47 protein-coding genes (2 of these 47 cut by a window edge) are annotated in these 57,671 nt (G+C 67.3%); 24 read left to right on the forward strand and 23 right to left on the reverse strand.

Annotated elements, in window-relative coordinates; all coding sequences use genetic code 11:
• Positions 1–537, reverse strand: the 5' portion of a protein-coding gene (locus DXK93_RS31895; RefSeq protein ID WP_158598574.1) for a LysR family transcriptional regulator. The gene continues 492 nt to the left of window position 1, outside the view; the window shows 537 of its 1,029 coding nt (coding positions 1–537); it begins with the start codon at positions 535–537; its stop codon lies beyond the left edge, outside the window.
• Positions 538–567: 30 nt separating this feature from the next.
• On the opposite strand from DXK93_RS31895, the gene DXK93_RS24070 reads away from it, so the two are divergent.
• Entirely contained in the window at positions 568–1,539 is a 972-nt protein-coding gene (locus tag DXK93_RS24070; RefSeq protein WP_119451369.1) for a tripartite tricarboxylate transporter substrate binding protein, read from the forward strand.
• A gap of 7 nt (positions 1,540–1,546) precedes the next feature.
• Complete coding sequence (locus tag DXK93_RS24075) at positions 1,547–2,704, forward strand: alpha-hydroxy acid oxidase (RefSeq protein WP_119451370.1); 1,158 nt, start codon at positions 1,547–1,549, stop codon at positions 2,702–2,704.
• Here the strand turns inward: DXK93_RS24075 and DXK93_RS24080 are convergent.
• The 7 genes from DXK93_RS24080 to DXK93_RS24110 are packed head-to-tail and all read right to left on the reverse strand — an operon-like array spanning position 2,689 to position 11,114.
• Positions 2,689–3,813, reverse strand: a complete 1,125-nt coding sequence (locus DXK93_RS24080) for a C45 family peptidase (RefSeq protein WP_119451371.1) — start codon at positions 3,811–3,813, stop codon at positions 2,689–2,691. The genes DXK93_RS24075 and DXK93_RS24080 overlap by 16 nt on opposite strands.
• 28 nt (positions 3,814–3,841) lie before the next feature.
• A complete protein-coding gene (locus DXK93_RS24085; RefSeq protein ID WP_119451372.1) occupies positions 3,842–4,882 on the reverse strand; it encodes a CapA family protein in 1,041 nt (346 codons plus the stop codon).
• 10 nt (positions 4,883–4,892) lie between these two features.
• A complete protein-coding gene (locus DXK93_RS24090; protein ID WP_119451373.1) occupies positions 4,893–6,446 on the reverse strand; it encodes an ABC transporter substrate-binding protein in 1,554 nt (517 codons plus the stop codon).
• A gap of 40 nt (positions 6,447–6,486) precedes the next feature.
• On the reverse strand, positions 6,487–7,617 hold the full coding sequence (locus tag DXK93_RS24095) for a C45 family peptidase (protein ID WP_119451374.1): 1,131 nt from the start codon (positions 7,615–7,617) through the stop codon (positions 6,487–6,489).
• Positions 7,618–7,648: 31 nt separating this feature from the next.
• Positions 7,649–9,304: an ABC transporter ATP-binding protein gene (locus DXK93_RS24100; protein ID WP_119451375.1), complete on the reverse strand. Its 1,656-nt coding sequence runs from the start codon at positions 9,302–9,304 to the stop codon at positions 7,649–7,651.
• Position 9,305: 1 nt separating this feature from the next.
• Positions 9,306–10,163 (reverse strand): ABC transporter permease, encoded by an 858-nt coding sequence (locus tag DXK93_RS24105; RefSeq protein ID WP_054456358.1) that lies wholly within the window; start codon positions 10,161–10,163, stop codon positions 9,306–9,308.
• A 6-nt stretch (positions 10,164–10,169) separates the two neighbouring features.
• Complete coding sequence (locus DXK93_RS24110; RefSeq protein ID WP_119451376.1) at positions 10,170–11,114, reverse strand: ABC transporter permease; 945 nt, start codon at positions 11,112–11,114, stop codon at positions 10,170–10,172.
• A gap of 184 nt (positions 11,115–11,298) precedes the next feature.
• Here DXK93_RS24110 and DXK93_RS24115 point away from each other — a divergent pair, with 184 nt between their 5' ends.
• On the forward strand, positions 11,299–12,189 hold the full coding sequence (locus DXK93_RS24115) for a LysR family transcriptional regulator (protein ID WP_054456360.1): 891 nt from the start codon (positions 11,299–11,301) through the stop codon (positions 12,187–12,189).
• A gap of 137 nt (positions 12,190–12,326) precedes the next feature.
• A complete protein-coding gene (locus DXK93_RS24120) occupies positions 12,327–13,940 on the forward strand; it encodes an ATP-binding cassette domain-containing protein (RefSeq protein WP_119451377.1) in 1,614 nt (537 codons plus the stop codon).
• Here DXK93_RS24120 and DXK93_RS24125 read toward each other — a convergent pair.
• Positions 13,933–14,388 carry a GNAT family N-acetyltransferase gene (locus DXK93_RS24125; RefSeq protein WP_119451378.1) on the reverse strand — a complete coding sequence of 152 codons (456 nt, stop codon included), beginning with the start codon at positions 14,386–14,388 and terminating at the stop codon, positions 13,933–13,935. The two genes, DXK93_RS24120 and DXK93_RS24125, sit on opposite strands and share 8 nt — an antisense overlap.
• Before the next feature lie 107 nt (positions 14,389–14,495).
• On the opposite strand from DXK93_RS24125, the gene DXK93_RS24130 reads away from it, so the two are divergent.
• On the forward strand, positions 14,496–15,770 hold the full coding sequence (locus tag DXK93_RS24130; RefSeq protein WP_119451379.1) for a hypothetical protein: 1,275 nt from the start codon (positions 14,496–14,498) through the stop codon (positions 15,768–15,770).
• A gap of 1 nt (position 15,771) precedes the next feature.
• Here DXK93_RS24130 and DXK93_RS24135 read toward each other — a convergent pair whose 3' ends face one another.
• The 4 genes from DXK93_RS24135 to DXK93_RS24150 form a co-directional block, all read right to left on the reverse strand.
• Complete coding sequence (locus tag DXK93_RS24135) at positions 15,772–16,338, reverse strand: hypothetical protein (RefSeq protein WP_119451380.1); 567 nt, start codon at positions 16,336–16,338, stop codon at positions 15,772–15,774.
• Entirely contained in the window at positions 16,335–16,916 is a 582-nt protein-coding gene (locus DXK93_RS24140) for a hypothetical protein (RefSeq protein WP_119451381.1), read from the reverse strand. Before DXK93_RS24140 ends, DXK93_RS24135 begins: the two co-directional genes overlap by 4 nt.
• The gene (locus DXK93_RS24145) at positions 16,913–17,509 is read right to left on the reverse strand and encodes a hypothetical protein (protein ID WP_054456366.1); all 597 of its coding nucleotides are present in this window, start codon (positions 17,507–17,509) and stop codon (positions 16,913–16,915) included. The genes DXK93_RS24140 and DXK93_RS24145 overlap by 4 nt, the downstream gene beginning before the upstream one ends.
• A gap of 169 nt (positions 17,510–17,678) precedes the next feature.
• Positions 17,679–18,245, reverse strand: coding sequence for a hypothetical protein (locus DXK93_RS24150; protein ID WP_119451382.1), 567 nt, complete (start codon positions 18,243–18,245; stop codon positions 17,679–17,681).
• A gap of 279 nt (positions 18,246–18,524) precedes the next feature.
• Between DXK93_RS24150 and DXK93_RS24155 the strand changes: the two genes are divergently transcribed.
• The 6 genes from DXK93_RS24155 (at position 18,525) to DXK93_RS24180 (ending at position 27,104) form a co-directional block, all read left to right on the forward strand.
• Positions 18,525–19,238 (forward strand): gluconate 2-dehydrogenase subunit 3 family protein, encoded by a 714-nt coding sequence (locus DXK93_RS24155; protein WP_054456371.1) that lies wholly within the window; start codon positions 18,525–18,527, stop codon positions 19,236–19,238.
• Positions 19,239–19,241: 3 nt separating this feature from the next.
• Positions 19,242–21,017, forward strand: a complete 1,776-nt coding sequence (locus tag DXK93_RS24160) for a GMC family oxidoreductase (RefSeq protein WP_054456372.1) — start codon at positions 19,242–19,244, stop codon at positions 21,015–21,017.
• Between the two features lie 12 nt (positions 21,018–21,029).
• Positions 21,030–22,343, forward strand: coding sequence for a cytochrome c (locus DXK93_RS24165; protein ID WP_119451383.1), 1,314 nt, complete (start codon positions 21,030–21,032; stop codon positions 22,341–22,343).
• 271 nt (positions 22,344–22,614) lie between these two features.
• Positions 22,615–23,124 (forward strand): ATP-binding protein, encoded by a 510-nt coding sequence (locus DXK93_RS24170; RefSeq protein ID WP_054456374.1) that lies wholly within the window; start codon positions 22,615–22,617, stop codon positions 23,122–23,124.
• Positions 23,125–23,193: 69 nt separating this feature from the next.
• On the forward strand, positions 23,194–24,837 hold the full coding sequence (locus DXK93_RS24175) for a VRR-NUC domain-containing protein (RefSeq protein ID WP_119451384.1): 1,644 nt from the start codon (positions 23,194–23,196) through the stop codon (positions 24,835–24,837).
• The gene (locus tag DXK93_RS24180) at positions 24,834–27,104 is read left to right on the forward strand and encodes an ATP-dependent DNA helicase (protein ID WP_119451385.1); all 2,271 of its coding nucleotides are present in this window, start codon (positions 24,834–24,836) and stop codon (positions 27,102–27,104) included. The genes DXK93_RS24175 and DXK93_RS24180 overlap by 4 nt, the downstream gene beginning before the upstream one ends.
• Here the strand turns inward: DXK93_RS24180 and DXK93_RS24185 are convergent, their stop codons facing one another.
• On the reverse strand, positions 27,105–27,512 hold the full coding sequence (locus DXK93_RS24185) for a group III truncated hemoglobin (RefSeq protein WP_119451386.1): 408 nt from the start codon (positions 27,510–27,512) through the stop codon (positions 27,105–27,107).
• Positions 27,513–27,729: 217 nt separating this feature from the next.
• On the opposite strand from DXK93_RS24185, the gene DXK93_RS24190 reads away from it, so the two are divergent.
• The 9 genes from DXK93_RS24190 to DXK93_RS24230 all read left to right on the forward strand — a co-directional run bounded on the left by DXK93_RS24190 (position 27,730) and on the right by DXK93_RS24230 (position 39,423).
• The gene (locus DXK93_RS24190; protein ID WP_119451411.1) at positions 27,730–29,211 is read left to right on the forward strand and encodes an amidase; all 1,482 of its coding nucleotides are present in this window, start codon (positions 27,730–27,732) and stop codon (positions 29,209–29,211) included.
• A gap of 248 nt (positions 29,212–29,459) precedes the next feature.
• Complete coding sequence (locus tag DXK93_RS24195; protein ID WP_054456378.1) at positions 29,460–31,079, forward strand: methyl-accepting chemotaxis protein; 1,620 nt, start codon at positions 29,460–29,462, stop codon at positions 31,077–31,079.
• A complete protein-coding gene (locus tag DXK93_RS24200; protein ID WP_082401156.1) occupies positions 31,079–31,609 on the forward strand; it encodes a chemotaxis protein CheW in 531 nt (176 codons plus the stop codon). Before DXK93_RS24195 ends, DXK93_RS24200 begins: the two co-directional genes overlap by 1 nt.
• Positions 31,606–32,889, forward strand: coding sequence for a protein-glutamate O-methyltransferase CheR (locus DXK93_RS24205; protein ID WP_119451387.1), 1,284 nt, complete (start codon positions 31,606–31,608; stop codon positions 32,887–32,889). Before DXK93_RS24200 ends, DXK93_RS24205 begins: the two co-directional genes overlap by 4 nt.
• Before the next feature lie 4 nt (positions 32,890–32,893).
• Entirely contained in the window at positions 32,894–33,544 is a 651-nt protein-coding gene (locus tag DXK93_RS24210) for a chemotaxis protein CheW (protein ID WP_119451388.1), read from the forward strand.
• Positions 33,541–35,796 carry a hybrid sensor histidine kinase/response regulator gene (locus tag DXK93_RS24215; protein WP_119451389.1) on the forward strand — a complete coding sequence of 752 codons (2,256 nt, stop codon included), beginning with the start codon at positions 33,541–33,543 and terminating at the stop codon, positions 35,794–35,796. Before DXK93_RS24210 ends, DXK93_RS24215 begins: the two co-directional genes overlap by 4 nt.
• On the forward strand, positions 35,793–36,803 hold the full coding sequence (locus DXK93_RS24220; RefSeq protein ID WP_054456381.1) for a chemotaxis response regulator protein-glutamate methylesterase: 1,011 nt from the start codon (positions 35,793–35,795) through the stop codon (positions 36,801–36,803). The genes DXK93_RS24215 and DXK93_RS24220 overlap by 4 nt, the downstream gene beginning before the upstream one ends.
• Before the next feature lie 34 nt (positions 36,804–36,837).
• On the forward strand, positions 36,838–37,851 hold the full coding sequence (locus DXK93_RS24225; protein ID WP_054456382.1) for a PleD family two-component system response regulator: 1,014 nt from the start codon (positions 36,838–36,840) through the stop codon (positions 37,849–37,851).
• Positions 37,852–38,139: 288 nt separating this feature from the next.
• Positions 38,140–39,423 carry a cystathionine gamma-synthase family protein gene (locus tag DXK93_RS24230; protein WP_054456383.1) on the forward strand — a complete coding sequence of 428 codons (1,284 nt, stop codon included), beginning with the start codon at positions 38,140–38,142 and terminating at the stop codon, positions 39,421–39,423.
• Between the two features lie 26 nt (positions 39,424–39,449).
• Here the strand turns inward: DXK93_RS24230 and DXK93_RS24235 are convergent, their stop codons facing one another.
• On the reverse strand, positions 39,450–40,961 hold the full coding sequence (locus DXK93_RS24235) for an MFS transporter (protein WP_119451390.1): 1,512 nt from the start codon (positions 40,959–40,961) through the stop codon (positions 39,450–39,452).
• A 154-nt stretch (positions 40,962–41,115) separates the two neighbouring features.
• On the opposite strand from DXK93_RS24235, the gene DXK93_RS24240 reads away from it, so the two are divergent.
• Positions 41,116–42,000, forward strand: a complete 885-nt coding sequence (locus DXK93_RS24240; RefSeq protein WP_119451391.1) for a LysR family transcriptional regulator — start codon at positions 41,116–41,118, stop codon at positions 41,998–42,000.
• Positions 42,001–42,015: 15 nt separating this feature from the next.
• On the opposite strand, the gene DXK93_RS24245 is transcribed toward DXK93_RS24240, so the two are convergent.
• Together DXK93_RS24245 and DXK93_RS24250 are read right to left on the reverse strand one after the other, a co-directional pair.
• Positions 42,016–42,702: a GntR family transcriptional regulator gene (locus tag DXK93_RS24245; protein WP_119451392.1), complete on the reverse strand. Its 687-nt coding sequence runs from the start codon at positions 42,700–42,702 to the stop codon at positions 42,016–42,018.
• Between the two features lie 90 nt (positions 42,703–42,792).
• Complete coding sequence (locus DXK93_RS24250) at positions 42,793–43,821, reverse strand: MerR family transcriptional regulator (protein WP_119451393.1); 1,029 nt, start codon at positions 43,819–43,821, stop codon at positions 42,793–42,795.
• A 176-nt stretch (positions 43,822–43,997) separates the two neighbouring features.
• Here DXK93_RS24250 and DXK93_RS24255 point away from each other — a divergent pair, with 176 nt between their 5' ends.
• A complete protein-coding gene (locus DXK93_RS24255; RefSeq protein ID WP_119451394.1) occupies positions 43,998–44,459 on the forward strand; it encodes a GNAT family N-acetyltransferase in 462 nt (153 codons plus the stop codon).
• Between the two features lie 15 nt (positions 44,460–44,474).
• Here the strand turns inward: DXK93_RS24255 and DXK93_RS24260 are convergent, their stop codons facing one another.
• From DXK93_RS24260 to DXK93_RS24275, 4 genes are read right to left on the reverse strand one after another with little or no spacing between them, the layout of a single operon-like run.
• Positions 44,475–45,698 carry an MFS transporter gene (locus DXK93_RS24260; protein ID WP_054456389.1) on the reverse strand — a complete coding sequence of 408 codons (1,224 nt, stop codon included), beginning with the start codon at positions 45,696–45,698 and terminating at the stop codon, positions 44,475–44,477.
• Between the two features lie 25 nt (positions 45,699–45,723).
• Positions 45,724–46,794, reverse strand: coding sequence for an alcohol dehydrogenase catalytic domain-containing protein (locus DXK93_RS24265; RefSeq protein ID WP_119451395.1), 1,071 nt, complete (start codon positions 46,792–46,794; stop codon positions 45,724–45,726).
• Entirely contained in the window at positions 46,791–47,903 is a 1,113-nt protein-coding gene (locus DXK93_RS24270) for an FAD-dependent oxidoreductase (RefSeq protein WP_119451396.1), read from the reverse strand. The genes DXK93_RS24265 and DXK93_RS24270 overlap by 4 nt, the downstream gene beginning before the upstream one ends.
• The gene (locus tag DXK93_RS24275) at positions 47,900–48,574 is read right to left on the reverse strand and encodes a cupin domain-containing protein (protein WP_119451397.1); all 675 of its coding nucleotides are present in this window, start codon (positions 48,572–48,574) and stop codon (positions 47,900–47,902) included. The genes DXK93_RS24270 and DXK93_RS24275 overlap by 4 nt, the downstream gene beginning before the upstream one ends.
• Positions 48,575–48,724: 150 nt before the next feature.
• Here DXK93_RS24275 and gcvA point away from each other — a divergent pair, with 150 nt between their 5' ends.
• Positions 48,725–49,642, forward strand: a complete 918-nt coding sequence (gcvA, locus tag DXK93_RS24280; protein WP_119451398.1) for a transcriptional regulator GcvA — start codon at positions 48,725–48,727, stop codon at positions 49,640–49,642.
• A 43-nt stretch (positions 49,643–49,685) separates the two neighbouring features.
• Here the strand turns inward: gcvA and DXK93_RS24285 are convergent, their stop codons facing one another.
• Entirely contained in the window at positions 49,686–50,576 is an 891-nt protein-coding gene (locus DXK93_RS24285; protein ID WP_119451399.1) for a LysR family transcriptional regulator, read from the reverse strand.
• A 130-nt stretch (positions 50,577–50,706) separates the two neighbouring features.
• Between DXK93_RS24285 and DXK93_RS24290 the strand changes: the two genes are divergently transcribed.
• Complete coding sequence (locus DXK93_RS24290; protein ID WP_119451400.1) at positions 50,707–51,303, forward strand: short chain dehydrogenase; 597 nt, start codon at positions 50,707–50,709, stop codon at positions 51,301–51,303.
• 132 nt (positions 51,304–51,435) lie between these two features.
• On the opposite strand, the gene DXK93_RS24295 is transcribed toward DXK93_RS24290, so the two are convergent.
• Positions 51,436–57,671 carry the 3' portion of an autotransporter-associated beta strand repeat-containing protein gene (locus tag DXK93_RS24295; protein ID WP_119451401.1) on the reverse strand. The gene runs 1,318 nt beyond the window's last position, so only the last 6,236 of its 7,554 coding nucleotides appear in the window; its start codon lies beyond the right edge, outside the window; it ends in the stop codon at positions 51,436–51,438.

Genomic DNA, 57,671 nt, shown 5'->3' on the forward strand with positions numbered 1-57,671 from the left:
ATAGCTGTCCAGGGCTGTGGCCAATTCGTCCCAGATTCCCTCGACCACATCGATGGCGATGCCCGGCCACTTTGCCAGGAATGCCTCCAGCGCCTTGGGGATGAAGAGGGCGGACGCGCCTGCCGTGACACCCAGGCGCAGCGCGCCAGTCGCCAGGCCGCGCATGCGGTTCATTTCATCGCGGGCGATCTTCTCTTCGCGGCATAGCAGTTGCGCGTGCGGCGCCAGAGCCTTGCCGTATGCCGTCAGGCGCATGCCGCCGGAATGACGTTCGAACAGCGGTTCGCCGACAGCCGCTTCAAGACGCTTAATGATGCGGCTGAGGGCGGGCTGCGTCAGGCTCATCTTATCCGCCGCCTTGCCGAGTGAGCCTTCGTCCAGCACGGCAAGGAACGCGCGCAATTCATTGAGGTTGTATGCCATACCAAAATGTAATGACTTTGGCGTTAAATAACAATTTTCAGGAATGAGGAGCGGCCTCACACTCTCGCCATTCGATACGGCCTGTCCCCCGGTCTGCCACTGAGCAGGGGACATGCACGGCATACACACATGGAGAGTAGCGACATGCAGAAACGTCTGTTCCTGAAAGCGCTGTTTGCATTGGCGGCCGGCTCGGGCGCGGCGGCCTGTTGGGCCCAGGCCAGCGACAAGCCCATTGAATGGGTCCATCCCTATCCTGTGGGCGGGGGTTCCGACGCCATTGCGCGCAAGTTGGCGGAAAGCATGGGCGCGCAGATGGGTCGCAGCTTCTTCGTCAGCAACAAGCCGGGCGGCGCGACCAACATCGCGGCGGCCTATGTGGCCAACGCCCGCGCCATCGGCAACATCGTCTTCACGGGCGACTTCGCCACCCTGGCGGCCAATCCGTATCTGTTCGCCAACCTGCCTTACGACAGCGCCCGGGACTTCGTTTCGGCCGGCCTGTATGCCCGCTATCCGATACTGCTGGTGGTTTCCAGCAAGGTGCCGGCAAGCAACCTGGACGAGTTCCTGCAATGGGCGCGCGCCAATCCGGACAGCGCCAATTTCGCCAGTTCCGGCGTGGGCTCTCCCCAGCACCTGGCCGCCGAACTATTCCGCGAGCGCACCGGCCTGAAAATGACGCACGTCGCCTACCGGGGCGGTGCGCCGGCTGTGACGGACCTGATGGCAGGCGCGGTGTCCTTCGCCTTGATGGACGCTTCCACCGTGGTGCCGCAGATGAAGACCGGCAGGCTCAAGGTGCTGGGCGTGGCCAGCCCGCAGCGCTTGAAAAACTTCCCGGACATCCCTACGCTGCATGAACAAGGTTTGAAGGATTTCGAGGCCTTTGCCTGGCAGGGCATGCTGGTTCCCGCCGGCACTCCCCGCGCAACCGTGGACGCGCTGAACCAGGGGCTGGCGGCGGCGCTGAAGACGCAGGCGGTCATCGATTTCTACGCCAACATCGCGGTCGAACCTTGGTTCAGTTCGCCGGACGAGATGGCCAGTTTCGTGGCGGGCGAGAACAGCCGCTGGGGCAAGATCATCCGCGAACGCGGCATCGCATTGCAGTAGGTGCCGCGTGCTGTTGACGATGGAAGACTACCGGATCCGGGCCAGGAAGGTCCTGCCCCGTTTCGTGTTCGAGTTCGTGGACGGGGGCGCGGAGCACGAAACCTGCCTGCGGGCCAACCAGGACGACTTCGAGCGGATCCGGCTGACGCCGCGGGTGCTCAGAAATACCTGTGCGGTGGACAGCACGGTAGAGATATACGGGTCGGCATGGCGCCTGCCGTTCGCGCTGGCGCCTACCGGGTTGAATGGCGTGGTCCGCCCTGGCGGGGACGGCATGCTGGCGCGGGCGGCTGCCGAAATGGGCGTGCCCTTTGTCCTGTCGACGGCCTCGAACCAGCGGGCCGAGGATGTGCGCGCCATTGCCGGCGGCGGCGAACAATGGTTGCAGCTCTATGTGATGCAGGATCGCCGGTTGGCCGAGCAGCTGGTGCGCCGGGCGCGGGCGGCAGGCTACCGTGCGCTGGTTTTGACGGCTGACGTCCCGGTGGGCGGCAGGCGTTGGCGCGATGTGCGCAACGGCTTTTCGATGCCGTTCCGGATCACGCCCCGGATCGCCTGGGACGTGGCGCGGCGGCCTGGGTGGGCGCTGCGCATGCTGCGTGGCGGACCGCCGCGCTTCGTGAACTTGGCCGAGCGCGCCGACGAATCCTTGTCCATGGAAGTTCAGGCGTCCCTGCTTGCACGCAGCATGGACCGATCATTGACCTGGGACAGCCTGCGCTGGCTGCGCAGCCTCTGGGATGGCCCCTTGCTGCTGAAAGGCGTGTTACATCGCGAGGATGCCGTACTGGCGGCGCGGCATGGCGTGGACGGCCTCATCGTGTCCAATCATGGCGGCCGCCAACTGGATGCCGCACCCTCGTCGATCAGCGTCCTGCCCGGGATCGTCGACGCGGTCGCCGACCGCATCCCGGTGTTCCTGGATAGCGGCGTGCGCAGCGGTGCGGATATCGTGCGCGCCCAGACGCTTGGGGCGCGCGCCGTATTCATCGGCCGGCCTGCGCTGTATGGCCTGGCCTGCGGCGGTGCGCGCGGCGTCGTCGACGTCATGCGCCTGCTGGCAGAGGATTACGAGCGGACCATGATCCTGTCGGGATCGGCAGGAGTCTGCCAAGCCCGCGCGTTCTGCGAGCCGGCGGCCCAACCCGTTCAGTCGATCGGATAGGCCTCGCCCTCCAGGCCATAGCGGGTGAAGAACTGTCCGAACGACGGCATGGCGGCGATATCCATTGTGAGTCCTGCGGTGTCCAGCACCAGGGTGGCGACGGTGGCCGAGCGTCCGCCCGTCAGGGTGCCGCGCGGCGGGCGGCAGACGGAATAGGGCGTGGCCCAGTCGTCCGCCAGGGCGCGCCGCACGTCTGTCACCGTGATCCGGGGGCCGCAGGCGTCCAGCAACTGGCGCACGCGCCAGGCCCGGTAATAGGTGTCCACGGCATTCTTCAGGCCCGCTTCGCGCAGCTTGCCCAGCGCGACTTCGCTCATGAAATGGTTGGAATGGGTCAAGAGGCCGTCCTGCGGCAGCAAGGTGAAGCTCTCGTCGGGTGCGCATTCGAAGTCGATCACCCAGCCGTTCTGGCTGACGATCATGTTGCTGGAGCAGGCCTTGGGCGTGGCGGCGATCAGCTGCATGGCGATGGCGACGTGCTGCTGGCAGAGCACCGCGCGCCGCACGCTGCTCAGCGGCACGCCGGACTGCGTGTAGTCGCGGTCGCTGCTGAGATAGTTGCCGGTCAGGCCGATGCCGGCCGAGTTGAAGCCGTGCCGCGCCAGGCCGCCGGCCTCCACCAGCGTCAGGAAGGTGATGCCGCTTTCCAGGGTGGCGCGCAGCACGATGGTGCTGTCGCAGGCGTCGGGTTCCCAGTCCCAGTTGTGCGCATGGATCAGCGTGCCTGTCGCGCTGCGCCCGGGCATGACCAGGGCGGCGGTGCATTCGCCCTCGGCGGGGTCCAGGTTGCCCATCTTGGCCAGTAGCCGCGCTTTGGCGATGACTTCGGTGCGGGCGTTGATCAGGGCTACGTCGTCGAAGGCGCAGCCCGCGCCTTGCGCGATGCCGCGCATTTCTTCGGTATGCGCGGGGTCGAACTTCTGGATCTGGTCTGCGAACTCCTTGATCAGGGCAGCCTGGGCGGCCATGGAAGTGCCGATCTTGTCGAGTTCGCCGCGATAGTGCCGCGCGCTGCGGGCAATGCGTTCGGGCACGGCGCGGCCGTACTGCACGCCGCGTTCAAAGGGGGCGCCGGAGATCGAGACTAGGGGAAACGGGGCGTATTTCATGGGAGCATCAAATGGGGGAGACGGATGTTCAGGAGGCGGTGTGGCCGGTCAGGTCCAGCAGCAGGGCATCGCCGTCGGCGTGCAGGTCCGCGCCCAGCGCGGCGGATGCGCGGATCAGCAGGTCGCGTTCTTGGGCCACGTCGGACGCGGGCAGGAATACGGTCTGGTTGGCGTCGTTGCGCTGCACGAAACGGAACTGCATGGCGGCGGGGCGCTTGTCGCGGATGTCGACGCGAACCGTCATGCCGGTCCACTCCGTATGCGCGTCCGCCTGGTGGGCGACCTGGAAGGAGAAATTGCCGCTGCCATAAAGAATGGGCCTGCCGCGATGCAGTTCGATCGGCAGGATCATGTGGGGGCCATGTCCCAGCACGATGTCGGCGCCGGCCTCGACGGCCGCATGCGCGTACTCGCGCTGGTACTGCAGCACCTCGCGCCGGTAGCCCCAGTGCAGCGAGGCGATCACGACGTCCGCCTGTTCCCGCAGCGCCGCCACGTCGGCCCGGAATTGCGCGAGCGACTCCGGATCGGCCCAGGTCAGCACTTCGGGCGGCACGCCGGGGCGCGTGCGCGCCGCCTGCATTTCCAGCCGCGGCCGGTAGGCGGTATGGCCGCGGATGATGGCGACGCCGGCATGGTGCGCGGTGGCTTCATGGTTGTCCGGCCAGTACACGGCGGTGCGCTGCAGGAAGCCGTAGCGCACGCCGTCGCGTACCTCGATCAGCGGAGCGCGGGCGGCACTGGCGTTCGCACCGGCGCCCACGCTGGACAGGGAAGCGTTCCGCAAGGCCGCCAGCGAGGACAGCACCGCTTCATGGCCGATGTTGACATTGTTGGCGTTGCCCACCGCCTGCAGGCCGGCGTCGCGCAGGACCTGCGCGTGCCGGGGGGAGGTATAGAAGCCGCGCCGCTCCTGGGCGTGCTCGGGCAGGTCGTACAGGCAGCATTCCAGGTTGGCGAACACCAGGTCCGCTTGCCGCAGCGGCTGGCTGACGCGGTCGAACAGGCCGCTGGCGTCATCCACACCCTTGAGGTTGATGTCGCCCAGCAGATACAGGGTTTGATTCATGGTGGCGTTCCTAGTCGGCCTTCGAGACTTCCCAGAGCAGCGGCGCGCCGAAGATCGACGATTCGAAGCCCTGGACGTTCTTGCGGTATGCGCCCGTGCTCAAGGTATTGAACAAGGGGATGATGGGGACCTGCTCCAGCATCAGCCGGTGCAGTTGATCCAGCAAGGCCTGCCGTTCGGCGGGCGCCGTGGCGTTGGTGGCCTTTTCCAGCAGCGCGCGGGCAGCGGGGTCGTCCCACAGCTTGCGCGGCTGGGAACTCTTGTCGCCGGTGACGGCCTCGAAGTTCAGGGCGGGGTCCATGCGGCTGGAGTACGAGAACGACATCATCTGGTAATTGCCTTTCTGCCACTTGTCCTGCTGGGCGCCCCATTCCAGCACCTCGATGTCGGCGTTGATTCCGGCCTGCTGCAGCATTGCCTGCGTGATCACGGCCGCGTCGTAGTTCGGCAGATTGCGCTTGTTGGTCGAAATGACGATTTTCTCGCCCTTGTAGCCGGCCTTGGCGAGCAGCGCCTTGGCGCGCGCCAGGTCGTAGACGTAGCCCTGCTTTTCGGCTTCGCCATAGTAGGGCGAAGCTACGGGGACGAGCGAGTTGTTGGGCTCGGTCAGGCCGTAGGTCACGCCGGCCACCAGTTCCTTGTAGTTCAGCGCCGCGGCGATGGCCTGGCGCAGATAGGGATTGGACAGCAGCTTGTCGCGCGTCTGGATCGTCAGCGTGGAAGGCGCCAACTGGGGCGAGACATTGGTGCTGATGGCCTTGTTCTGCGCCAATTCAGCGACCTCGGAATACGGCACCTTGGACATCACGTCGATAGCCCCGCTGGCCAGGGCGGTCTTGGCCGTGGCCGGGTCGGAGATCACGACAAAGCGCACTTCGTCGACCAGCGGGCGCTTGGAACCCACATAGCCGTCGGGCTTGCCCGGCCGGTTGGCGTAGTTCTCGAAGCGCGTCAGGCTCACGTATTCGCGGCGGCGCCACTCCGCGAAGCGGAACGGGCCGGTGCCGATGGGCTTGTCCCAGGTGCCGTCGGGCTTGACCGAGTCGCGATGGGTGATGGCCGTCATGCCGCAATCGCTGCGCGCCAGCGAATCGAGAAACAGCGGCGCGGCCCGGTCCAGCTTGAACACGACGGTGGCGGGATCGGTGGCGGCGGCGCTTTCCACTTTCAGGCCGATGCGACCATCGAAGTCGGTCAGGCAGCGCCAGCCCGTCTTGGGATCCATGTAGCGGTTCCAGCTCCAGACCACGTCGTCCGCGGTCAGGGGCGCGCCGTTGTGGAAGGTCACGCCCTGGCGCAGGTGGAAGGTGTAGGTCTTGCCGTCTTCGGATACGTCGATCTTCTCGGCCAGCAAGGGGGCGGGTTGGCCCTTCGCGTTGTAGCCGACCAGTCCTTCAACCACGTGCAGGATCACCCCATCGGTATTGGCGTCGCGGTTGACGCCCGGATCGCTGCTGCGGATGTCCGCGTCCTGGTGGGCGCGCAGCACGGTGGCGCTCAGGGCCGGCGCGGTGGCCGTCAGGAGGGCGGCCAGGGCGGTGTACGCATACAGAGGTCGTTTCATGATGGGTCCTTGTTGTGAGCGGTTTGCAGCCGGAAGACGTTCAGAAGGAAGGGGAGGATCCGCGCTCCACCGTATAGCGGGCGTAGGTGGCGCCCTGCCAGGGCATGCGCGCGACCTCCAGCACGCCAGCCGCGGGTTCCATGATCAGCGTCGCGGTGGTGCAGGATGCATAGCCCTGGGCGCTGACGCGCCCCGGCCGGCAGACGGAAAAAGGAGTGGCGTGGGTATCGGCGAAGGCGGCCTTCAGGTCCTGCACGCCGAGCTTGTTGCCCGCGGCGGACAGGCGCTGGCGCACGCGCTGGTCGCGGTAGAGGCTTTCCGGCGAGCTGGCGATGCCCGTCTCTTTCAGCTTGCCCAGCGCCACAGGGCTGGTCCAATGGTTGGCGTGGACCAGCAGGCCGTCCTCGGGATAGACCAGGAAGGTCTCGTCGGGCGCGCATTCCAGGCTCAGCGCCAGGCCCAGTTGCGTGCCCAGGATCAGGTTGCACGAACACGCTTTAGGCGTGCCGGTGACGATCTGCAGGGCCAGCGCGTAGTGCTCTTGTTCCAGGGCCTTGCGGCGCACCAGCGGCAGGGGTACGCCGTCCTGCTGGTAGTCGCGGCTGGAGGACATGCCGTTGCCGTTCAGGGTCAACCCGGCCGAGTTCATGCCATAGCGCGCCAGGCCGCCGGCTTCAACGAAGGTAAGCACGTCGGGGCCGTCGTCGCGCAGCACGCGCAGGATGATGATGGTGTCGGCGCAGTCCTGGCGGTTGTCCCAGTTCTGGCCTTGCAGGAAGCTGCCGTTGGCGCTGCGGGCAGGCAGGATGGCAGCGCCGGTGCATTCGTCGCTTGCCACCGCGGCAGAACCGGCAAGCTGCGCGCGCCGGGCCTGGGCCACGATCTCGGTGCGGGCGTTGATCATCAGCACGTCTTCGAAGGAAACGCCGGCGCCCTCGGCGATGCCGCGCATCTCGTCCAGGTAGGCAGGCTCGAAATCCTCGACGGCGCGCGAGAAGTTCGCGATGAGCCGGCGCAGGTCCGCGGGCGAGTACCGCAGCTCTTGCAGCGCACGGGCGTAGATCCCGGCGCTGCGCCGCACGCGCGCGGCGGCCAGGCGTCCGTGCTGCAGTCCGCGCTGGTAAGGCGTGCCGGCCACCTCGACCAGCGGAAAGTAGGCTTGCGCTTCCATGTCTGTTCCTATGCCTGCGGGGCTGCGGGCGTCATTGGTCGAACCGCCATTTCAGGCGTACGCCGCCGCTGTCGTTGGCCTCCAGGGCCGGAATGGCCGACAGCAGCTTGCGCGTGTAGGGATGCTGGGGCGCGTCGAAGATCTGGTCGCGCAGGCCCTGTTCGACGATCTGGCCGTCCTGCATCACGACCACGCGGTCTGCCACCTGCTCGACCACGCCCAGGTCGTGGCTGATGAACAGACAGGAAAAGCCGTGGCGTTGCTGCAATTCGGCAAACAGCTTGAGCACCTGCGCACGCACGGTGACGTCCAGCGCCGAAACCGGCTCGTCGGCGATCACGAAGGCGGGGCGCCGTACGATGGCGCGGGCTATCGCCACGCGCTGGCGCTGGCCGCCGGACAATTCATGCGGGTAGCGCCTGGCGTACTCCGGGCCCAGCCCGACCTCGGTCAGCACGGTCTGGACGCGTTCGGCCTTCTGCGCCGCCGTCATGCCGTCGACCTGGCGCAAGCCTTCGGCCGTGAGCTCGCCGACCGTCATGCGCGGATTCAAGGAGGAATAGGGATCCTGGAACACCATCTGGCAGTTGAGGCGGTAGTCGTTCCAGGCGGCGCCCGTCTGCGCAATGGGCTTGCCGCGGAAGTAGATGCCGCCGTCCGTGGGGGCCAGCAGCCCCGCGATGGCCCGGCCCAGCGTGGTCTTGCCGGAACCCGATCCGCCCACCACCGCCACCACCTCGCGCGGCCGGATCTGCAGGTCGATGCCGTGCAGGGCGCGCTTGGCCTGGGTGCGGCCGAACAGCCGCTGGCGGCCGGCGTAGTCCACCAGCAGCTGGCGCACGTCGACGATGGGCGCCTCGGTCGGAACGGGACGGGCGGGGCCGCGCATGGGCATGGCCGCCAGCAATTGCCGCGTGTACGGATGCGCGGGACGGTCCAGGATCTGCTGGGTGGTGCCTGTTTCCACGATCTCGCCGTGGCGCATCACGATCATGCGCTCGGTGTACTTGGCGACCATGGGCAGGTCGTGGCTGATCATCAGCACGGCCGTATTGCGGGCGCGGGTCAGCTCCAGCATCAGTTCCAGCACGTCGCGCTGCACCACGGCGTCCAATGCCGTGGTGGGTTCGTCGGCCACCAGCAGGGCGGGTTCCAGCAGCATGACGGCGGCCAGCATCATGCGCTGGCGCATGCCGCCGGAGAATTCATGGGGCCAGGCGTCCAGCGCAGCCGCGGGGTCGCGCAGGCCGACGCGCGCCAGCATCTCCAGTATCCGCTGCTTGCGGGCGGCGGCGGACAGGTCCTTGCGGTGCAGCGCCAGCCCTTCGTCGAGCTGGCGGCCGATCTTCATGGAAGGATTGAGCGAGGTCATCGGCTCCTGGAAGACCATGCCGATGCGCGCTCCGCGCAGCTTGCGCAGGGTGGCGGGGCGGGCGTCGGTCAGCGACTTGCCTTCGAACGTGATCGAGCCCGCCGCGCGCACCAGCGGCGGCGGCGTCAGGCCCAGCAAGGCGCGCGCTGCCTGGGTCTTGCCGCTGCCCGATTCGCCGACGATGCCGACCAGTTCCCCGGGCTTGATGGAGAAGCTGACCCGCTTGACGATTTCCCGGCCGCCCGCGCCCACGGTCAGCGTCAGGCCGTTCACCTCTGCCAGCGTCGCGCCGGCGTCCATATGCTTGGTCGTCATGTCATTCACCCGTACGCATGCGCGGATCCAGGCGGTCGCGCACGGCGTCGCCCAGCAGGTTGATGCCCAGCAGCGTGAGCGAAATGCAGATGCCGGGGAAGATGCTGAGATACGTCGCCTGCGCCATGAACGGACGGGCCGAGGCCAGCATGTTGCCCCAGGTCGGCGCGGGAGGCGGCACGCCCAGCCCCAGGAAGGACAGGGCGCTTTCGGCCAGGATGACCCAGCCGAACATGGAAGTCGCCAGAACCGTCAGCGGCGCGACGCAGTTGGGCAGCACGTGGCGGAACATTGTGTAGAGCTCGGAATTGCCCAGCACGCGCGAGGATTCGATGAACTCCTTCTCGCGCAGCGACAGCACCGTGCCGCGCACGATCCGCGTCACCGAAGGCGTATAGGCCAGCCCCAGCGCCAGGATGATGCCGTACTTGTTGGCGCCTACCACCGCCAGCAGGCCCAGCGCCAGCAGCAGGCCGGGAAAGGCCAGCAGGGCGTTGTTGAAGGCCATGATGATGCGGTCGGTCCAGCCGCGCACGAAGCCGGTCAGCACGCCGATGGCGGTGCCCAGCACGATGGAGAACGAAACGGTCAAGAGGCTGATCCAGACGCTGGTCGAGGCGCCCACCATCAGGCGGCTGAGCACGTCGCGGCCGAATTCATCGGTGCCCAGCCAGAACTGGGCGCCTGGCGGCTTGAGCCGGGACGCGAAGCTGATGCCCAGCGGGTCGCGCGGGGTCCAGACGGCGCCGATGAGGGCGGCGCCCACGACGATGGCGATGATGACCCCGCCGATGGCCGCATTGGCGGGCAGGCGGCGGCGCCGCGGTTTCACGGGATTGATGGCTGTAGTCAGTTGCATGGCGGTTTACTCCGCTCCAACGCGGGGATCGAAGGCGGGATAGAGCAGGTCGACGAACAGGTTGACCAGCACGTAGATGACCGCGACGAACAGCAGGCAACCCTGGATCATCGGGTAGTCGCGGGCGAAGATGGAATCGACCAGCAGGCGGCCCAGGCCGGGTATGGTGAACACGGTCTCGACCACCGCGATGCCGCCCAGCAGATTGCCGAGCACCAGGCCGATCAGGGTCCAGGTGGGGCCGAAGGAATTCTTGAATACGTGATGGGTCAGCACCGCGCGCTCGCTCAGGCCCTTGGCGCGGGCATGGGTTACGTAATCCAGGCGCAGGACCTCCAGGGCGCTGGCGCGCGCCATGCGCATCAGCACGCCGATCTCGTGCAGGAACAGCGTCAGGATGGGCATGGCCAGGTACAGCAGGCCGGCGACCGCGTCCTCCGACACCGACACGTAGCCCACGACCGGCAGCCATTCCAGCTTCAGTCCCAGCAGCAGCAACAGCAGCAGGCCCAGCCAGAAGGTGGGGATGGAAACCAGCAGCGTGGCCATGCCGACCAGCGCGATATCGGTGGCACGATTCTGGCGCCAGGCGGCGATGATGCCGGCCGGCACCGCGACCAGGGCGGCGGCCGCCACGGCGGCCAGCACGATGGGGGCGCTGACCAGGAAGCGGTCCCAGACCAGGGACAGCACGGCCTGGCCGGTGGTAATGGATTTCCCCAGGTCGCCCTGCAGCAGGTCGCCGAACCACAAGGCGAATTGCGCGGGCCAGGACAGGTCCAGGCCCATGCGCTGGCGCAGTTCTTCCAGGCTGGCGGGGTCGGCAAGGTCGCCCAGCAGCAATTGGGCCGGATCGCCAGGGATCATGCGGATCAGCACGAAAACGGCGACGGACACGATCAGCAGTGTCGGTATGGCCATTCCGATGCGCGAGAGTGCGAAGCGAAGCATAGGGGGCTCGTAGCTCACGTCCCGGCGCCTGCCGCGGCAGCGCGATGGTGACGATACGGTTGACGGGGCCGCTATGCCGGCTCGGCTGCGGGACGACGTAACTTTGACGTCCTGTCATAAAGAAGTAAAACTAAAATTACTTTGTGATATATAAAGTTCTTCTTACCGATATGGCGCCCACCCGATGAGCTCGATCCGCTTCTTCCGCACCTTCGTCGCCGTGGCGCGCAGCGGGTCTTTCGCCGCGGCGTCGGAACGGGTGTCGCTGACGCCGGCCGCGGTCAGCCTGCAGATGCGCGCGCTGGAAGACGACTTGGGCGTCACCCTGTTCGACCGCAGCGGCAAGATCGTGTCGCTGAGCGAAGGCGGACACCGGCTGTTGCCGCGCGCGGAGCAACTGCTGGCGGTGTACGACGACCTGCGCGACGGCCCGGCCGGCGACGAGCTGGTGGGTTCCATCGATGTGGGGTCGGTGGGCACGTCCATGGCGTTCCTTGCGCGCGCCGTACTGACCCTGCGGGACTCGCATCCCAAGCTGAACGTGCAGCCGGTGATCAGTTTTTCCGGCGACCTGTCGCTGCGCGTGCGGGCAGGGGAGCTGGACGCGGCGCTGGCGGTCAAGAACGCCCACAAGCTGCCTTCGGGCACGCAATGGACGCCGCTCTACACAGAACCCTTTGTGTTCATCGCCAACCGTCAGGCGGCGGGCAAGGCGGACGTGGCCAGCCTGATGGCGCGGCGGCTCTTCCTGCGGCCTTCGCGCGACACGCACACGGGGGCGCTGATCGATGCCTTCGTCCGCAGGAATCACCTGAAGTTTGGCGAGTACCTGGAAATCAATTCGCTGCGGACCATGGTTGAACTGGTACACCAGGATGTCGGCGTGACCATTGTTCCGCTGACGCGCGCGGCGCATTGGGAGGAGGATCCGCGGCTGCGCGTGGCCTACTTCGATGATCCCTCCGCGCAGCGCACCGTCGGGCTGTTCGAGAACGAGGCGCGCAGCCATCTGACCAGCGCCCTCAGGCGCGTTCTGCTAGCCACGATCGAGCAGGATGCCCAGGTCAGGCGGTGATCCCCATTACAATGCGGTATTCATCACCTCACCAGGAGTCATTCGCCATGCGCCACTGATGCCGCCGTCTACGCGACGGCCAGTCTCCACCCACCCCCAAAGAGCAGGGGGAGTTCTTGGCATCCTTGGAATTGCACATGACGAATCCCTATATCGCGCTGGAAGGCGTGTCTTATGTTCTGCCGGACGGCAGAACGCTATTCTCCGGTCTCGACGAACAGTTCGACCTGCGGCCTACCGGGCTGGTGGGCCGCAATGGCGTGGGTAAGAGCGTGCTGGCACGCATTCTTGCCGGGCAGCTGCCGCCGGCCCACGGCCGCTGCCTGCGCTCGGGCAGCGTGCATTACCTGGCCCAGCAGGCGGCGCCCGGCGTGGCGGAAACCGTGGGCGGCCTGGCGGGCATGCAGGCCACGCTGGCTGCGCTGGAGCGCATCGAAGCGGGCAGCGCCGCCGCCGAGGACTTCGACATCGTGGGCGAGCGCTGGGGGGCGCGCCTCGCGTTGCAGCAGGAGCTGGAACGCTGCGGCCTGGGCCATCTGGATGCGGCGACGCCGGCCGCCGCGCTCAGCGGCGGCGAGGCCATGCGTGTCGCCTTGATCGGCGCGTTGCTGTCGGACGCCGACTTCCTGATCCTGGACGAACCCACCAACCATCTGGACAGGCCGAACCGGCAGGCCCTGGCCGAGCAGCTGCAACGCTGGCCGCGCGGTTTGCTGGTGATCAGCCACGACCGGCAATTGCTGGAGGCGATGCAGCGCATCGTGGAATTGTCGACGCTAGGACTGCGCGGGTATGGGGGCGGCTACAGCCTTTACGCGCAGCGCAAGGAAGAGGAACGGAGCAATGCGCTGTCGCTGCTGGAGCAGCGCAAGCATGAGCGCCAACGCGAGGAACAGGCCCTGCGTGTACAGCACGAACGCCAGGAACGCCGCCAGGCGCGCGGCAACCGTCAGGCACGCGACGCCAATCAGGCCAAGATCCTGCTGGGCCGGCAGAAGGCGCGCAGTGAAACTTCCGCGGGCAAGCTGCGCCACCAGCATGCGGCGGCCAGCGAGCGGCTTGCCTGGCGCGTGCGCGAGGCGGCCGCGCAGGTCGACGACCAGGACGCCATCGTGCTGCATGCGCCGCCCGCCGCGATGCCGGCGCAGCGGCGCGTCGCCGAACTGGATGCAGTGGAGCTGCCGTTTGTTCCGGCCGCCACGCGCCGCATCGACCTTACGCTGGGCGGGCAGCAACGGGTGGGCGTGGTCGGTCCGAATGGTTGCGGCAAGTCGACCTTGCTCAAGGTGCTGGCGGGACAGCTGCAGGCACCGGGCGGAACCTGCCGGGTCGCGGCAAAGGCCGTGTATCTGGACCAGGGATTGGCCATGCTGGCGCCGCAGCGGCCGGTGCTGGAGCAGTTGCAGGCGGCCAATCGCAGCGCGACGCAAGCCGACTTGCGCACGCGCCTGGCCCAACTGGGGCTGGACGCGCGCAAGATCGCGGCGCCCAGCGGCGAGCTCAGCGGGGGAGAGCGCCTGAAGGCCGCGCTGGCCTGCGCGCTGTACGCCGACCCGCCCGCGCAATTGCTGTTGCTGGATGAACCCAGCAATCACCTGGATCTGCCTTCGATGCAGGCATTGGAGGCGATGCTGCGCGCCTACCGGGGCGCCTTGGTCGTGGTGTCCCATGACGACGCGTTCATGGAGCGTCTGGACCTGACGCACCGGCTGGTTGCGGGCAGGGAAGGCTGGCGCCTGGAAACTATCTGATCGACAGTTCCAGGATGTCGTCGCCAGCCTCGTCGCGCTCCCCGGTGGGCGTCCACCCCAAGTGGCGGTAGAAGCCATGGGAGCGCACGGCGGGATCGCTGGCGCATGCCAGGAACAGGCGTTCGTGTCCCAGGCTGGCCAGATGGCGGACCACCAGTTGCAGCAGCGTCTTGCCCGCGCCTTGGTTCTCGCTTTCGGGCAGCAGCGCCAGCACCACGATTTCGCCGGTCTCGCGGTCGCCGAAGCAGTAGCCTGTCACCCGGCCGTGCGCGCAGGCGACGAAGCCGGGCAGGTCGCCCGCGCGCACGCCAGCGGCCCAGCTGTCCTCGGTGATGCCCAATGCGTGCAGTTCCTCCACGGAAAATGCGTTCTCTCTCGTCTGGCCGCGGATCGTCAGGCAGGCGGGGACGTCGTCGGCGGTGGCGGGGCGGAATGTCAATGTGCTCATGTCCGTATATTGACACCCTGTGCGCAATCGTGGCGAGCGGTAACACTCCGCGCGTCCGGGCGGCATTAACATCGTCCGCTTCAATCCGCGCACTGCAGGGTGTAGGCATGCTCGAGTCCGTACTCGCGCCATGGGCGCTCACCGGCCGGCTGTGGCTGCGGTTCTGGCCGCAATTGATGGCGCTGGTGCTGGCAGGCACGCTGGCCCGCGATGTGCTGCTGTGGGTGGCGGCGCAGACCGGCTTCGCCAACCATCTGGCCGGCCTGGCCGTGCTTACGCTGGTGGCCCTGGCTCAGCTGGTCACCACTGTCGCCATGTTCCTGGTGCTGCTACCGGGTCTGCCAGCCTTGCAAAGCGCACAGGAAGCGGCGCGCGCCGGACAGGCGGAGGCCGGCGGCAGCAACGGACGTCTGGGGCGGGCGCTGACCGTGGCCTTGTTGCCGTTCTTCGCCTACTACGCCGCCTGGGGTTTCCTGGGCGACATCGTGCGGCAATACTCGCGTCTTGCTTATGGGCTGGATCCGCTGGGCGAGCACGGCAATGTGCTGGACGCGCTGGATTCCCGCTGGCTGCTGGTGTCGGTGGCGATTTCCTGGCTGGTGCGCAAGGCTGCGGTGACGGCGCGCGACCGCACGGGCAAGGGTCGCTGGCAATGGCTGGTGGTGCTGTGCGAAACCAACTGGGTGCTGATCGGCTTGTACGTCATCAGCCGCTGGAAGGACCAGGCGTGGCAGTGGCTGGCCGACCGGCGCGGCCTGGAGGCGTTGTTGCAGTCCCTGATGAACATGCTGACGCCCGTCACGAATGCCTGGGCGGCGGGCATGACGCCCGTGGAGGCGCAGGGGCGCGGCCTGGGCGCCGCGCTGCTCAGCCTGTTCTTCTATGCCTTGTTGCCGGTGATATGGCTGGTGATGGCCGCACTGGTCTATGGCTATGACGTGCGCGACGATGCCGATCTCAGGCGCTATGAACGGCTGCAACGGCTGGGCGATCGCTACCGCGCCGTGCCGCGCTTTCTGCGCGATTTCGTCGAGCATTTCGTGGCCGGCTACCGCAAGCGCTATCTGCCGCTGGCCAGCGGCGTGCGGCTGGCCTTTCACAGCAGCGCGCTGCTGCTGGTTACGCTCATCGTGGGCTACCGCCTGATCGACTGGGGCGCCGCGTGGCTGTGGTACGGCGCGGCGCGCCTGATCGGTCCGCACGACCTGGATACCTGGCAGGTGCTGGCGCATGGCGTTTCGCTGCTGTTCGGCAGCCCCTTCCGCGATTCTTCCACGGGTCTGCTGATCGAACCCGTGCGCATCTGCTTTCTTGCGGCCGTGCTGGAATGCGCTTACGCACCCTGGAAGATGCGCAGCGCGGCGCCCGCGCCAGCAGCGTGAGTCAGCCGGCAGGCTCCGGCGGCGCGAAGCGCAGGTAGGCGGGCCGTTCGGCGTCGATGGACACGGTGATAGACCAGGGCGCGGCTGCGTCGGCGGGCACCATGAAGGCTTCCATGATGTCGACGCTGGCGCCGGGTGCGGCGCCGCTGTGGGCCGCGGCCACGCAACCGCGTGCGGTGCCGCGCGGCAGGCGCAGCGCCGGGGCGATGGCGGGCAGCCAGGTGCGTCCCTGCGCGTCGTGCAGCGCAATACGGCAGCCGCGCCAGCGCGTGGGCAGATCGGCAGATTGCACCTGCACGGAGAAAGCAGCCAGCGCGGCGCGCGAGCCGGGCTGCCAACCCCTGCCGGCAGGTGGTTCCAGTACCGCGAATTGCCGCAGCTGCCATTGCGCGCCGCCCAGCGGCGCCTGCGCGCCCGCCGCGATTTCGCGCGGCTGCAATTCACGGCCTGCGAGCCAGCGGGCCACGCTGTCGCGACCGCTCCAGTACAGCGTCAGCGCGAGCAGCACAGGAAGCAGCCACAGGCTGCGGCGGCGCCAGCGGCGTTCGCTCGCGGCCGCATCGTTCATGGGGCGGCCTCCTGTTCCAGATCATTGTTGGCGGCGGCGATGGGCCGGCCGGAGGCGTCCAGCGGGACGTCGTCCAGCGTAATGCGCACCTGCGAATCCAGGCGCGGGTCATAGCGCGCGGACAGCAGCAGCGTGGCGCCGCGCGCCTGATCCGGCCGGATCTCGAACACCAGCCGCACGGTGCGCGGCAGGCCCGGTTCCAAGGCGTGGGGCGGCTGGTTGCGCGCGAGGGCAAGGCGGTCCGTATGGCGGTAGGCCAGGCCGCCGGGTCCGAGCCAGGCGGCTTCGCCGACCGTGGCCGACGTGTCCCGTGCCGCCAGGCGCAGCCAGACGATGGCCCAGACGCCGCCCGTCGTGCGCGTCTGCGTGGCGCTCAGGCTCTTGTAGTTCAGCTGCTGCGCGAACTGCACGCGCTCCACAGTGACGTCGAACAGCCTGGCGCTCACCGTCTGTCCCATGGCGCCGCTTGCCGTGATGGGGCCGGTCAGCGCCATGTAGCGGGGCGTGGTGCGCTGCATGGCGTACAGAGCCAGCGCGGCGGCCAGCACCAGCAGCAGCGTGCCCAGCCGCGCGCTCATGGGGCCGACTCCGGCGCGCCGCCCGGGGCTATCGGCAACTCGATCCGGCCCACGTTCGCGGGATTGAACCAGCCCGGCGCGCCATACAGGTTGTCGACGGGCTTGTAGATCTTGCTCTGCACCGCGAGCGCGGTGCGCATGGGAACCGCGGCCGCGGGGGGCAGCATCCAGACGAAGGCCATGCGCTCGGGCAGGCCGGGCTGCAGATAAGGCATTTGCTGGGAGTCGCGCAGGCCGACCACCATGGGCTTGCCGGCAGCCGAACCCAACGGCGCATTCCAGCGCAGCAGTCCGAGATAGTCGGCGCTCGATTCGGCGGTGCGATTGGTGAGGTCGGCCTCGACCACCAGCGCCGTGGCGCCGGGCTTGAGCGGCACGCCGTAGACCTTGGGCGTGGAGGCGGTCCAGGCCCGGCGCGGCACCACCTGCCACTGGCCGGTCTGGATCGAGATATCGGCGCCATACACGGGTTCGGACGCACGGTTGAGCTTGCCGTAGGCGCCGTAAATCGCCACGCTGGCCGCGGCGACCAGAGAGCCTATGCCTGCCAGGCTGGCTGCGACACGGGCTCTGAGCGAGTGCAGTACGCGCATCCGGACTCCAGGCGCGCAGGCCGCGCGCATCGGGAATCCCAGATCGTAGGCGTGTCGCTCCTGGCGGGTTTTGTCCTTATGTTTCCATGCATGTCGGGGGCGTCAATGCTGCGTGCGCCGGCCAAGTTTTGAAACAATTCGCCGGGCGCGTTGCGCAGTCCCGGGCGCTTCAGAACAGGTTCAGCGCCCGCGCCACCCACCAGCCCAGGCCGATCGCGACGCCGATCAGCAGCGTCCTGCGCAGGCCGCCGCCCTTGGCCGGCACGGCACCCGGAGGGAGGCCCGCGTTCGGGTCCGATTGGACCGTTGCCGTCGGGGCGCGGGTCGGCGTCGGCTCATCGGTCTCGATCACGAACTCCGGCTTCGCGCCCTGCGGCTTCAATCCCGGCGCGAGATTTTCCACGTCCACGCCGGCATTGCGCAGCATGTCCCACAGGCCGCCATCGCCCTGGCCGGCGCGCAATGCCTCGATGCGTTCGCGTTCGGCGCGCGGCACTTCGTCCAGGCTGTCGTATTTGCGGCCATTGACCGTGACCGCGCCATTCTTGATCTCGACCTTGAAGGACTCGCCGTTTTCGATGCCGGCATAGCTCCAGGTCTCGCTGACCGTGGCGCCGTCCATTCCGCCGTCCAGCAGATCTTCGATGTTGGCGCGCTGTTCAGGCGTGAGGTCCTTCGCGGCGCTCCAGCTGCGCGTCGTCGTGGTGCTGCGCCAGGTCTTGGTTTTTTCGTTCATGCGTGGGTCCGTTGTCATGCGGGTCTAGTGCAAAGGCACTTACTTTGTCCTTAATGCAAAACTTATTTTCATGTCAAGAAAATCGATCTGATATGGTCATCTGAGCGTATCAGATGGCCTAAAAAGCGCATAATGTGCGCACCCTTTCCCAAGCTCCATGTCGTGGGGATCGGGTCGATTTTCTGCAAGCGAAGAGCGTGTTGTCACTAGCTCGGCGGTTCGTGTTCCCAGGTTCATGTTCGGTAGCTAGGACAACTTGGAGTATTCACGGAGATGTCTATGACAGAAGACGCAAAGCCGCGCAGGCGGTTCCTGCAGGCGTTGGCCATTGTGCCGGCGTCGACGCTGGCGGTGGGCGCAATGACCACCGGCTGTACCAACGAGCCGGATAGCGCCGCAGCGCGCGCGGCCAAGCCCTACGAACCCACCTATTTCACCAAGGCCGAATGGGCCTTCATCGTGGCCGCGGTGGATCATCTGATTCCCGCAGACCAGTACGGTCCCGGCGCCATCGAGGCCGGCGTGCCGGAGTTCATCGACCGCCAGATGGAAACCCCGTTCGGCCACGGCAAGCTCTGGTACATGCAAGGTCCGTTCCACACCGACCAGGTGCCGGAACTGGGCTACCAGCTGAACCAGAATCCCCGCGAGGTCTACCGCCACGGCATCGAGGCCTGTGACGCCTGGTGCGTGAAGACGCACGGCAAGGCCTACGCCGAACTGGACAAGCCGCTGCAGGAGCAGATCCTGAAGGACCTGCAGGGCGGCAAGATCAAGTTCGAAACCGTGCCTGCCACGACGTTCTTCAGCTTCCTGCTTTCCAACACCAAGGAAGGCTTCTTCGCCGATCCGATGTATGGCGGCAACAAGAACATGGTGGGTTGGAAGATGGTGGGTTTCCCGGGCGCGCGCGCGGACTTCATGGACTGGGCCGACCAGCCCAACGCGAAGTATCCCTACGGCCCCGTGTCGATCTCTGGGGAGAAGGGTTAAGCCATGGCGATCAAGAAAGACAAAGTCGATGCGGTGCTGGTCGGGTTCGGCTGGACCGGGGCGATCCTCGGCCAGGAGCTGACCGAGGCCGGCTTGCATGTACTGGCGCTGGAGCGCGGCGCGATGCAGGACACGCCCAAGGACGCCGAGTATCCCAAGGTTGCGGATGAGCTGGCGTACTCCGTGCGCGGCAAGCTGTTCCAGGACCTGTCCAAGGAAACCGTGACCATCCGCCATGGCGTGGACGACGTGGCCGTGCCGTACCGCCAGAACGGCTCGTTCCTGCTGGGCACGGGCGTGGGCGGCGCGGGCTTCCACTGGAATGGCATGCACTACCGTGTGCTGCCCGAAGAACTGGAGCTGCGCACCCGGTATGAAACGCGCTACGGCAAGAACTTCATCCCTGAAGGCATGACCATCCAGGATTTCGGCGTGACCTACGACGAGCTGGAGCCGTACTTCACGAAGTTCGAGTACGTATGCGGCACCTCCGGCAAGGCCGGCAACCTGAACGGCCAGATCGTCGAAGGCGGCAATCCGCTGGAAGGCAAGCGCAGCAAGGAATTTCCGCTGCCGCCCCTGACCACCACCTACGGCGCCCAGTTGTTCGACAAGGCGGCGCGCGAGGTCGGTTTCCACCCCTATCCGGCGCCCGCGGCCAATGCTTCGGGTCCGTACACCAACCCTTATGGCGTGCGTCTCGGCCCCTGTAATTTCTGCGGTTTCTGCGAGAACTACGGCTGCTACATGTACTCGAAGGCCTCGCCGCAGACCACCATCCTGCCGGTGCTGCTGAAGAAGCCCAACTTCGAGCTGCGCACGCACTCGCACGTGATCAAGGTCAACCTGGACTCGAGCGGCAAGAAGGCCGTGGGCGTGACCTACATCGATGCGCAAGGCCGCGAAGTGGAGCAGCCGGCGGACCTGGTGATCCTGTCGGCCTACCAGATGCACAACGTGCGCCTGCTGCTGCTGTCCGGCATCGGCAAGCCCTACGATCCCAAGACCAATGAAGGCGTGGTCGGCAAGAACTACGCGTACCAGATGAACGGCGCGGTCAGCGTGCTGCTGCCCAAGGGCACCCAGCTCAATCCCTTCGTGGGCACGGGCGCGGGCGGCGTGGGCATGGACGACCTGAACGGCGACCAGTTCGACCACGGCCCGCTGGGCTTCCTGGGCGGCGCCAGCATCCGCCACGTGCGCTACGGCGGCCGTCCCATCAAGCAGACGCCCACCATGCCGGGCACGCCCAGCTGGGGCACGGGCTGGAAGGCCGGCGTACAGGACGCCTACCAGCGCCACATGTCCATAGGCATTTCCGGTTCGGTGATGTCGTACCGCGACGCCTATCTGTCGCTGGACCCGACCTACAAGGACAGCTTTGGCCAGCCGCTGCTGCGCATGACCTTCGATTGGCACGACAACGAGTTCGACATGCTGGGCTACATGGGCAAGCGCATGGAAGAAGTGGCCAAGGCCATGAAGCCCGAAAAGTACGCCGTGGGAGTGCGCAAGAAGGGCGCGCGCTACGACACGCGGGTCTACCAGAGCACGCACAACACGGGCGGCGCCATCATGGGCACCAACCCCAAGGAAAGCGTGGTCAACAAGTACCTGCAGAGCTGGGACGTGCCCAACCTGTTCGTGATGGGCGCCTGCGTGTTCCCGCAGAACATGGGCTACAACCCCACCGGCCTGGTCGGGGCGCTGGCCTATTGGTCGGCGCAGGCGATCCGCGACCTGTATCTGAAGAACCCCGGCCCGCTGGTCCAGGCTTAAGGAGACGGCACAATGATTAAGCAGACCATTGTTGCGGCCATCTCCGCCCTGGTGGCCAGCGCCGCGTTCGCCGCGGACGGCACGCCGGCCGCCGCCGACGCCCAGATGATCAAGCAGGGCGAGTACCTGTCGCGCGCCGGCGACTGCATCGCCTGCCACACGGCCAAGGACGGCAAGCCGTTTGCAGGCGGCCTGGGCATCGATTCGCCGCTGGGCATGATCTATTCCACCAACATCACGCCCGACAAGGACACCGGCATCGGCAGCTACTCCTACGAGGACTTCGACCGGGCCGTGCGCCATGGCGTGGCCAAGGACGGGCACTCGCTGTATCCGGCGATGCCGTACACCGCCTACGCCAAGGTCACGCCCGAGGACGTGAAGGCCCTGTACGCCTACTTCATGCATGGCGTGGAGCCGGTCAGGCAGGAGAACAAGGACACGGACATCATCTGGCCCTTGTCGATGCGCTGGCCGCTGGGCGTGTGGCGCTGGATGTTTGCGCCCGACGTGGCCACGGCCCCCGTGACCGCGGACACCCAGGGCGCCGACCGCGCCGCGCTCCTGCGCGGCCAGTACCTGGTCGAAGGCCTGGGCCATTGCAGCACCTGCCACACGCCGCGCGGCGTCGCCTTGCAGGAAAAGGCCTTGACCGAGGCGGACGGCTCGGCCTTCCTGTCCGGCGGCGTGGTCGAAGGCTGGCTGGCCAAGAACCTGCGCGGCGACACGACCGACGGCCTGGGCAGTTGGAGCCAGGCGGACATCGTGGCCTTCCTGAAGTCCGGTCGCAACGGCCATTCCGCGGCTTTTGGCGGCATGGCGCAGGTGGTGGGCGACAGCACGCAGCACCTGTCCGATGCTGACCTGAACGCCATCGCGGCCTATCTGAAGAGCCTGCCGCCGGTGAACAAGGACGCCACCAAGCCGCTGGCCTACAACGAGTCCGTGGCGCAGGCGCTGCGCACGGGCAAGGACAAGGGCGACGGCGCCATGGCCTTCCTCAACAATTGCGCGGCCTGCCACCGCAGTACCGGCAAGGGCTATGCGGAAACCTTCCCGCAGCTGGCGTTGAGCTCGACGGTGAATTCGGCGGACCCCTCGTCCCTGATCCACATCGTGCTCAAGGGCGCGCAGATGCCGGCCACCGCGGCGGCGCCCACTGCCTACGCGATGCCGGGCTTCGACTGGCGCATGACCGACAAGGAAGTCGCCGATGTGGTGACGTTCGTGCGGTCCAGCTGGGGCAACCAGGGGGCGGCCGTCACCGCCGCCGACGTGGCCAAGGTGCGCAAGGACGTGGGGGCGGCGCCGCAGCCCGCGCGTTGAGGTCCCCGCGGCATCGCGCAGCGTGATGCAACACGGCGCCGGCAAGCTGCAGGGCTTGCCGGCGCTGTTTTTTCCGCGGAATTTGACAAGAGCCGATGCCGGGCGCAAGCTTCACCACATGCGCCGATCCCTGACCCCGTTCGCTTTGATTATTACCACCATCAAGGTCATGGTGGGTTAGCGCGCGTCGGTACATCGCTACATAAACCCGCCAGAGGCGGGTTTTTTGTTGGCCCGCCTCCTGCCGCAGTTTTTTCCAGGAGAGCACTTCATGATGTCCACAGAACCTTCCGCCGCCGCCACGCCCATGCTGCACTTTCTGTGCGGCAAGATCGGCGCCGGCAAATCCACGCTGGCGCAAGCCTTGGCCGCGCGGCCCGGCACCATCCTGCTCAGCGAGGACAGCTGGCTGGCGGCGCTGTATCCCGGAGAAATCGTGGACCTGACCGACTACGCCCGCTGCGCCAGCCGCCTGCGCAATGCCATGGGCAGCCACGTGGCGGCGCTGGTCCGGGCGGGCTTGTCGGTGGTGCTGGACTTCCCGGCCAACACGCGGCGCAGCCGTGAATGGCTGCGCCAAGTGGCGCAAGAGGCCGGCTGCGCCCATCAGCTGCATTTTCTGGATCTGCCCGATGAGGTCTGCAAGGCCAGGCTGCGCGCGCGCAATGCCTCGGGCACGCACCCTTACACCACCACGGACGAACAGTTCGACATGATCACGGCGTACTTCGTCGAGCCGGACGAAGACGAAGGGTTCAATCTGGTGCGCCACGAAGCCTGAAGAGAGGGCCGCCGGCCGGGCGCGCCTGCTATGATTGCTGGATAAATATCCAGTCTTCCGGCCCGGCCGATGTTCCCCGCCTACCGTTACTACTATCTGCACAACTTCCAGCGCGCGCTGACGTGGGTGGGCGACCGCTACGCCGACCTGCTGGACGACGCCGAGCGCCGCTTCATGGCGGAATTTCCGGCCTTGCCGCAGGCATCCCAGGCCCTGATGGTGCGCATGCTGATGCGGCGCGGGCCATGGTTCCGCGCCAGCCGGCTGACCTACGAGGAGATCGGCGCGGCCGAGGCCGCCGCCGGGCCGCTGCTGCAATTGGGCTGGCTGGACGCGCAGGCGCCGATGACGCTGGATGAACTCTTCGGCCTGCATACCAAGCCGGAGCTGAATCGCATGTTTGCGCAGGTGCCGGCCAAGTCCGCCCCGCGCAAGGGCGATCTGCTGGAGGCCGTGCGCGTCGCGTGCGCGGATGCGCGGCCCTATGCGGACTGGAATCCCGCAGCGGACGAGCCAGTCTGGCGCGTGACCGTATCGGATGTCTGTGAGCGATTCCGCCTGATGTTCTTCGGCAATCTGCACCAGGACTGGTCGGAGTTCGTGCTGGCCGACCTGGGCGTATTCCAGTACGAGACCGTGCTGTTCGATGCCTCGTCGCGCGCCTTCCAGACGCGCGACGACGTGGACTGCTATCTGGCGCTGCACGCTTGCCGCGTCGCGCTGGATGAGGGGGCGGATGCCGATGCGCTGATGCAGGCCGTGCAGGCCTGCGCCAGCGCCAACCCCTGGCTCGAAAAGCGTCGCGCCAAAGTGCTGTTGCGCATCGGGCAGTCCTGCGAGCGGTCGCAGGACTGGGACACCGCGCAGCGCGTGTACGAGGCCTGCGCATATCCTGGCGCGCGCCATCGCCGCATCCGCGTGTATGAACGCATGGCGCGGCACGGCGACGCGTTGGCCCTGGCTCTGCAGGCGCAGGCCCAACCTGAAAGCGAAGAGGAAAGCCAGCGCCTGGCGCGCATGCTGCCGCGGCTGTATCGCGGCGCGGGGCAGGGCGCTCCGGCGCGCGATTCGGCTCCCGCCTTGCTGCGCACCGATCTGACGCTGGCGCGCCCGGCAGAGCGAACTTCGGTCGAATTCGTCACCCGCGATCACCTGCATCGGGACGACGCACCCGTGCACTACGTGGAAAACGCGCTGATCAATTCGCTGTTCGGGCTGCTGTGCTGGCCCGCGGTGTTCGCGCCCTTGCCGGGCGCCTTCTTCCATCCGTTCCAGCGCGGTCCGGCGGACCTGGACGCGCCGGATTTCCATGAGCGCCGCGCGGCGCTGTTTGCGCAATGCCTGGCGCAGCTGGAAACGCCAGGCTACCGCGACCTGATCCTGCAACGCTACGCCGAAAAATCCGGACTGCAATCGCCCTTTGTTTTCTGGGGCTCCCTGTCCGAGGACCTGCTGACGCAGGCGCTGGACTGCCTGCCTGCCGCCCACTTGAAGCTGTACTTCGAACGCCTGCTGCGCGACGTCAAGACCAACCGCTCCGGCTTGCCGGACCTGATCCGCTTCTGGCCGGCCGAGCGCCGCTATGAGCTGATCGAGGTCAAGGGGCCGGGCGACAAGCTGCAGGACAACCAGATCCGCTGGTTGCAGTATTGCGTGTCGCACGGCATGCCGGTGCGGGTGTGCCACGTCAGCTGGCGCGAGGACGCGGCATGAGCTACGCCGTGGCGGTGCGCGCCCTGTGCGAATTCACGGCGCGGGCGGGGGATCTGGACCTGCGCTTCACGCCTGCGCCCACGGGTCTGGAGGGCATGGCGGGCCATGCCGCCGTGACGGGGCGCCGGGGGCCGGATTACGAGACCGAGTTGGCGCTGTCCGGCCTGCATGAAAACCTGCTGGTGCGCGGCCGCGCCGATGGCTACGACCCCGTGGCCAATCAGCTCGAAGAGATCAAGACCTACCGCGGCCAGCTTGAAAGTGTGCGCGATAACCACCGCGCAGTGCATTGGGCGCAGGCCAAGGTGTACGGGCATCTGCTGTGCCAGGCTCGCGGACTCGCAAGCCTGCACGTGGCGCTGGTGTACTACAACGTGGTCACCGAGGAAGAGACGGTGCTGGTGGAAGCGCACGAGGCCGCCGCGCTGCAGGCGTTCTTCCGCGAGCAATGCGGAAGATTCCTGGCCTGGGCAGCGACCGAGCTTGCGCACCGCCAGGCGCGCGATGCGGCGTTGGAAGCGCTGAAGTTCCCGTACGGCGAGTTCCGCGCGGGGCAGCGTGAGCTCGCCGTGGCCACGTACCGCACGGCGCGCGACGGCGGCTGCCTGATGGCCCAGGCGCCCACCGGCATAGGCAAGACGCTGGGGACGATCTTCCCGCTGCTCAAGGCCAGCCCGGGCGCGAGCCTGGACAAGATTTTCTTCCTGGCCGCCAAGAGTCCGGGCCGCGGCCTGGCGCTTGAGGCGCTGGACACGGTCAACGCGCAGCCGGCTGCGCCCGGCTTGCGGGTGCTGGACTTGCAGGCGCGCGACAAGACCTGCGTCCACCCGGACCTGGCCTGCCACGGCGAGTCCTGCCCGCTGGCGCAGGGATTCTACGACCGCTTGCCGCAGGCGCGCGAGGCCGCGCTGTCGCATGCGCGGCTGGATGCCGCCACGGTGGCGGCCACCGCGCGCGAACATCAGGTCTGCCCGTACTACCTGTCGCAGGAGCTGATCCGCTGGAGCGACGTGGTGGTGGGCGACTACAACTACTACTACGACGCCAGTGCGATGCTGTACGCCATGACGCAGGTGTACCAATGGAAGGTGGCGGTGCTGGTGGACGAGGCCCACAATCTGGTCGACCGGGCGCGCCGCATGTACACGGGCGAGCTCGACCAGGCCTCGCTTGCGGCGGCGCGCTACGCCGCGCCCAAGGGGTTGAAGAAGTCCCTGGATGGTTTGCAGCGCTCATGGAACGCGCTCAACAAGAAGCAGGCGGAGCGCTACCAGGCCTATGACGAGGTCGCGGCCGGCGTGCTGGCCGCGGTGCAGAAGGCGGTGGGCGCGATCATGGAGCACATGGCCGAGAACCCGCTGCCGCAGGACGATCCCGTGCTGGCGTTCTACTTCGAGGCCTTGCAATTCATGCGGCTGGCCGAGCAGTTCGGCTCGCACGCGCTGTTCGATGTGACCCTGTCGGACGCCAGCGCGGCCGGCGCCAAGACGCCGCCCTCCGTGCTGTGCGTGCGCAACGTGATCCCGGCGCCTTACCTCGCGGCGCGTTACGCGGCGGCGCATGCCACGGTGCTGTTCTCGGGCACGCTGAGCCCGCAGCAGTTCTACCGCGACACGCTGGGCCTGCCCGCAGCCACGCCCTGGCTGGACGTGGCCGCGCCATTCCTGGCCGAGCAGTTGGCGGTGAGGGTGGTGGGCAACGTATCCACGCGCTATCGCGATCGCGAGCGTTCGCTGGCGCCCATCGTCGAACTGATTGCGCGGCAATACGCCGAGCGGCCGGGGAACTACCTGGGTTTTCTCAGCAGTTTCGACTATCTGCGCCAGGTGTCGGACCTGATGCGTGAGCGCCATCCCGCGGTGCCGATCTGGCTGCAGACGCCGGGCATGGACGAGGCGGGCCGCGCGGCGTTCCTGGCGCGCTTTACCGAAACGGGGCAGGGCGTGGGCTTCGCGGTGCTGGGCGGCGCATTTTCGGAAGGCGTGGACCTGCCCGGCAAGCGGCTGATCGGCGCGTTCATCGCCACGCTGGGGCTGCCGCAGGTGAATCCCGTGAACGAGAACATGAAGCGCGCCATGGACTTGCGCTATGGCGTGGAGAACGGCTACGACTACACCTACCTGTACCCCGGCATGCAGAAGGTGGTGCAGGCGGCGGGCCGCGTCATCCGCACGGAACACGACGTGGGCACGGTGCACCTGATCGACGACCGCTACCGCCGCGCCAAGGTGCGCGGGCTGCTGCCGGGCTGGTGGCGGATCGAGTGATCAGGCCGGGTGCAGTTCGGTCAGCGGCTGGCTGGGGTCGCGGCTGAGCTGGTACCCATACCAGAGGCTGCGCGCCATGCGCCGGGCCATTTCCTGGGCTGCGTCGGCCAGCGCCCGGTTGGGCAGGGCGTCGGTGGTCTCCTGCCATAGCGCCAGCCAGCGCTCGAACAGTTCTGCGCTGAGGTTCGGCATGGCGGCATGCTTGGGCATGGGCATGCCGGTGAAGCGGCGCGTGCCCAGCAGCACGGCGGACCAGAAATCCGACAGGGTCGCCAGATGCTCGTCCCAGTCGTGCACCTGGCTGTTGAAGACCGGGCCCAGCTGCGCGTCCGCGCGCGCCTTGCCGTAGAAGGCGTGCACCAGGTCGCGGATTTCGGCTTCGGTGCAGATGTCTGCGTCTGAGGTCAAGGTCGTCTCCTTGTGGGGCGGAAGGCGATCTTAGGGCGGGTGCGCCAGCCTGCGGTTTGATCTGGCGCAAGTTTTCCGGCCTGCCGCGGGATCCGGCGCGCCAAGCGCGGCGCCTGTGGTTTGCGTAGTATCGTCTGCCTGCGCGGCCGGCGTCCGGCAAGCGCGACCCCATATGATCAGGCGCCCCGAGTCGAAGGCGCGCCGCAAGGAGACCCGCATGACCATTGCCGCCCCGGCCGCAGCCGTCCCATTGAACGACATCGTGGCGATGCCCGCGTACGCGCTGTCCGAGGCGATCCGCAAGCGTCAGGTGTCCTGCCGCGAGGTCATGGCGGCCTATCTGGCGCACATCGACCGGGTCAATCCCAAGCTCAACGCCATCGTCGCCCGGCGCGACAGCGACGAACTGCTGCGCGAGGCCGATGAGCGCGACGCCCAATTGGCCGCGGGACAGTGGCTGGGCTGGCTGCATGGCATGCCGCAGGCGCCCAAGGACCTGACCGCCGTGCGCGGCATGGTCACGTCCATGGGCTCGCTGGTCTACAAGGACCAGGTCACGGCGCACGACTCCATCATCATCGAGCGCATGCGCGCGTCCGGCGCCATCTTCATCGGCCGCAGCAACGTGCCGGAGTTCGGCCTGGGCTCGCACACCTATAACCAGGTATATGGCGTCACGGGCAATCCCTACGATCCGTCCCGGACCGCAGGCGGCAGCAGCGGCGGCGCTGCGGCCGCGCTGGCGGCCCGCATGCTGCCGGTGGCGGACGGCAGCGATTTCGGCGGCTCGCTGCGCAATCCCGCGGCGTTCTGCAACGTCTACGGCATGCGCCCGTCCGCTGGCCGCGTGCCTTACGGACCGTCGACCGAGGTTTTCCTCAAGCAGCTGGCGGTTGAGGGGCCGATGGGCCGTACACCGCGCGATGTGGCCATGCTGCTGTCCGTGATGGCGGGGCCCGACCGCCGCGTGCCGCTGTCCCTGACCGGCGACCCGGCGCAGTTCGCGCAGTCCCTGGACGCCGACCTGCGGGGCAAGCGCGTGGGCTGGCTGGGTGACTGGAATGGCTACCTGCCGATGGAGCCGGGCATTCTGGAGCTGTGCGAGCAGGCGTTGGCCGGCCTGGCGCAGACCGGCTGCGAGGCCGTCGACTACCAGGTGCCATTCGCCGGCGAACGCCTTTGGCGCATCTGGCTGGCTCACCGCCACTTGATGGTGGGCGGACAACTGCACCCCCTCGTCCACAATCCCGAAACCCGCAAGCTGGTGAAGCCGGCCGTGGTCTGGGAAGTCGAAGGGCTGGAAGGCATGACGGCGCGGCAGGTTTACCAGGCCACCGAAGAGCGCAGCGCCTGGTACCAGACCGTGCAGCGCATGTTCGACGACGTGGATTATCTGGCGGTGCCGTCGGCCCAGGTGTTCCCCTTCGACGCGGCGCTGGACTGGCCCAAGGAGATCGCCGGGCGTCCCATGGACACTTATCACCGCTGGATGGAGGCCGTCACGCCCTGGACGCTGGCGGGCTGCCCGGTGATCAGCGTGCCGGTGGGATTCAACGCCGCAGGGCTGCCCATGGGCATGCAGCTTATCGGGCCGCCGCAGGCGGACCTGGCTGTGCTGCAGCTTGCGCACGCCTATGGGCAGGCGCAAGACTGGGTGCAATCCCGTCCGCCCGCGGCGCTTTGGAGCGGCGCCGCCTGAAAATGGGTCCGGTACGCATTGTTGCGGGAAAAGACAAGCCCTTGTAAGAGGGCTTTGCTTTTTTCCGACGCAAAGCGCCATATTTCCCGCAATTTCGGCGTTTTCCGTGGCTGTCAGCGTTTGCCTTTGCAATAATTGTCAACCAACTCACAACATCCCGTAATAAATGGACAGCCTTGTGTCCCCGGTTCTGTTCCAGAATATTTCGGTCCAATCGACGAGTTGATTTTGCATAGAGGTCTCCCGGCATGAAGAATCTGACACTACGCCAGCGCATCCTGGCCAGCTTCCTGGCGATTCTGGCCATCATGGCGTTGATGGTGGTGATGGATTACCGGCGCCTGCTGGTCATCGAGTCGGAAGTCGAGCTGATCAACAATGATGCCGTGCCCGGCATCTACTACAGCACTTCGATCCGGGCCTCCTGGTTCGCCGGCTTCGTGCTGGTGCAGGACGCGTTCAACATGGAGACGGACCAGGAACGCAGCCGCATCCTGGCGGGTCTGCCCGAGACCGATAAGTTGCTGGCGGACGATATCGAGCAATACCGTCGCACCATCGCGCGCGCCGACGACCGGCAGATGTTCGAGGAGTTCGAGAAGGAACTGCAGGAGTACAGACGCATCCGCGCCAACATTCTTGCGCCTGCCGCGCTGGCGGACCCGGCGCGGGCGCAGGCGCTGATCAAGGCGGAACTGCGGCCGGCGTTCTACAAGGGCCGCGACATCCTCGCCAGGATGGTGCAGGAAAACAAGAAACAGGCCGACGAAGCGGCCGTCGCCATCAAGCAATCGGTGAACAGCGCCGAAACGCGCATGCTGCTGTCGCTGGGCCTGGCGATCGTGGCGGCCATCATCTGCGGCATCCTGCTGATGCGCGCCATCGCCAACCCCATGCGCGCCATCGTCAAGACCTTGGAGGCCACCGGCGGCGGTGATCTGACGCGACGCCTGACGCTGGCGCGCAAGGACGAATTCAACGCCATCGAAACCGGCTTCAATGGCATGGTGGACGAGCTGACCGGTCTGGTTGGCAAGACGCAGCGCTCCGCGGTGCAGGTGGCCACCTCCGTCACCGAGATCGCGGCCACTTCCAAGCAGCAGCAGGCGACGGCCTCCGAAGTCGCCGCCACCACGACCGAGATCGGCGTGACCTCGCGCGAAATCTCCGCCACCTCGCGCGAGCTGGTGCGCACCATGGCCGAAGTCTCCGGCGCGGCCGAGCAGACCGCGGCGCTGGCGGGCAGCGGCCAGGTGGGCCTGGCGCGCATGGAAGACACCATGCGCAACGTGGTCGGGGCGGCCGGTTCGGTCAACGCCAAGCTGGCGATCCTGAACGAGAAGGCCGGCAACATCACGCAAGTGGTTACTACGATCACGAAAGTGGCGGACCAGACCAACCTGCTGTCGCTGAACGCGGCGATCGAAGCCGAGAAGGCCGGCGAATACGGCCGCGGCTTCGTGGTGGTGGCGACCGAGATCCGCCGGCTGGCGGACCAGACCGCCGTCGCCACCTACGACATCGAGCAGATGGTGCGCGAGATCCAGTCGTCGGTGTCTGCCGGCGTCATGGGCATGGACAAGTTCTCCGAGGAAGTGCGGCGCGGCATGGCCGACATGCAGCAGGTGGGCGACCAGCTGTCGCAGATCATCCAGCAGGTGCAGACGCTGGCGCCGCGCGTGCAAATGGTCAACGAAGGCATGCAGGCGCAGGCCACCGGCGCCGAACAGATCAACCAGGCCCTGCAGCAGCTGAGCGACGCCGCCCAGCAGACCGTGGAATCGCTGCGCCAGTCCACGCTGGCGATCGAAGAACTGACGCTGGTCGCCAACGACCTGCGCAGCGGCGTTTCGCGCTTCAAGGTGTGATGGTTGCCATGGCGCAGCGCGCTCCCTCTGCTGCGGCCGGACGCCGGCTGTACCTGCTGTTCCGCATCGGCGGCGACCGCTATGCGCTGGACGCAAGAGACATCGCCGAGGTGCTGGGCCTGCGCCCGTTCAAGCAGGTGCCGGGCGCGCCGGCGTGGGTGGCCGGCGTGATGGACCGCCGCGGCGTGGCTGTCCCCGTCATCGACATGAGCGCGCTGGCGGGGGGCGGCGCGGCCGCCGCCGTCACCAGCACCCGGCTGGCCCTGGTGCGCTATCAGGCGCAGTCGGACGGGCCGGAACATCTGCTGGGGCTGATCCTGGAGCAGGCGACCGAAACCGTGCACTACGATCCCGCAGCGTTTCAGTCCGGCGGCCTGGACAATCCGCAGGCGCGCTATCTGGGCGCGGTGCTCGGCGATGCCGACGGCATGGTGCAGGCTGTCAACGTGCGCGACCTGCTGCCTGCGCCCGTGCGGGCGCTGTTGTTTCCCGCCGACGCCGCAGGCGCGGCGCGCGAGGCGCGGCCATGATGCTGATCGACGAGTTCAGCGCCTTGCTCAAGCGGCGCATGGGCCTGGATAGCGGCTCCATCGGCAAGGCCGCCGTCGAGCGCGCGGTGCGGCGCAGAATGGGCATGGCCGGCATTGCCGATGAGCAGGATTACCTGTGGCAGGTGCAGGCGGCGCCTGCCGAGATGCAGCAGCTCATCGAAGCGGTCATCGTGCCGGAGACCTGGTTTTTCCGTTATCCCGAATCGCAGGCGGCCATGGCCGCGCTGGCGCGGGCGCGCCTGTACGCCACGGGCGCCGAAGGCCGTGTGTTGCGCGTGTTGAGCGTGCCCTGTTCCAGCGGCGAGGAGCCTTACTCCATCGCCATGGCGCTGCTGGACGCCGGCGTGCCCGCCGAACGTTTCCAGATCGACGCCTTCGACATCAGCGTGCGCATGGTCGAATTCGCGCGGCGCGGCCTGTACGGCCGCAATTCATTCCGCGGCGATGACCTGGGGTACCGCGACCGCTATTTTTCGGAGACCGCCGACGGCCACCAACTGGCCGCCCACGTGGCGGCGCAGGTGCGGTTCCAGGCCGGAAATCTGTTCGATCCCGATCTGCTGGCAGGGGTGGCGCCCTATGACTTCGTGTTCTGCCGCAACCTGCTCATCTATTTCGACGCGGCGACGCAGGCCCGCGCCGTGCAGGTGCTGCGCAGCTTTACGCGCGAGGATGGCGTGCTTTTCGTCGGCCCGGCCGAAACCACCTTGCTGACCGGCCGCAGGCTGCCGGCAGTGCCCATGGCGCGTTCGTTCGCCTTCCTGGCCAAGCCGCTGCCCGCGCCGGCCGAGCCTGTCGCGCCGGCGGCAGCGCGGCCCATCGTGCACAGCTGGACGCCGCCCAGGCGGCCGCTGGCCCAGGCGCCGGAGCCCGGCCTGCCCCTGGCGCATGCGCCCATACCGGCGATACCCGCGGCGCCCGTGGTCGCCTCGGCCGGATTGCGGGACGCGCAGGCCTCCTTGCGCCATATCGCGGCCCTGGCCGACCAGGGCCGGGTGCAGGACGCCATGGCGCAGTGCCTGGCGCACATAGGCACCCACGGCGCCAGCGCCGAAGCCCTGTATCTGCAAGGCTTGCTGCAGGACGCGGCAGGCGACGCGCGGCAGGCGCAAGCGGCCTACCGCAAGGCGCTCTATCTCGATCCGACCCATCGCGAAGCCCTGCTGCATCTGGCCGCGCTGGTGGCGTCGGACGGCGATCACGAAGCGGCCAGCCGCCTGCAGGCGCGCGCGGCTCGCGGGGAGGCGCGACGTGGTTGAAATCATGGGCGCGCTGTCCGACGTGGACGACTGCTGGAACCGCATCGGCATCCGCGGCGACAAGAGTTGCGCGCAATTGGCCGACCACGTGCATTGCCGCAATTGTCCGGTCTATGCGGCGGCCGCCAAGCGCATACTTGACCGTCTGCCGCCGCAAATGGAAGAGCAGGGCGCGGAAGAGGCCCCGCAGGAGCGCGCCAGGCTGTCTTCGCTGCTGGTGTTCCGCGTGCACCGCGAATGGCTGGGGCTGCCGACCCGGGCGCTGGACGAAGTGGCCGGCACCCGCAGCATCCTGAGCCTGCCGCACCGGCGCGATCCGGCGATGCTGGGCGTGACCAATGTGCGCGGCTCCCTCACTGTGTGCGTGTCGCTGGCGCGTCTGCTGGGCCTGGAGGCGGCAGCGGAGGACGCGCGCGAGCGGCCCGCCACGGCGCGCATGCTGATACTGGGCGGCGCAGGCCGGGCGGTGGTCGTGCCGGTGGATGAGGTCGAGGGCATGCACGCCGTGGACCTGGACGGGCTGGAGCCCCTGCCCGCGACCGTGGAGGGCGCAAGCCTCAAGTACTCGCGCGGCATGGCCCGCTGCGGCGGCCGCGCCGTGGGCGTGTTGGACGAGACCTTGCTGATGCAAGCTTTGGAACGGAGCCTGGCGTGAATCCGGATCAGATGCGCGATGCCTCGCTTCTGGAATTGTTCCAGCTGGAGACCCGCACCCAGGTGGAGGTGCTGAACAAGGGCCTGCTGGCCCTGGAGCACGACCCCACGTCCGCGCCGCAGCTGGAAGCCTGCATGCGCGCGGCCCATTCGCTCAAGGGCGCGGCCCGCATCGTCGATCTGCATCCGGCGGTGCGCATCGCGCATGCCATGGAGGATTGCCTGGTTGAGGCGCGCGAAGGCCGGCTACGGCTGCAGGCCGCGGACATCGACGCCCTGCTGATGGGCGCGGACCTGTTGCAGCGCGTGGCCACGCCGGGTGTGGAGCTGGGTAGCGAGATCGACGAGCTGGTGACGCGCCTGAGCAATGCGCCTGCGTTGCCGGCAGCGCAGGCTGCCGCGCCGGTCCCCAAGCCCTCGGATTTCCTGCCGCCGATTCCGGTCCTGGATGAACCGCCCGCCGCAGCGGTGCAAAGGCGCAGTTCGGACGCGGGATTGGGCGAGGGCGAACGCGTGCTGCGCGTGACGGCTGACACGCTCAACAAATTGCTGGGCCTGTCCAGCGAGACCCTGGTGGAGTCGCACTGGATCGCGCCCTTTGGCGCGTCCATGCTGCGTCTGAAGCGCATGCAGGCGGGCGCGGTCCAGGCATTGGACGGCGTGCGCGCGGCCCTGGCGGGCCAGGCGCTGGACGCGCAGGCGCAAGCCGCGCTGGACGATGCCCTGCGCATCGTCCAGCAATGCCAGCAGGAGCTGTCGCAGCGCACCGGCGAGGTCGACGAATTCGGCTGGCGCATGGGCCACCTGGCCCAGCGCCTGTACGACACCGCGCTGGCCTGCCGCATGCGGCCGTTCGGCGACGGGGTGGGAGGCATGGCGCGCATGGTCCGCGACGTAGGCCGCGCGCTGGGCAAGCAGGTGCGGCTGGAAATCGAAGGCGAGTCCACCCAGGTGGATCGCGACATCCTGGAAAAGCTCGACGCGCCGCTGATGCACCTGTTGCGCAACGCGGTGGACCACGGCATCGAGATGCCGCAGGACCGGCTGGCGGCGGGCAAGCCGGCTGAAGGCCGTATCCGGCTGTCGGCGCGCCATGCGGCCGGCATGCTGCTGATTGAACTCAGCGACGACGGCGCCGGCATTTCGCTGGACCGGCTGCGCGTGGAAGTGGTGCAGCGCAAGCTGGCCAGCGCGGAAACCGCGGCCCGGCTGACCGAGGCCGAGCTGCTGGAGTTCCTGTTCCTGTCGGGCTTCAGCACGCGCGGCGAAGTCACGGAGATCTCGGGGCGCGGGGTGGGGTTGGACGTGGTGCAGACCATGGTGCGCCAGTTGCGCGGCGCGGTGCGCATCCAGCAGCAGACGGGGCAGGGCACCCGTTTCATGCTGGAGATGCCCTTGTCGCTCTCGGTGGTGCGCAGCCTGCTGGTCGAGGTGCAGGAAGAGATCTACGCATTCCCGCTGGCCTACGTCAACCACGCGCTGCATGTGCGCGCCGAAGACATCGAACAGCTCGAAGGGCATCAGCATTTCCGCTTCATGGACCGGCAGATCGGGCTGGTGTCCGCGCGCCAGATCCTGCGCACGGGCGGCGCCGGGCCGGCCTCCGAAACGGTATGCGTGGTGCTGGTGGGCGACCACGACCGGCTTTATGGCGTTGCCGTGGACCGTTACGTGGGCGAGCGCACGCTGGTGGTGCAGCCGCTGGACCCGCGTCTGGGCAAGGTGCAGGACGTGATGGCGGGCGCATTGATGGACGATGGCACGCCGCTGCTGATCCTCGACGTGGAAGACATGCTGGTGTCGGTGCAGAAGCTGGTGGAAGGCGGACAGCTGAGCCGGGTGGACGGCGCGGGCGCGGCCGAACAGGCGCGGCGGCGCAAGCGCGTGCTGGTGGTGGACGACTCGCTTACGGTGCGGGAGCTGGAGCGCAAGCTGCTGTTGAACCGCGGCTTCGACGTGGCCGTGGCCGTGGACGGCATGGACGGCTGGAACATGTTGCGCAGCGAGGCGTTCGACCTGGTCGTGACCGACGTGGACATGCCGCGCATGGACGGCATTGAACTGGTGTCGCGCATCAAGGCCGATCCCAAGCTGCAGGGCCTGCCGGTGATGGTGGTGTCGTACAAGGACAGGGAAGAGGACAGGAGGCGCGGGCTGGACGCCGGCGCCGACTATTATCTGGCGAAGGGCAGCTTCCATGATGACGCGCTGCTCGACGCGGTGGAAGACCTGATCGGAAAGGCGCGCACGTGAGAGTCGGAATCGTCAACGACATGCCGATGGCAGTGGAAGTGCTGCGGCGCGCGATCGCGCTGGAGCCGGGGCTGGACCTCGCCTGGGTCGCGACCAACGGCCAGGAGGCCGTGGACCTGTGCGCCCGCGACCGGCCGGACGTGGTGCTGATGGACCTCATCATGCCCATCATGGACGGCGTCGAAGCCACGCGCCGCATCATGGCCGAAACACCCTGCGCGATCGTGGTGGTGACCGCCGACGTGGCGCGCCATACCTCGCGCGTGTTCGACGCCATGGGCCATGGGGCGCTGGACGCGGCAGATACCCCGGTAATCGGCAGCGGCGACATGCGCACGGCGTCTGCGCCGCTGCTGCGCAAGATCCGCAACGTGGGCTGGCTGATCGGCCGCTATGGCAAGCGGCCTGCCCTGACGCCGGTGGCCCGGCCCATGCAACAGGGCGATGCCAAGCGGCTCCTGGTCATCGGCGCATCGGCTGGCGGTCCGCCGGCGCTGGCGCATCTGCTGAAGGGAATACCGCCGGAGTTCCCCGCGGGCATCGTGTTGGTACAGCACGTGGACGCCTCGTTTGCCGCGGGCATGGCGGACTGGCTCAATGAACAGGCGCCGCTGCCCGTCAGGCTGGTGCGCGAGGGCGAATGGCCCGAACCTGGCCAGATATTGCTGGCCGGCACCGGCGACCATCTGCACATGCTGGCCGACGGCACGCTGCGCTACACCGAAACTCCCAAGGAAAGCCTGTACCGGCCTTCCATCGACGTTTTTTTCCATAGCGTGGCGCAGCACTGGCGCGGCCTGGCCGTCGGCGTGCTGCTGACGGGCATGGGCCAGGACGGCGCGCGCGGGCTGAAGGCGCTGCGCGAACGCGGCTACCTGACAATTGCGCAGGACCAGGCCAGCAGCGCCGTCTACGGCATGCCCAAGGCCGCGGCCGCCATGCAGGCGGCCGTGGAAATCCGCCCATTGGACCAAATCGCTCCCCGCGTGATCCAGGCCTTTGCCTGAGCGCGCGGACCTCGACAGCATTCAAGGACTCACTATGCAACCTCCCATTGACAGCTCGGCTTCGGCGAACCTGCATTCGCATGCGGCCATGGTGTTGCTCGTCGACGACCAGGTGATGGTCGGCGAGGCCATCAGGCGGGCCCTGGCCACGGAGGGCAACATCGACTTCCACTATTGTTCGGATCCGGAAAAGGCGCTGGCCGTGGCGATCCAGACCCGGCCCACCGTCATCCTGCAGGACCTGGTGCTGCCGGGCGTGGACGGACTGAGCCTGGTGCAGGAGTACCGTGGCCATCCGGTGACGCGCGATATCCCCATCATCGTGCTGTCCACCAAGGAAGATCCGGCGATCAAGAGCGCGGCCTTTGCCGCCGGCGCCAACGACTATCTGGTCAAGCTGCCCGACTCCATCGAGCTGGTGGCGCGCATCCGCTACCACTCGCGCTCCTACCTGGCCCTGGTGCAGCGCGACGAGGCCTACCAGGCCTTGCGCCAGAGCCAGCAGCAACTGCTGGAAAGCAATATGGAGTTGCGCCGGCTGACCAATTCCGACGGACTGACGGGCCTGGGCAACCGCCGTTATTTCGACGAATACCTCAATGCCGAGTGGCAGCGTGCGCGCCGCGACGGCCGCGAAATCAGCATGCTCATGATCGACGTGGACCACTTCAAGGCCTACAACGACACCTACGGCCACATCGCTGGCGACGAGGCGCTCAAGCGGGTGGCCAACACCATCTTCGCCAGTTGCGACCGGTCCACCGACCTGGCGGCGCGCTTTGGCGGCGAGGAGTTTGCGCTGGTATTGCCTGGCACCCCGGCCGGCAGCGCGCGCCTGGCCGCCGAGAAGCTGCGCCGCGCGGTGGAAGCCTTGCAGATTCCGCAGAAGGACACTGGCGACGGCCCGTGGCTGACGGTCAGCATCGGCACGGCCACGGCGGTGCCGCAAGGCGACCAGCCCTGCACCGACCTGATCCAGGTGGCCGACCGAGGCCTCTATCAAGCCAAGCGGCAGGGCCGCAATCGCGTTGTTCCCGGGGTGATGTAGGGCGCGGCCGCAGGCAGGCTGCGCCAGCCATCCTCCGCGGGTTTCATGATTTTCCTGTCGATTGCGCCAAGTTGAGGTAATCAGGCAGCGCCTTTCAGGAAATCCCCATAAGGGGAAATATTGTTTCTCACTGTCCTCGCCGGACGATGCAAGCGGAAGGACTCTTGCGGCCGGCTACTGTCATTCTTCCATGCAGCCCGAGGCGGGCGGCGCTATTGTTTTCGCATGCGTGAAGCGCCAGCCCGACGGCCCGGCCGGGCACCCGGAAACCAGACAGAGAGGCATAGCATGAGTTACTCCAGCTACCACAAGAAGGACATTTTCGGCCGCCCGCTGCATGCCGAAACCCAGATGATGTCGTACGGCTTCGACCCCTTCCTGTCGGAGGGCGCGGTCAAGCCGCCGGTGTTCCTGACGTCTACCTTCGCGTTCCGCTCGGCCGAGGATGGCGCGGCGTTCTTCGATCTGGTTTCGGGCCGCAAACCCTTGCCCCAGGGCGAGTCCGCGGGGCTGGTGTACAGCCGCTTCAACCATCCCAACCTGGAAATCGTCGAGGACCGCCTGGCGCTGCTGGATGGTTCGGAAGACGCCGCGGTGACCTCCAGCGGCATGTCGGCGATCAGCGCCGTGTTCCTGGCATTCTTGCGGCCCGGCGATCAATTGGTGCAATCCGTGCCGCTGTATGGCGGCACCGAAACCCTGATCTCCAAGATTTTCCCGGAGTGGGGGATAGGTTCGCATGCCGTCGAGGACGGCCTGTCGGCCAAGAGCATGCGCACAGCGCTGGAGGCCGCGGCGGCGCAGGGGCCGGTGCGTCTGTTTTTTGTTGAAACGCCCGCCAATCCGACCAATGCCTTGATCGATTTCGAGGCCATGAAGAATGAGCTGGACGCCTTCGAAGCGCGGCACGGCTATCGTCCCGTGTCGGTGTGCGACAACACCCTGCTGGGCCCGATCTTCCAGAAACCGGCCGAGCATGGCGTGGACCTGTGCGTGTATTCGCTGACCAAGTATGTGGGCGGCCATAGCGACCTGGTTGCGGGCGCGGTCACCGGCAGCAAGACGCTGGTCAAGAAGGTGCGAGCCATCCGCAGCGCGTTCGGCTCTCAGCTGGACCCGCATTCCTGCTGGATGATCACGCGTTCGATGGAGACCGTGGTGCTGCGCATGAAGCAGGCCGCGCGCACGGCGACCAAGGTGGCCCAGTGGCTGTCCGGCAATCCGCATGAAAAAGTGCAGATTTTCCATCCGGAGATGATTGCGGACCGGGCCTACCAGGAAGTCTACAAACGCCAGTGCACCGGGCCGGGTTCGACCTTCGCCTTCGTGCTTGAGGGCGGGCGCGCCAAGGCGTTCCGCTTCATCAACGCGCTGCATCTGTTCAAGTCGGCCGTCAGCCTGGGAGGCACCGAATCGCTGATCTGCCATCCGGCGTCCACCACGCATTCCGGCGTTCCGGCGGCCGAGCGCGACGCGGCCGGCGTGTCCGAGGGGCTGGTGCGCGTGTCGATCGGACTGGAGCACGAGGAAGACCTGATCGCCGACATGGACCACGCCTTCCGCAACTGCTGAGCCGGGGCCGGCATGGCAGGCCTGTTTCAGGCTGCCATGCGCCGCCGGTTGAATAGCACGAACCCCGCCGTGACCAGCAGCATCAGCGCCGCGGTGGCGATGACTGCGGCATAGCCCGTGTCGAAGGCGGTCTTGGCCAGGCGGGTCAAGGCCATGCCCAGGTCCGACGACAGTCCGTCCGCCACGATCAGGGCCTGGTCCAGGCTGTCGCGCGCCAGGTCGGACTGGGGCAGGCCAACCGGCACGGCAAGCGTGAGCGCATAGACGCCGGACAGGATCGATCCCATCAGGGTGACGCCCAGCGCGCCGCCCAGCTCGTACGAAACCTCTTCGATCGAGGCCGCCATGCCGGCGCGCTCCGGGGTGGCGCTCTGCATGATGGTGCTGGACGCCGCGGTCATGGTGGCGCCTATGCCGGCGCCCAGTACGCACAGGCTGACCATCTGCGGCAGCAGCGCCGCGTCATAGCTCAGGAGGTAGCCGGTCATGCCCAGCCCCGACACCAGCAACGACAGGAACAGCATGGTGGCGCTGTTGACGCGGCCCAGCAGCCAGCCCGCCAGCGGACCCGCGATGAAAGCGGCCAGCGACAGCGGCAGGATGAAGAGCGCGGCTTCAAGCGGCGACATGCCCATGACCAGCTGCAGCCGCTGGCTGAACACCAGCTCCATGCCCAGCAGCGCAGCGGCGGCGAACAGCGCAGCCGCCACGGCCGAACTGAAGCTGAGGTTGCGGAAGATGGCGAAGTCGATCAGCGGATAAGGCCGCGCGCGCTGGCGCCGCACGAACACGGCGAGCATGGCCGCGCCCGCAGCGCAGGCCAGGCCGGCGTCGCGCCAGGACGGGTCGGTCTTGCCCAGTTCCTTCAGCGCGTAGGCGCACAGGATCAGGCCGGCCATCACCTGCAACGAGCCCGGCAGGTCCCAGGGGCGGGAGGCGTCCGGACGGCTGGCAGGAATCAGGCGCCAGGCCAGCGGCAGCGCCAGCAGCACGATGGGCACGTTGATGAGGAACACGGAACCCCACCAGAAATGCTCCAGCAGCACGCCGCCCACCACCGGGCCGACCGCGGCGCCGCCCGAGGCAACCGAGGCCCATACGCCGATGGCGATGGCGCGTTCGCGCTCGTCGGCGAAGGTCAGGCGCAGGATGGACAGCGTGGCAGGCATCATCATGGCGGCGCCCACGGCCAGCAGCGCGCGCGCCGCGATCAGCGTGGCCGCGCCCGGCGAGTAGGCGGCGCACAGGGACGCCGTGCCGAACACGACCAGCCCCGCCATGAACAGGCGCTTGTGGCCGAGGCGGTCGCCCAGCGTGCCCATGCCCAGCAGCAGGCCGGACACGACCAGCGCGTAGATGTTCACGATCCACAGCTTTTCCGACGCGTTGACGTTCAATTCATGCGTGAGCCGGGGCAGGGCGGTATAGAGGACGGTCATGTCGACCACGATCAACAGCAAGGCGCTGGACACGATGGCCAGCACCAGCCAGCGGCCGGGCGCGGCCGTGGCGACAGCGTTCGGTTCAGTCCGCTGCATGGTTCTACTCCTGAAACTGAAACGCCTGCCGCGCCGCGAACGCGGGCGGGGCCGGGATTGGCCGGGTCTCAGAGGGCGCCATTATCCATCTTCCAATTCGCATAAAAAAGTTTGAAACCATCTATAAAATAGATGGATAACGAGGAGTCGCGACATGCAATGGACACTGGATCAGCTACGTCATTTCGTCGCCGCTGCGGAATCGGGATCGTTCTCGGCGGCGGCGCGACGCCTGGGCCGGGCGCAGTCGGCGATCAGTACCTCGGTAGGCTTGCTGGAAGCGGACCTGGGCGTGGAGTTGTTCGACCGGTCGCGGCGCAACGCAACCCTGACGGCCGCCGGCGAGGTCATGTTGCAGGAGGCGCAGGAACTGCTGCGCCAGGCAGGCGCGCTGGAGCAGCGCGCCTTGTCGTTTGCCGCCGGGCGCGAAGCGCGCCTGGGCGTCGCGCTGGACGAAGGGCTGCCTTATCTGGTGGCCGACCAGTTGCTGAAGGAACTGGCCGAACACTATCCGGCGCTGGAGCTGACCCAGCTCAACGGCACCGCGACGGAGGTCGCCGATTACGTGGAACAGGGCCGCGCCAGCCTGGCCTTCCAGTTCGATCGCGGCGATCCGGGCAGCGCCTTCGCCCATCGCCATCTGGGCAATGTGGCGCAGGGCATCTTCGTGGCGCAGGGCCATCCGCTGGCCGCGCTGCCCGAGGTTGGGCGCAATGACCTGGCGCGTCACCGGCAGTTGCTCATGCAGATGGACGGCGTCGACCAGGTGGTGCTGAGCCCATCGGTCTGGCGGGCCGACAGCAGCTACAACATCGCTGCCATGGCCGCCAATGGCGTGGGCTGGGCCATCCTGCCGCTGAACATCGGCGAATACCAGGGTTTCAGCAACGAGCTCGTCAGCGTGCGCTGCGCGGACCTGTTCCTGCCCATGTTGTCCGTGCGTACGCTGTGGCTGAGGGGCGGCAGCCTGAGCGAGACGGAACTCTGGCTGCAGCAGCGCATGGGCCAGTTGCTGGCGGGGACGCAGGCGCAGCCGTAGCGCGGGGGGGCGGCTTCAGCTGAGCAGGGCGCTGACCAGGTCGCCGCCGCTGCGGCCGCCGTTCTTGAAATCCAGAGCCGTCTGCACATGCTCCAGATGCGCGTCCATCAGCGCGCAGGCACGGTCGGCATCGCCCGCGCGGGCGGCCTCGATGAAGGCGTAATGCTCCTGCGACGAGCAGCTGGCATCGTGCGAGCTTTGATACAGCACGGTGATGACGGCGCTGCGGGCCGAGAGTTCGCGCAACATCCCCGTCAGCACGGAATTTCCTACGGTCTCGGCCAGCAGAATGTGGAAGTGTCCGAGCAGCCGGTTGCGTTCCTGCACGTCGCCGCCTTCCAGCGCGCGGCGCTCCGCGGCCAGATGGGCGTCGATGCGGCGGTAGTCCGCCGCCGTTGCCCGCGCCACGAATTCGCGTGCGAGCGCTGCTTCCAGGATGCGCCGTACCGCATAGACCTCGCGCGCCTCGTTCGCGTCCGGCTTGCTCACGAACGCGCCCTTGTCCGGCACGATGTTGATCAGCTTGTCCTTGGACAGCATCAGCAGCGCGGCGCGGATCTTGGTCCGGCTGACCTGATACACCCCCGCCAGCGCCTCTTCGCGCAGCCGCGTGCCGGGCGGCAACTTGTGCGCGACGATGGCCGCCGAGATTTCCTTGGCGATATCGTCGGCGCTGGGGTCGGGGCGGACTTCCTGGGACATGTTGGGGCAGGCGAGGGACAGGGCTGGTCAGTCTAGCAAATGGGCAGGCCCGGCGGGGAGCGGGCCTGCCCATGGCCGGGCGGACCCGCGCTAGCGCGCCGCCGCCAGCGCGCCCATCGCCTGCCGCATGAACGACAGGGTGGCGTCATCAGTCCAGGTGCCGGCGGTGAGCTCGGGCTCGGTCATCAGCGCGTGGCGGAATTTCGCCTGGGTGGCGGGGTCGTTGCCGGCATAGCTGCGGAACAGGTCCAGCCAGCGCCGGGCCAACGCCAGGGCCGTGGGCGAGTCCGGAGCCACGCCCGCGTCGAGAGCGTCGCGCACCTCGGCCATCAGTTCGGGCCATTCGCCAATGCGATCGCCGTAATGCTCGCGCATGTAGCGCGCCTCGTCCGGCGTGAGGTACTTCTCGTAGATCCGCAGCTTGCTTTCCGAGAAGGCTTGCAGCACGTAATCGCGCAAGGCCGGCGAGATGCCCATGTGCGCCTGCATCGAGGGCTCGCGTTCGTGCATCCGGTTCAGCTTGACCAGCAGGCGCGGATCGCGATTGGTGTCGCGCAGCAGCAGGGTCATCCAGCGCAAGGCCAGTTCGCGCGGCTGCGCCGCTTCGGGCGCGACGCCGGCATCCATCTGCGCCTGCACCTCCTTGACCAGCGCGAGCCATTCGGCGTCGCCATTCTGGCTGCTGCGGTACATGGGCAGGCGGGCCAGTTCATCGGGGGAAAAGTATTTGTCGTACATGGTCATGAGTTCCAGAGTGGTGAGCCAATCGGCCAGCTCTGGCTCCTTGCCTTGCGCCAACTGGCCCTGCAGCTGGGCGAGACGCTCGCGCAGCCGGGAGGCTTGCTGGATCTGGCGGTCGAGCATCGCGATCTGCTTCGCGATGATTTCGTCCATGGGAGTGTCGGGCTGGTCCAGATAAGCGCCGATCTCGGCCAACGGCAATCCGAAGCGGCGCAGCGCCTGGATCTGATGCAGCCGGGCGATGTCGTCGCGGCCATACAGCCGATAGCCGTTGTCGGCGCGCGCCGAAGGCGTGAGCAGCCCGATCGCGTGATAGTGGTGCAGCGTGCGGACAGTCAGCCCGCTTCGCCTGGCCAGTTCTCCTACTTTCAGTTGCACGGCATTCCTCCTGTTGATGGCGCGGAACGAACTCTGGGACATGACGTTGCGTGAGGGTCAAGCGTTACCGCGGGCGGCAGCTAGTCTGACACGTCGGGCGATGGGATCCAGCGATTTTGAGCGGCGGCCTTGGCCGTTCCTGGAATAATGGGCGTCCCCCGGGGAGGAAACGAACAATGAATATCCGTGAGCTGGATGCTTCCGAGTTGTCGAGTCTGCTGGATTTGTATCGGCATCTGCATCCAGCGGATGATCGCCTGCCGGGCGCGCAAACGGTCGCAGCGGTCTGGCAGGAACTGATGGAAAGCACTCGGCACAGGGTTTTTGGCGCGTATGCCGACGGCAAGCTCGCTTCAAGCTGCACGCTTACCGTCATTCCCAATCTGACGCGTGGTTGTCGGCCCTATGGCGTGATCGAGAACGTGGTGACGGATGCCGCCTACCGGCGTCAGGGCCTTGCCAAGGCGGTGCTCGACGAGGCGCTGGCGTTCGCCTGGGGCGGGAATTGCTACAAGGTCATGTTGATGACCGGTAGAAAGGACGAAGCGCCCCTTCGATTCTACGAGTCCGCGGGTTTTGACAGGCATGGCAAGCAGGCATTCATCGCGAGGCCGCCGGTATCCGGCGACCTCGGTTGAGCCGAACGGCCGGGTTCAGGCCTGTTGCCGCGACTTGGCAGACCCGGCCAGCAGCGCGACCGCTGCGATCGCCAGGGGAATGAACGACACCCACAGCACCGTCGCCCAGTCATAGGCCGCCAGCAGGCCGCCCGATGCGAAGGAGCCGACCGCCATGGTGCCGAAGATGATGAAGTCATTGAGCGACTGCACCCGGGTCTTTTCCTCCGGCCGGTGGCATTCCAGAACCAGGGCCGACGCGCCCACGAATCCGAAGTTCCAGCCCAGGCCCAGCAGGACCAAGGTCACCCAGAAGTGGGCCACGTCGATCCCGGTCAGGCCGATGGCCGCGGACAGGCCGGTGAGCGCCAGGCCCGCCGTGACGATGCGTCCGGCGCCGAAACGCGTGATGAGGCGTCCCGTGAAGAAGCTGGGGCCGTACATGGCGATGACGTGCCATTGCAGGCCGAGGTTGGCGCTTTCCTGGGAATGGCCGCAAAGATGCATGGCCAGCGGCGCGGCGGTCATCAGGAAATTCATCAGCATGTAGGAGACGGCGCCGCAGACCACCGCCGTGACGAAGCGCGGCTGGCGCGCGATCAAGCCCAGCGGCCGTCCGCCCGCAACTTCGGCCGCGCTGGGCATGGGCAGGTGCACGCCCAGCAGGACCAGGGCCGAGACCGCTGCTACCGCCGCCTGCATGAGATAGGTCGCCGCGAACATGTGTACGGGCCACAGGTACATCGTGTACGTGACCAACTGCGGGCCGACCACGCCGGCCAGCACGCCGCCGCCCATCACGAAGGACAGGGCGCGGGCGCGCCTGGCGGGAGACACGCCGTCGGCCGCCGCGAAGCGGAACGACAGCACGACGGCGGCGTACGCGCCGCCGAAGAACGTGCCCAGGCAGAACAGCCAGAAAGAACTCAGCACGATGGCGGCGGCGGCCAGCAGGCCCACCAGCACGCCGCAGGCGGTGCCGGCAAGAAATGCCGCGCGGCGGCCATGGCGCCTGGCGATGGCGCCAGCAGGAAGGATGCAGGCGGCCATGCCGACCACAAAGATGGAAATGGGCAGGGTCGCCAGCGCCTTGTCCGGCGCCAGCATGTCGCCGACGATGGCGCCGGTGGCGTAGACCACGACGGCGTTGGCGCCTGCCAGCGCCTGGGCGATTGTCAGCCGGGCGATGTTGCCGCGCTGCGCCTGCGGCGTGAGTTCAGCGCCGGGTGCGGCCGATGGCGCCGGGGTTGATGCGGACAAGTGGGTCTCCTCGAGAGTCGTGCTTTTAGTTGATATGGGTGTTGATTTGCCGAGCGCGTTGCGGTTCTCGCGCGGCGTCCATGGTCAGGACCACGCGGAACTTCGCATCGCCGGACTTCAGCCGCAGCAAGGCATCAGCTGCGCGCTCCAGGGGTAGAGTCTCGACCATGGGCAGCGCCTCTGCAAGTACGCTGAAATTCAGCGCTTTTTCAGTTTCCCAAGGCGTGCCGGTCATGGACCCGGCAACGGTGCGCTCGCCGCCCACCAGAAAGCCGGGCGGCACCGCCAGCGGGTCGCGGCCCACGCCCAGCAACATCGTGCGGCCTTGCGGAGCCAGTCCGCGCATGGCCCCGGACACGGCCTGCGTGTCGGTGATGGTGGCGATCAGCGCTTGTGCGCCGCCCATGTCGAGGAGCCGTTGCGCGGCGTCTTCCTCGTTGCTGTCGATGTAGACATGGGCGCCCAGGCGCAAGGCGTCAGCGGCGATGTCCAGGCCCCGGCCGATTGCCGCCACTTTCAAGCCCATGCGGCGGGCGTATTGCAACGCCATGTGGCCCAGGCCGCCTATGCCCAGCACGGCAACGAGATCGCCGGCCTGCGCTCCGGATTTCCGGAGCGCGTTGAAGGTGGCGATGCCGGCGCAAAGTATCGGGGCGGCTTGCATGGCGTCGAGCTCGTCGGGTATGGCAACCAGTCCGGTCGCCCGGGCCAGCATCATCTCGGCATAACCGCCATCCCGGGTAACGCCGACTACCGGTTGATTCGCGCACAGATTGAAGAGGCCCTGGCGGCATTGCGTGCAGGCGCCGCAATGACCGCCCAGGCGTCCTACGCCGACGCGTTGGCCGATCTTCCAGCGGGTGTCGACGCCCGCGCCGAGCGCCCAGATGCGGCCGACGGCTTCATGGCCGGGGACGCGGGGCCGTTGCAGCGCCGGATTGTCGATATCGGCCGCGTCGGCGCCACAGACGCCGCAAGCTTCGACGCGCAGCAGTACTTCTCCGGGGCCGGGTTCGGGCGTGGACAATTCAACGAATTCGAGCCGGCCGGGCGCGGTGGTCCGAATGGCGCGATAGGTGGAAGGGAGGCGTGTCATTGGGCGGGGGCTCCAGGCGGGACCGCATTGGGGGAGGGTGCAGCGCAGTTCAGCAGCCACTTCACGCCCGCGTCCGCGGCATCGATGGCGCCAGCCAGATAGCCGGGGAATGCGGCGGACCATTCGCTGGCTATCCCGGCCAAGCGACCCGCCCATACGCCAGTCTCGGCGGCAACGGCGGGTGCTGCCGGGTGCGCGCCGCCATCCCCGCAGTCCGCAGCCGTCGAGGTGTCGGGGTCTTGCGCCCAGTCCTTGTAGAACTCCCGCTCGAGCTTGAGCGCCAGGGGGCCGAACAACCGGGCGAGCTGCGCGCGGCTGAGGGCCATCAACACGTCCTGGCCTGCCGACCGGCGCGCCGCCGCGGGCATGCCTACGAATCCGAACAGGGCAGGACCTTGCGGGGTGCTGGCGTCGTGGACCTCGGCCAGAGGTCCCCGGCTGCTGCGGGCTGCGCCAGACATGTCTTGCTCGCGCCAGAATGCCGAACCGTAGACGGCGAGGTACTTGGCATGGGGAGCCATCCAGGTCGGCGTGCCGCGCCATTGCGTTGCCAGCGCGCTCGGCAGCGGAGGGTCGAAAGCGATACGGGATTGCGCCAGGCGCGGAGGGACGGCCAGCAGCACCTGCGAGGCCTGAAAGACGCTGGCTCGTCCCTCGCCGTCCCGCGCATGCACCTCGATGGCGCGGCCTGTGGCATGCAGCCGGGTCACGGTCCGGCCCAGCTTGATGCATGTCGGATCCAGGCGTGCGAGCAGGGTATCGATCAGGCCGCTCATGCCAGTGGTTAGCCGGAAGGACTCCGGATGGCTGGGGTAGCTGTGCATACGTACCGGCGTTCCTGAACGCTCGACCATCATGAAACCCGCTTCGTGTTGCGGGATGATAGACAAGCCGAACTCGCGGACGAGGGCGCCAAGCCTGGGCTGGATCGCTGGCCAGAACCACGTGGGGCCCAGATCGTAGGAGCCGGCGCCCAGGATGCGGCCGCCCAGCCTGTCGCGTGCTTCCAGCAGCATATGGCTGCCGGCGCCATGCCGCTGCAGCAGCAGGGAGGCGTACAGGCCCGCGAGTCCCCCTCCGATGATGACGGTGTCCACTGACGTCGTCATGGCTGGCTCCCGCCGTTCGGGTCCGGCAGATGGTTGGTCTTCAGATAGACGGTGGCGCCCTCGGCGCCGGCGTCGAGTGCGGCTTGCGCGCCACGGGCAAGCCGCAGCCAGCTGCCTTGCGGATAAGAAGCTTGTCCGTCGGCAATCGATCCGGCCAGAACCAGTATTTCCGCATGCACGGCTGCGGTCCGCGGCAGCGGTGCATGGGCGGGCAGGCGCCGCAGACAGGTCTGCTCATAGGACGCGGAGTAAAGCGGGCAGATTTCGCCGCCGCGCTCGCGCGTCCAGGCGGCGGGATCGCGCGTGTCGATGCGTACGACGGATTGTTCATCCGCAGGCATCTGCCGCAATTTGACGAGGATGGTGGCGCCGTTCCTGCTGGAAGGGGCATGGGCGGAGCCCGGCGGATTGCGCAGATACCAGCCTGCCGGATAGTCGCCGCTGGCGTCGGAGAAGGTGCCGGACAACACCAGTATTTCTTCGCCGCCGGGATGCGCGTGCGGCGGAAAGCGGCTGTCCGGCGCGTAGCGCACGATGCTGGTGGCGCGCGCCTGTTCGCCGCCCACGCGGTCCAGCATCATGCGTTCCACGCCGTGCTGCGGCGACGGCACCCATTGGTATTGCTCCGGCGTCACGATGGCGTTGCGTGAGAAATCGGCGTTGATAAGCATGATATTGGTAGAAAAGCTATTCCAAGGTGATGTCCGGCCCTTGGCTGTCATATGCTGAAATTGGCTGCTGACAGGGCGTATTCTTCGCCAATCGGCAGCCGCGGACAAACCAGATAAACTACCTTTGATTGAAAGAAAAACTTTATCTCCATGAAGTCTCTTGCGCATCTCAACGCGCTGCGCGCCTTCGAGGCCAGTGCGCGCCATCAAAGCTTTTCGGCAGCTGCGGCCGAGCTGCACGTGACACCTGCTGCGGTGGGCCAGCTCGTGCGCGCGCTGGAGCAATGGCTGGGCGCGCCGCTGTTCCATCGCGGCGCCAGCGGCAAGGCGCGGCTGGTCCCGACGGCGGCGGCTGAACGCGCGTTGCCGGAGATACAGGCGGGGCTCGGCAAGCTGGCGCTGGGCCTGGAGCGCTTGAAGGAAGGTTCCTTGAGCGGCATGCTCACCGTGGCCGTGAGTCCGGCTTTCGCCGCCAAGTGGCTGTTGCCTCGGATCGAGCGCTTCCAGCATGCCTGGCCCGATACCGACGTGCGTCTGGACACCAACCTCAAGCCCGTGGATTTCGCGGCCCAGCAGATCGATATCGGCGTGCGCTATGGCGCTGGCGTGTGGCCCGGCCTGGCGGCGGAAAAGCTGATGGACGAAGAGGTCTACCCGGTCTGTTCCCCGGAACTGCTGCGACGGCGCAAGGCGGCGAAGCGTCCGGCCGAGCTGGCGGGCGAGACCTTGATCCATGATCTTTCGATGGACGCGCAGACGGGATTTCCGACCTGGGCCATGTGGCTGGAGAAAGTCGGCGTGCAAGGCGTATCCACCGCCCGCGGCATGAAGATCAACAATTCCGCCGCGGTGCTGCAGGCGGCTATCGATGGCCATGGCGTGGCGCTGGCCCGCAGCGTGATGGCGCATGATGATCTGGTTGCCGGCCGCCTGGTGCGCCTGTTTCCGCAGTTGGCGGTTCCCTCCGCGTTGGCCTACTACGTTGTTTATCGGCCCCAGGCGCGCGAGTTGCCCCGATTGGCCGCCTTCCGAGACTGGCTGTTCGACGAGGCCGCTGCCTGTCGGTAGCCGGGTTCGGAGCCCGGCGGACCTTGCGCGACGCCCGCCGCGCTCACCTTGCGGCGCGGGTGAATCTCTGCACCATGAATTCCACGAAGGTCGTGAGCTTGGGCAAGGCCTTGCGGTCCTTGGGATACAGCAGCGTGATCGGCCGGGCCACGGGCCAGGCGGACTCCAGGATCGGGACCAGTCGCCCGGCCCGCACATCTTCGGCCAGCAACAGTTCCGGCTGCAGCACGATGCCGAATCCGGCCAGCGCCGCCTGCCTGAGCGCCTGGCCGTTGTTGGACACGAAGCGGCCGGCGGGGTAGGCCGCGCCGCCATCCTCCGAGTTCAGGCGCCAGCCGGTGCGGCGGTTCCAGTAGGAAAAATCCAGGCATTGATGGCGCGCCAGGTCGCTCGCGGTTTCGGGCGTGCCATGGCGTTGCAGATAGGCCGGCGCCGCGCAGATGATCATCTGATAGCGCCCGATCTTGCGCGCGACCAGGCTGGAATCGGCGGGTTCGCCGATGCGCACCGCCAGGTCGTAGCGCGAGGCCACCACGTCCTCGACGGCGTCGCTCAAGGTCAGGTCCACGCTGACGTCCGGGTACTCGGACAGGTAGTCGGCGATGGCGGGGGCCAGCGCGAACGAGCCGAAGGTCACGGTCGAGGTGATGCGCAGATGGCCTCGCGGCGCGGCGCGCATGGCTTCGGCGCCTTGCTCGGCATCGCGGATGTCCGACAGGATCACCTTGCAGCGCGCGAAATAGGCCTGGCCGGCTTCCGTCAGGCTTTGGCGGCGCGTGGTGCGGTTCATGAGCCTCAGGCCCAGCCGCGCCTCCAGGCCCTTGATGTGCTTGGCCGCCATGGCGGGCGACATCTCGTGGCGAGCCGCCGCCGCGGTCAGGCTGCCCAGTTCGACGACCGCCACAAAGACTTCCATGCTGAGCAGGCGGTCCATGGATTACGCACCCTGAGTGTGAAGTGAACCCACCATTTTAGGATTTTTCCGGGACGCGCCCTTGGCCAGAATGGGCACAAGCGCTGGCGATATCGCGGGCGCATCCCACAACATACGAATCGGAGTTTCCATGAAAATCATCCTGATCGGCGCCACCGGCACCATCGGCCGCGCGGTCGCCCAAGAACTGGGCCAGCGCCACGACGTCATTGCAGTGGGCAAGACGCGCGGCGAGCATCAGGTCGACGTGACCCAGAGCGGCAGCATCCGCGCCTTGTTCGAGCGCGTGGGCAAGGTGGATGCCATCGTCTCCACCACGGGCAGCTTGCATTTCGGCCCTCTGGCCGAAATGACGGCGGAGCAGTTCAAGATCGGTCTGCACGACAAGCTGCTGGGGCAGGTGGATCTGGCGCTGATCGGCCAGCATTACGTCAACGAAGGCGGTTCCATCACGCTCACCAGCGGCATCCTGACCGATGAACCCATCCGCTACGGCGCCAATGCGTCGGCGGTGAACTCGGCCATCGATGGCTTCGTGCGCGGCGCGGCGGTGGAGCTGCACGGCGTGCGCATCAACTCGGTCAGCCCCACGGTCCTGACGGAATCGCTGGATGCCTACGGCCCGTACTTCCAGGGTTTTGAATCCGCAGCGGCCAGCCGGGTTGCGTTGGCGTATAGCCGCAGCGTGGAAGGCGCGCAAACGGGGCGGGTGTTCCGGGTGTGGTGACATCCTGCAAGTTCCGGGTGCGGCAGCTGAGCGCCGCAGACATGGGACTCTGCCAAAGGAAAGCCCGCAGCGGACGGACCGCTGCGGGCTTGGTCATGCCACGGGCCGGCTACCCGGCCCAGCTCATAAGGCTTACCAGAGCACCTTCAACCCGACAGAGCCCTGTGCGCCGGTCTTGACGCGGCTGTCGCCGCTGTTGGCCCACAGCTTGCCAATGTCGCCGTAGAGGCTGGTGTTCTTGGTCAGCTGCAGCATGGCGCCCACCGCGAACTCGGTCGATGTGTAGCCGCCCTTGGCGCGGATGTCGGTGGTGCCGGCCGGGGCGCTGAAGCTTGCCACGTCGGTGGTATTGCTGGCCTTGTACAGATTGACGCGGGCAAAGGGCTGCAGCACGGTGCCGCCGATGCTGTAGCTGCCCTTGACGCGGGCGCCCAGACGCAGGGTCCAGTCATCGTCCGCATCGTTCTTCACCTTGGCCAGGCTCAGCGTGGTGTCGTCCAGATTGAGCTTGCGGTAGATGATTTGCGCCTGCGGCTCCAACTGCCAGCTGCTGCCCAGGTCGAAGGGCTTGCCCACTTCCAGCGAGGCCAGCCAGCCGTGGCCTTTGGTGGTGGCGCCGGCGCCGGTGTCCGCCGTGCGCAGGCTGCTGCGGTAGTCGGCGCCCTGGATCACGGCGTCGGCGTACAGGCCGGAGTCGTGCTGCCAGGTGCCATACAGGCCCACGTAGCGGCCGCGCAGGTTGTTGTAGCCCGCGTACTTGCGCTCCATGCCGCTGGAGAAGCCGCGCACGCCCATGTCACCGTCCAGCTGGCCCACGTACAGGCCGGCCTTGAGGTTGCGGTCGGCGTACACGTCCACGCCGGCCTGGAAGCCGGTCAGGTGGCCGCTGCTCTCGGGGTTGACCGTGCCTTGCTGCGTGATGGTCGGAGCCGTGCGCAGCACACGGGCCCAGGCGCGGTGGTTCGGGTCCTGGTCGATGGCGCCTTGAGCGACGTCGTCGCCCATGCGCTTGCGCATGTCGCCGAGCATTGCCATATCCGCCTGGCGCAGTTGCGCGGGCAGCGAGGACAGCAGCGGCACTTCTTCACGGTAGGCGGGAGCGGGGGTGACAGGATCGGTGCCTGGGCCCGGGTTGACCTGCGTGTTGGTCGAGTGCAGCGCGGCGCCCTGTGCCGTCTGGGTCAGACGGTACTCGTAGGCGCCGGCATCGACATGGCCGCCCGCCAGCGTGAAGCTGCCGGGTTGCAGGCTGGCGCCGTTCTCGGTGGAGATGACCTGGATGCCCTGGCTACCCGTCTGTGCGCCCAGGCCGCCGGCATTGGTGATCTGCACGCTGGTGCTGCCGCTGGCGATGGCGCTGGGGCCGCTCAACAACAGCTTGTCGGTGGCGCTGCCATCCGCGCCCAGCACGGTGGAAACGCCCAGCTTGCCGTTGTTGCCGACGTAGGGGCCGGTGACCTTGAGCACGGTGCCCGGCGTGCTGCCGCCGAGATTGACCGCGCCGCTGTTGTTCAGGCTGGCCACGGTCTGGCTGTAGCCCGCCAGGTCCAGCACGGCGCCGCTGGCCACGGTGTGGGCCGAGGCGCTGCTGAATGTATTGGTGGCGCCGGCCTTGAGCGTGCCCTGAGCGACATCGGTCGCGCCGGTGTAGCTGTTGCCTGCGCTGGTCAGGGTCAGGACGCCGCTACCTTGCTTGGTAAGGAAGCCGCCGCCCGTGATGGCACCGGCCCAGGTCGCCGTGTTGGCGCCGGTGTCGATGACCGGGTCGTTGGTGCCCGTCATGTGCAGGTTGTTGACGATGGTCAGGCCGTTGGCAATCAGGTTGATGACAGTGCCGTCGTCCATGGACAGCATGCCAGTGCCCAGGCCCAGGGAATGGCCCAGGCCGATGCTGCCCTGCTTGAGCTGCACACCGCCCGAGAAGGCGCTGCCGCCGGTCAGCGTCAGCGCGCCGGCGCCGGTCTTGACCAGGCCGCCGCTGCCCACGACGATGCCCGAGTAGTAGGACGCACTGCCAGCCGCGGAATTGACGGTCAGGGTTCCCGCGCCCAGCGCCACGGTGCCGGCGCCGGTCAGGCTGCTGGCTTGGAGCACGTTGCCATTGAGGTCCAGCGTGGCGCCCGACAGCACCTGATAGCCGGTGCCTTGGACCAGCGCCGTGGTGGAACCCGCGCGCAGCGTGCCGTCCGCGACCAGCGTGCCGCCGGTATAGCTGTTGGCGCCGGTCAGGGTCTGCGTGCCCGAGCCCTGCTTGACCAGGGTACCCGTGCCGATGACCGAGCCGCTGAAGATGCCGTCGGCAGAACCGCCCGCCAGCAGGGTGTTGGTTCCCATCTTGATGTTGCCGGCGCCCGCCAGGGTGCCGAACACTTGGGCGCCTTGGCCTGCCGACAGGTCGAAGGTCGCGCCGTTGGCGACGGTCACGATGCCGGTGGCGGCGAGGCTGCTGCCCGCGCCCAACGCTACCGTGCCGCTGTTGACGTAGGTGCCGCCGGTGTAGCTGTTGGTGCCGTTGAGCGTCAGCGTGCTGGCGCCGTTCTTGGTCAGGCTGCCCGCGCCCGAGATGTTGCCGTCGAGCGTCAGGTCGTGGCTGCCTTGCACGGCAAGGCCGGCGTTCAGGGCGATGTTGTTCGCCAGCGCCAGCGCCTGAGTGTTGTCCAGCGTGGCCGCGCCGCCTACCGTCAGCGTGCCGGAACCGAGCGCGGCGCCGTTGCCGACGATCAGGCCGCCCGCGTTCAGGAGGGTGCCGCCGACGTAGCTGTTGACGCCGCTGAGGGTCAGGTTGGCCGCGCCGTTCTTGATCAGGCCGCCAGCGCCGCCGACGGTGGCGTTCAGGTCCATGGCGTTGGAACCGGCGATCGTCAGCGCGCCGTTCAGCGCGACCTTGTTGCGCACGGTGACTGCCGTGTTGCTGTCCAGCGTGGTGCCATTGGCGGCGGTCAGCAGGCCGTTGCCCAAAGCCTTGTCGTTGCCCAGCACCAGCGTGCCGCCGTTGAGCGCCGTGCCGCCGGTGTAGCCGTTGGACGCGTTGAGCACCAGGGTGCCGGCGTCGAGCTTGGCCAGCGTGCCGCTGCCAACGAGCGGGACGTTGATGGTCGCGGTCACGCCGGGATCGACGCGCACCGAGGCGTAGCCCTGATCGCCGTTGACCAGGTTGAGCGAACCCAGCGAGCCGCGCTCCAGCACATAGCCGTCGGTCATGAACTGCATGCCCGTCGTGCTTTGCGCGCCGGCAACGGTGACCTTCCCGGCAGCGCCCTGGAAGACCGCGAACTTGCCGGCCCAGGAGCGGTTCCCGTTGCCGTCGACGCCGGTCCAGTTGGCGTTGGCGCCGTCCCAGGTGCCGTTGCCGCCTTCGATCGCGCCGTTGCCGACGGTTTGCGAGCCGTCCCAGAACTGCACGGTGACGTTGGGTGCGGCCACCAGCAGGTTGATCTGCTTGTCGACGGCGGTCTGCAAGGTCAGGTCGGCCGCTTGCACATTGCCGGGCAGGTAACCGAAGTTCATGCCGTTGTTGGTCAGGCTGCCGCCATAATTCATGAGACGGTACACGCCGGTGCCGAAGCCGCCGGCGTCGCTGATATTGAGCGTGCCGCCCAGGGTCAGGTTGCCGGTCACGTCCACCAAGGCGGTGCCGCCGCCGAGGGCGGGGGCGCCGAGGCTGGCGTTGACGATCGAGTTGGTGCCCAGTTGCAGGCCGCCAACCGACAGGGTGTAGCCGTCCGTCAATTTCAGGGCGGCGCCACCCATGAGCGTCACGTCGCCGGCGATGCTGCCGGTTCCACCCAGGGCAGCGCCGCTGTACACCATCACATTGGTGCTGGCGAGCGAGCCGTCTACCCACAGGCTGCCGGCGCTGACGGAGGTCTGGCCGGTAAGGGTGTTGTTGCCGGAAAGAACCAGCGATCCCGTGCCGCTCTTGGTCAACCAACCCTTGCCGTCGAGCTGGCCGCCGAAGTTGCTGTTGGCCCCGTTGGCGCCGATGGTCAGGTTGTTCCCGTTCGAGACCGTCACGGTGCCGTTGCCGTTCAGGCTGGCCAGACGAGCCAGATTGGTGATGAACAGATTGGCGCCGGCTGCCACGTTCGCGGTGGCATTCTGGCCCAGCGCGTTGTTGCCCGCGGTGGTCAGGCTGCCGCCTTGCAGATCGATCATGCCGCTGAAGGTGTTGGCGCTGCCGGTAAGCGAGAGGTCGTTCGCACCGGTCTTGCGCAGCGTGCCGTTGCCGTTGAGCTGTCCATCCAGGATCAGGCTGTTGTTGCCCGCCACCGTGAGCGCGCCGTCGACATTGACGGTATTGCCCAGGCGCATCGGGCCCGCCGTATCCAGTTGCGTGTTGCCCGTGACGGTCAGCATGCCGGTGCCCAGCGCCGCGGCATTGCCCAGGCTCAAGTCGCCGGCATTGACCGTGGTGCCCCCGCTATGGCGGTTTTCGCCATTGAGGGTGAGTCGGCCGGCGCCGTTCTTGACCAGCTCGGTGGAACCATTGATCACCCCGTTCAGGGTGAAATCATTGCTGCCGTCCAGCGCCAGGGAGGCGCTCAGTTGCACGTTGTTGGCCAGGGTCACCGCGCGGCTGGCTTCCAGGGTTCCCGCGTTGCGCACGGTCAGCGTGCCCTCGCCGAGCGCTGCGTCGTGGCCCACGGCCAGGTTGCCGCCCGTCAGGTTGACGCCGCCCTGGAAAGAGTTGGCGCCGTTCAAGGTCAGCTTGCCCGTGCCGCGCTTGGTCAGGCCACCGAGGCCGTTGACCAGGCCGCCCAACGTGAGGTCCTGGTTGCCGACGAGGTTCAGGTCGCCAGCCAGGTTGATGGTGTTGCTCAGGCTCAATGCCACGCTGTTGTCCAGCTGCATGCCGGAGGCGGCGGTCAGGGTGCTGTTGCCCAGCGGATTGCTGGAGGCCAGCACCAGCTTGCCGCCGTTCAGCGCCATCGTGCCGCCGAAGGAGTTGTTGCCGCCCAGGGTCAGGGTGCCGCTGCCGTTCTTGATCAGGCCGCTGCCAACGATGTTGCCGTTCAGGGTCAGGTCATTGCTGCCGCCCAGGTTCAACGGGCCTTCGGCAATGATGTAGTTGGTCAGCGTAAGCGCCTTGTTGTTGTCCAGCGTGGTGCCGCCGTACACGGCCAGCGGACCCTGGCCTAACGCGGCATTGTTGCCGAGTACCAGGGTGCCGCCTTCCAGCAGGGTGCCGGCGTGGCTGTTGGCGCCGTTCAGCACCAGCGTGCCGAGGTCCAGCTTGCGCAGGGTGTTCAGGCCGCTAATAGGAACATCGATGGTCGCGGTAACGTTGGGATCAACCCTTACGGCGAACCGGCCCCTGGTTCCGTTGTTGGCTTGCAGCTCCGCGTTGTTGCCGGCAAGGAGATGGTAGCCGTCGGTCATGAACTGCATGCCGCCGATCGTGTGCGCGCCTTCCACCTCTACGGTGCCCGTGCTGCCCATGAACACGGCGAACTGGCCGAGCCAGGTTTGGTTCATCATGCCGTCGGCAGTGGTCCAATTGGACGTGGGGCTGGTGGCGCTCCATGTGCCGCTGCCGCCGTCGACCAGACCGTTGGGGAACTGGTCGGAGCCGTCCCAGGCCTGCACCTGCAGACCCGACTGGACGAGCAGGTTGACCTGTGTGGGGGTGGCCGTCTGGAGCGTCATTCCGCTGATGCCGCCCACTCTGCTTGTGTCGACGACCATGCCGTTGTTGGTGAGGCCGCCGCCGTGGTCGAACAAGCGGTACACGCCGTCGCCGAGGTTGCCGGCGTCGGAAATGTTCAACTTGCCACCCAACGTCAGATTGTTCGTGACATTGAAGAGCGGGGTGTTGCCGGAGTACGGCGAGCCCAGCGCTACGTCGACGTTTGAGTTCGGTGACAGGATGAGATTGTCGAGCTTCAGCGTGCTGCCGCTGGTGCCGGCCAGGTGGCCGTCGTTGGCAATGGTCGTCACGCCGCCGACCGTACCGCTGCCTGTCAGGGTCCCGCCGCTGCCCACAGTCATGCCGGGGCCATTGAATGTGCCGGTGACCCGCAGGGTCCCGCCGTTGACCTGGCTGACCTGGCCCATGCTGGTCAGGGTGCTGATGCCAGCAAGTTCCAGCGTGCCCGTGCCGACCTTGTTCAGCGTGCCATTGCCGATGAACTCACCGGCGTACACGCTGTTGGAGTTGTTGCCGCCTACGCTGACCACGGAACCAATGCCGATGTTCATGCGGCCTGCACCGGTCAGGGAACCTATGCTGGTGGGGCCGTTCAGGTTCAGGTCGGTGCCGAAGGCCAGGTCTACGGACGTCGGGGTCCCCAAACCGTTCACGCCGACGGTAGTGACGCTACCTTGGGCGATATTGAAATCGCCGCTGTAGGTGTTAATGCTAGCCAAGA

The sequence above is a fragment of the Achromobacter sp. K91 genome (genome assembly GCF_003576205.1).
GTDB classification, from domain to species: Bacteria; Pseudomonadota; Gammaproteobacteria; order Burkholderiales; family Burkholderiaceae_B; genus Achromobacter; species Achromobacter aegrifaciens.

Coding starts and splice junctions, on each gene's coding strand:
- DXK93_RS24100 (WP_119451375.1), bottom strand. CDS start 9,304: ATGACGACCAAGCATATGGACGCCGGCGCGACGCTGGCAGAGGTGAAC.
- DXK93_RS24090 (WP_119451373.1), bottom strand. CDS start 6,446: ATGAAACGACCTCTGTATGCGTACACCGCCCTGGCCGCCCTCCTGACG.
- DXK93_RS24195 (WP_054456378.1), top strand. CDS start 29,460: ATGAAGAATCTGACACTACGCCAGCGCATCCTGGCCAGCTTCCTGGCG.
- DXK93_RS24085 (WP_119451372.1), bottom strand. CDS start 4,882: ATGAATCAAACCCTGTATCTGCTGGGCGACATCAACCTCAAGGGTGTG.
- DXK93_RS24135 (WP_119451380.1), bottom strand. CDS start 16,338: ATGAACGATGCGGCCGCGAGCGAACGCCGCTGGCGCCGCCGCAGCCTG.
- DXK93_RS24130 (WP_119451379.1), top strand. CDS start 14,496: ATGCTCGAGTCCGTACTCGCGCCATGGGCGCTCACCGGCCGGCTGTGG.
- DXK93_RS24160 (WP_054456372.1), top strand. CDS start 19,242: ATGGCGATCAAGAAAGACAAAGTCGATGCGGTGCTGGTCGGGTTCGGC.
- DXK93_RS24095 (WP_119451374.1), bottom strand. CDS start 7,617: ATGGAAGCGCAAGCCTACTTTCCGCTGGTCGAGGTGGCCGGCACGCCT.
- DXK93_RS24120 (WP_119451377.1), top strand. CDS start 12,327: ATGACGAATCCCTATATCGCGCTGGAAGGCGTGTCTTATGTTCTGCCG.
- DXK93_RS24175 (WP_119451384.1), top strand. CDS start 23,194: ATGTTCCCCGCCTACCGTTACTACTATCTGCACAACTTCCAGCGCGCG.
- DXK93_RS24170 (WP_054456374.1), top strand. CDS start 22,615: ATGATGTCCACAGAACCTTCCGCCGCCGCCACGCCCATGCTGCACTTT.
- DXK93_RS24115 (WP_054456360.1), top strand. CDS start 11,299: ATGAGCTCGATCCGCTTCTTCCGCACCTTCGTCGCCGTGGCGCGCAGC.
- DXK93_RS24190 (WP_119451411.1), top strand. CDS start 27,730: ATGACCATTGCCGCCCCGGCCGCAGCCGTCCCATTGAACGACATCGTG.
- DXK93_RS24200 (WP_082401156.1), top strand. CDS start 31,079: ATGGTTGCCATGGCGCAGCGCGCTCCCTCTGCTGCGGCCGGACGCCGG.
- DXK93_RS24155 (WP_054456371.1), top strand. CDS start 18,525: ATGACAGAAGACGCAAAGCCGCGCAGGCGGTTCCTGCAGGCGTTGGCC.
- DXK93_RS24140 (WP_119451381.1), bottom strand. CDS start 16,916: ATGAGCGCGCGGCTGGGCACGCTGCTGCTGGTGCTGGCCGCCGCGCTG.
- DXK93_RS24270 (WP_119451396.1), bottom strand. CDS start 47,903: ATGACGACGTCAGTGGACACCGTCATCATCGGAGGGGGACTCGCGGGC.
- DXK93_RS24080 (WP_119451371.1), bottom strand. CDS start 3,813: ATGAAATACGCCCCGTTTCCCCTAGTCTCGATCTCCGGCGCCCCCTTT.
- DXK93_RS24150 (WP_119451382.1), bottom strand. CDS start 18,245: ATGAACGAAAAAACCAAGACCTGGCGCAGCACCACGACGACGCGCAGC.
- DXK93_RS24180 (WP_119451385.1), top strand. CDS start 24,834: ATGAGCTACGCCGTGGCGGTGCGCGCCCTGTGCGAATTCACGGCGCGG.
- DXK93_RS24145 (WP_054456366.1), bottom strand. CDS start 17,509: ATGCGCGTACTGCACTCGCTCAGAGCCCGTGTCGCAGCCAGCCTGGCA.
- DXK93_RS24235 (WP_119451390.1), bottom strand. CDS start 40,961: ATGCAGCGGACTGAACCGAACGCTGTCGCCACGGCCGCGCCCGGCCGC.
- DXK93_RS24255 (WP_119451394.1), top strand. CDS start 43,998: ATGAATATCCGTGAGCTGGATGCTTCCGAGTTGTCGAGTCTGCTGGAT.
- DXK93_RS24125 (WP_119451378.1), bottom strand. CDS start 14,388: ATGAGCACATTGACATTCCGCCCCGCCACCGCCGACGACGTCCCCGCC.
- DXK93_RS24070 (WP_119451369.1), top strand. CDS start 568: ATGCAGAAACGTCTGTTCCTGAAAGCGCTGTTTGCATTGGCGGCCGGC.
- DXK93_RS24230 (WP_054456383.1), top strand. CDS start 38,140: ATGAGTTACTCCAGCTACCACAAGAAGGACATTTTCGGCCGCCCGCTG.
- DXK93_RS24285 (WP_119451399.1), bottom strand. CDS start 50,576: ATGGACCGCCTGCTCAGCATGGAAGTCTTTGTGGCGGTCGTCGAACTG.
- DXK93_RS24240 (WP_119451391.1), top strand. CDS start 41,116: ATGCAATGGACACTGGATCAGCTACGTCATTTCGTCGCCGCTGCGGAA.
- gcvA (WP_119451398.1), top strand. CDS start 48,725: ATGAAGTCTCTTGCGCATCTCAACGCGCTGCGCGCCTTCGAGGCCAGT.
- DXK93_RS24245 (WP_119451392.1), bottom strand. CDS start 42,702: ATGTCCCAGGAAGTCCGCCCCGACCCCAGCGCCGACGATATCGCCAAG.
- DXK93_RS24105 (WP_054456358.1), bottom strand. CDS start 10,163: ATGCAACTGACTACAGCCATCAATCCCGTGAAACCGCGGCGCCGCCGC.
- DXK93_RS24225 (WP_054456382.1), top strand. CDS start 36,838: ATGCAACCTCCCATTGACAGCTCGGCTTCGGCGAACCTGCATTCGCAT.
- DXK93_RS24265 (WP_119451395.1), bottom strand. CDS start 46,794: ATGACACGCCTCCCTTCCACCTATCGCGCCATTCGGACCACCGCGCCC.
- DXK93_RS24110 (WP_119451376.1), bottom strand. CDS start 11,114: ATGCTTCGCTTCGCACTCTCGCGCATCGGAATGGCCATACCGACACTG.
- DXK93_RS24165 (WP_119451383.1), top strand. CDS start 21,030: ATGATTAAGCAGACCATTGTTGCGGCCATCTCCGCCCTGGTGGCCAGC.
- DXK93_RS24290 (WP_119451400.1), top strand. CDS start 50,707: ATGAAAATCATCCTGATCGGCGCCACCGGCACCATCGGCCGCGCGGTC.
- DXK93_RS24210 (WP_119451388.1), top strand. CDS start 32,894: ATGGGCGCGCTGTCCGACGTGGACGACTGCTGGAACCGCATCGGCATC.
- DXK93_RS24205 (WP_119451387.1), top strand. CDS start 31,606: ATGATGCTGATCGACGAGTTCAGCGCCTTGCTCAAGCGGCGCATGGGC.
- DXK93_RS24275 (WP_119451397.1), bottom strand. CDS start 48,574: ATGCTTATCAACGCCGATTTCTCACGCAACGCCATCGTGACGCCGGAG.